The sequence below is a fragment of the Streptomyces sp. NPDC002994 genome (genome assembly GCF_040611155.1).
In the GTDB taxonomy this organism is placed as follows: Bacteria; Actinomycetota; Actinomycetes; order Streptomycetales; family Streptomycetaceae; genus Streptomyces.
In genome coordinates this window covers 57,061-113,803 of sequence record NZ_JBEXNQ010000026.1, presented here as the reverse complement: position 1 = coordinate 113,803, position 56,743 = coordinate 57,061, and the positions used below count along the sequence as shown (strand labels likewise).

Below are 56,743 nucleotides of genomic sequence, written 5' to 3'. Positions count from 1 at the left end.
GGTGTTCTATCTAGGACCGTGCGTGTTGTTCGTCACGGTCCGGTCGGATTTTGGCAGTTGGTGCCCGGGGTCCACCGAGAAGCCGCGCCCCCACGGCTCCTTTGCTTTATGCGGAGCTGTACGCCGCAAAATGCGGGCAGCAGAAATAAGCCCCCGCCAATTCGCCCTCTTTGTATACGGCGCGGCTGTTAATGGCGGCCACTCACGGTGTTTACGGCATGTTGCGAAGTCCTCACGCGCCCTTGCCCGCGCTCCCGTTCACGCTCCCGCTCGCGCCCTCGTTCACGCTCCGGGCCGGGGCGTCGCAACCGATGCGCGGCCACGGCCCGTTCGGCGTGCAGGGCCGTCAGCGACCGGGCCCGTTCCACGTCACCGCGCGCCACGGCGTCGACGATCGCGGCGTGTTCGGCCCAGGCCTCGGCGGGGCGGGCGTGCTGCTCGACGGCGTACATCCAGGCGATCTTGTGCCTGAGCTGGGTGAGCAGGGCCGTGAGGCCGGGGCTGCCCGACGCCTGGGCGAGCGTCTCGTGAAACCAGGTGCCCAGCGAGCGCAGATCCTCGCCCTCGCCCCGGCGGGCCCGCTCCTGGCCGAGCCTGACCAGGCCGCGCAGCACCTTGAGGTGCGCCTCGGTGCGCCGCTGGGCGGCGCGGGCCGCGCTCAGCGGCTCCAGCAGTGTCCGGACCTCCAGGAGGTCGGCGGCCTCCTGCTCGGTGGGCTCGGCCACGCAGGCGCCCGCGTGCCGGCGGGTGGTGACGAACCCCTCGGACTCCAGTGTGCGCAGAGCCTCGCGCACCGGGACGCGCGAGACACCGTAACGGCGCGCCAGCAGCTCTTCGGTGAGCCGGCTGCCCCGCGCGAAGACACCGGAAACGATGTCGTCACGGATTGCCGTGCATACCGATTGCGCGGGAATGCGCATGACCGAACCTCCGCCTTAATCCCCGCGAAACGCGGTCGATCGACGCTTGTTCGGCGACTCTATTGCAGCATTCCGCAATTTCCGACGGGGGGCGGGAATCCATGGACGGCTTTTGGACATGCACAAGGCCCCGGCGGGGAGCCGGGGCCTTCTGGACGACGAACGGGCGACCGAGCCGTCAGACGTTCACGCCGTGCGCGCGCAGGTACCCGACCGGGTCCATGTCCGAGCCGTACTCGGGCGACGTGCGGGCCTCGAAGTGCAGGTGCGGGCCGGTCGAGTTGCCGGTCGAGCCCGAGAGGCCTATCTGCTGGCCGGAGGCGACGCTCTGGCCGACGGAGACGCCGAGGGACGACAGGTGGCCGTACTGCGTGTACGTGCCGTCGTTCATCCGGATGACGATGTTGTTGCCGTACGCCCCGCCCCAGCCGGCCTCGACGACGGTGCCCGCACCGACGGAGACGACGGAACTGCCGGACGCGGCGCGGAAGTCGACGCCGGAGTGGCTGCCGGAGGACCAGAGGTTACCGCCGGTCTTGTAGCCGGTGGTCACGAAGGAGCCGGCGACCGGGAGGGTGTAGCCACCCAGGCGCTTGCGCTCCGCCTCACGGGCGGCGCGCTCCTTGGCCGCACGCTCCTCGCGCTCCTTCTTGGCGCGCGCCTCGGCCTCGGCCTTGGCTTTGGCCTCCGCCTTGCGCTTGGCTTCCGCCTTGCGCTTGACCTCCGCCTTGCGCTCGGCCTCCGCCTTGTCGGCGGCCTGCTGCTGCTTCTCGGCCTGAGCGGCGATCTGGTCGGCGAGGGAGTCGCCGATGACGATGGCCTGGGTGAGGCCGGTGTCCTCGACGGAGAGGGCCGATCCGGCGGCGAGAGCCGGAGAGGCCAGGCCTCCGATGACGCCGGTCGTCGCGAGGGCGGCGACGCCCGCCATGTTCGCGCTTCTGCGCGTCAGGCGGCTCGGACGACGGTGCTTCCCGGTGGCACGGGTGAACGCCATGGAGTGGCTGATCCTTTCCTTCCTTCTCGCCTACCGGGTTAGCTGACGGGTTCGGAGCAGGAAGGTCTCCTACGGACGCCTGTCGTACGTACGCACGCAGGACGTCCGATTCACCCCAGGGACTGATTGGGTCCCCGGCTCCCCAGGCTCGCGCCTGACGGGGACTCGGCGATGGCTGCCCGGTGCCGCGGATGCGGCTCACTGCTGACGGACAGCCGGACAGACGCTAAGCGGCACATCTTTTAATCACCAAACAGACACGGCGTTTTGTAACGCACCCCACAGGCCAGACAGGCAACCTCCACAACAAACCGGACATACAGGAAGGACCCCGGCAGCCTTTCGGCCGCCGGGGTCCCTCAATCTCCCGCTTTGGGGTGTAACGCGGTCAGTCGCCGACCACGCGTCAGCCTGCGACCACCGTCACGTCGCCGATGCCGAGCGCCCTGACGGGCTCCTCGATCTGCGAAGCGTCGCCGACGAGGATCGTGACCAGCCGGTCCTCGGGGAAGGCGTTGACGACCGCCGCGGTGGCCTCCACGGTGCCCGTCTCGGCGAGGCGGGCGTACATCTGGGCCTGGAAGTCGTCCGGCAGGTGCTGCTCGACCTGGTCGGCGAGCGTGCCGGCGACGGCCGCCGCCGTCTCGTACTTGAGCGGCGCGACACCCACCAGGTTCTGTACGGCGACATCGCGCTCGGCGTCGGTGAGGCCCTCGGCCGCGAGGGTGCGCAGCACCTTCCAGAGGTCATCGAGCGCCGGTCCGGTGGACTCCGTGTCCACCGAGCCACTGATCGCCAGCATCGAGGCGCCCGTACCGTCGGCCGAGGAGCGCAGCACCTGGCCGAAGGCGCGCACGCCGTACGTGTAGCCCTTCTCCTCGCGCAGGACGCGGTCCAGGCGGGAGGTGAGGGTGCCACCCAGGCAGTACGTGCCGAGGACCTGGGCGGGCCAGACACGGTCATGCCGGTCGGGGCCGATCCGGCCGATGAGCAGCTGCGTCTGGACCGCGCCGGGCCGGTCCACGATGACCACACGGCCCGTGTCGTCGGCCGTCACCGGCGGCACGGGGCGGGGCTCGGCCGTGTCACCCTTCCAGGCGCCCAGGGTGTCGGCCAGGATCGCGTCCAGGTCGGTGCCTTCGAGGTCGCCGACGACCACCGCGGTGGCGGTCGCGGGACGCACGTGCGCCGCGTAGAAGCTCTTCACAGCGGCGGAGTCGATACGCTCCACCGTCTCCTCGGTGCCCTGGCGCGGCCGCGACATGCGCGAGGTCGCCGGGAACAGCTCCTTGGAGAGCTGCTTGGCCGCGCGGCGGGACGGGTTGGCCGTCTCGTGCGGGATCTCGTCGAGCCGGTTGGCCACCAGGCGCTCGATCTCGCTGTCCGTGAAGCCGGGCGCCCGCAGCGCGTCGGCGAGCAGGCCGAGCGCCTTGGGCAGCCGGGAGACGGGGACCTCGAGGGAGACCCGGACGCCCGGATGGTCGGCGTACGCGTCGAGTGTGGCGCCGCAGCGCTCCAGCTCGGCGGCGAACTCCTCGGCGGAGTGCTTGTCGGTGCCCTCGGAGAAGGCCCGCGCCATGATCGTGGCCACGCCGTCCAGGCCCGTGGGCTCGGCCTCCAGGGGGGCGGCGAGGAAGACCTCGACGGCCACGACCTGCTGACCGGGGCGGTGGCAGCGCAGCACGGTCAGGCCGTTGGGCAGGGCGCCGCGCTCGGGGGCGGGGAAGGCCCACGGCGTGGGGGTGCCCCCCTGCGGCTGCGGGTGGAACTTCATGCTGACGGCTGCGGTGTCGGTCACTTGTCCGCCCCTTCCTGCGTTCCGGTCTCGCCGGCGGCGTCGGTGGTGTCGTCGGCTGCGGCTTCGGCGCTGTCGGAGTGCGTGGGCTCGTACACCAGGACCGCGCGGTTGTCCGGGCGGAGCCTGGCCTTGGCGACCGCCTGGACCTCCTCCGCCGTGATGTCCAGGACACGCTTGACGGCGGACAGGGCGAGCTGCGGGTCGCCGAACAGGACGGCGTACCGGCACAGTTCGTCGGCGCGGCCCGCGACCGTACCGAGCCGGTCCAGCCACTCGCGCTCCAACTGGGCCTGCGCGCGCTCCATCTCCTCGGGCGTGGGGCCCTCGGCGGCGAAGCGGGCCAGCTCCTCGTCGACGGCGCGCTCGATGTCGGGCACCTCGACGCCGGCCGACGTCTTCACGTCGAGCCAGCCGAGCGAGGGGGCGCCGGCGAGGCGCAGCAGTCCGAAGCCGGCGGCGACGGCCGTCCGGTCGCGGCGGACGAGGCGGTTGTGCAGCCGGGAGGACTCGCCACCGCCGAGGACGGTGAGGGCCAGGTCGGCGGCGTCGGACTCGCGGGTGCCGTCTTGTGGGAGCCGGTAGGCGGCCATCAGCGCGCGGGCCGGGACCTCTTCGCGGATCTCCTCGCGGATCTCCTCGCCGATGATGTCGGGGAGCGTACCGTCACGCGGCGGCTGCTTGCCGTCGTGGTGCGGGATGGAGCCGAAGTACTTCTCGATCCAGGCGAGCGTCTGCACCGGGTCGATGTCGCCGACGACGGAGAGCACCGCGTTGTTGGGCGCGTAGTACGTACGGAAGAAGGCGCGCGCGTCTTCGAGGGTCGCGGCGTCCAGATCGGCCATCGAGCCGATCGGCGTGTGGTGGTACGGGTGGCCCTCCGGGTAGGAGAGGGCGGTCAGCTTCTCGAACGCGGTGCCGTACGGAACGTTGTCGTACCGCTGGCGGCGCTCGTTCTTGACGACGTCGCGCTGGTTCTCCATGGACTCCTCGTCGAGCGCGGAGAGCAGCGAGCCCATCCGGTCGGCTTCCAGCCACAGAGCCAGCTCCACCTGGTGGGCGGGCATCGTCTCGAAGTAATTGGTGCGCTCGAAGCTGGTCGTGCCGTTGAGCGAACCGCCCGCACCCTGCACCAGCTCGAAGTGACCATTGCCCTTGACCTGCGCCGAGCCCTGGAACATCAGGTGCTCGAAGAGGTGAGCAAGACCGGTACGCCCCTTGACTTCGTGGCGCGAACCCACGTCGTACCAGAGGCAGACCGCGGCGACCGGGGTCAGGTGGTCCTCGGAGAGCACCACGCGCAGGCCATTGGCCAGCCGGTGCTCGGTCGCTGTCAGGCCGCCGGAACCGGCCTGCGCTGTGGCCGTGTGACCCATGGGCATGTACGTCCCTTCGATCGCGATATGAAGAAGTCCTGCCACTGTATGCAAGCGCAACTACACCTGGCGAAGTTCCCGGCCGGTGTACGCCCTCAGGGAACGCCCGAGCAGTCGCCGCCCTGGCTCCGAGTAGGCGCTACGGACGGGTCGAGGTCGGCGTTGTCAGTGGGCCGGTCCACAATGGTCGGCATCAGACCCAAGAACTCAGCCCGACAGAACCGCGAAGGAGCCGCAGCCGCGATGGCCCGCCGCAGCACGAAGACCCCGCCGCCGGACGATGCGTTCGAGGAGAAGATCCTCGATGTCGACGTCGTCGACGAAATGCAGGGCTCCTTCCTTGAGTACGCGTACTCGGTGATCTACTCGCGAGCGCTGCCCGACGCCCGCGACGGCATGAAGCCGGTGCACCGACGCATCGTCTACCAGATGAACGAGATGGGGCTGCGGCCCGACCGCGGCTATGTGAAGTGCGCCCGTGTCGTGGGCGAGGTGATGGGCAAGCTGCACCCGCACGGCGACGCGTCGATCTACGACGCGCTCGTGCGGATGGCTCAGCCCTTCTCGATGCGCCTGCCGCTGGTCGACGGGCACGGCAACTTCGGCTCGCTGGGCAACGACGACCCGCCGGCCGCCATGCGGTACACCGAGTGCCGGATGGCCGACGCCACGTCGCTGATGACCGAGTCGATCGACGAGGACACGGTCGACTTCAACCCGAACTACGACGGGCAGGAGCGGGAGCCGGTCGCGCTTCCCGCGGCGTATCCGAACCTGCTGGTCAACGGCGCGTCCGGGATCGCCGTGGGCATGGCGACGAACATGCCGCCGCACAACCTGGGCGAGGTCGTCGCCGCCGCCCGCCACCTGATCAAGCACCCCGGCGCGGATCTTGAGACGCTGATGCGTTTCGTGCCGGGTCCCGACCTGCCGACCGGCGGCCGCATCGTCGGCCTGGGCGGGATCAAGGACGCGTACGAGAACGGCCGCGGCACCTTCAAGATCCGCTCGACGGCCACCGTGGAGAACGTGACGGCGCGCCGCAAGGGCCTGGTCGTCACCGAACTGCCCTTCACCGTCGGCCCGGAGAAGGTGATCGCCAAGATCAAGGACCTGGTCTCGTCGAAGAAGCTCCAGGGCATCGCGGACGTCAAGGACCTCACCGACCGCATGCACGGCCTGCGTCTGGTCATCGAGATCAAGAACGGCTTCGTCCCCGAGGCCGTCCTGGAGCAGCTCTACAAGCTGACGCCGATGGAGGAGACCTTCGGCATCAACAACGTGGCGCTGGTGGACGGTCAGCCGCTGACGCTTGGCCTCAAGGAGCTGCTGGAGGTCTATCTCGATCACCGCTTCGAGGTCGTACGCCGCCGCAGCGAGTTCCGCCGCACCAAGCGGCGCGACCGGCTGCACCTGGTGCTCGGCCTGCTCGTCGCGCTGCTCGACATCGACGAGGTCATTCGCCTCATCCGCTCCAGCGACAACTCGGCGCAGGCCAAGGAGCGGCTGATCGAGCACTTCTCGCTGAGCGAGATCCAGACGCAGTACATCCTGGACACGCCGCTGCGCCGGCTCACCAAGTTCGACAAGATCGAGCTGGAGGCCGAGCGGGACCGGCTCACCGGCGAGATCGACGAGCTGACCAGGATCCTGGAGTCGGACACCGAGCTGCGCAAGCTGGTCTCGACCGAACTTGCGGCGGTCGCGAAGAAGTTCGGCACCGACCGGCGCACCGTGCTGCTGGAGTCGGGAAGTTCGCCGGTCGCCGCGGTGCCGCTGGAGGTCGCGGACGACCCGTGCCGGGTCCTGCTGTCCTCGACCGGCCTGCTGGCTCGTACGGCCAATGGCGAGCCCCTCTCCCTGGACGACGCCCGCCGCACCAAGCACGACGTGATCGTCTCGGCCGTGCCGGCCACGGCGCGTGGCGACGTGGGCGCGGTGACGTCGTCCGGCCGCCTGCTGCGCCTCGCGGTCATCGACCTGCCCCAGCTCCCCGACACGGCCTCCGCGCCCAACCTCTCGGGCGGGGCTCCGGTCACGGAGTTCCTCACCCTGGAGCCGGACGAGACACTGGTCTGCCTCACTACCCTCGACGAGGCCTCACCGGGGCTCGCGCTCGGAACCGAGCAGGGCGTGGTCAAGCGGGTGGTCCCGGATTATCCGTCCAACAAGGACGAACTGGAGGTCATCACCCTCAAGGACGGTGACCGGGTCGTCGGCGGGGCGGAGTTGCGCACCGGCGAGGAGGACCTGGTCTTCATCACGGACGACGCCCAGTTGCTGCGCTACCCGGCAGGGCAGGTCAGGCCGCAGGGCCGGGCCGCGGGCGGTATGGCGGGCATCAAGCTCGCCGAGGGCGCCAAGGTGATCTCCTTCACCGCGGTGGACCCGGCGGCGGACGCCGTGGTCTTCACGGTGGCCGGCACGGCCGGCACGCTGCTCGGCGACACGGAGACGTCGGCGAAGCTGACGCCGTTCGACCAGTACCCGCGCAAGGGCCGGGCCACTGGCGGCGTGCGCTGCCAGCGGTTCCTCAAGGGCGAGGACATCCTGCTCCTGGCCTGGGCGGGCACGGCCCCGGCCCGCGCGGCAGCCGAGAACGGCGCCCCGGTGGAACTGCCGGAGCAGGACCCCCGCCGCGACGGCTCAGGCACCCCACTGACAACCCCGGTCGCGGCCCTGGCCGGCCCGGTCTAACAAGCCGCCACCAGCCTCAACCGCCGGGCGGGCCGACTCCCTCAGCCCGCCCGGCGCCAAAGCCCCGCCTGCTCGCCCGACCACACCCGACAACCGAGCACACGCCACCCACACCCAGCCCCCGGCGGCCAAGGCACCCCTGCTCCGTTCCAGTCCGTCCGACGACGCGCTTGCCCACGCCCGGCCCCCAGCGGCCAAGGCCCCCTGCTCCGTCCCAGCCCGACCGGCGACGCGCCTGCCCACGCCCGGCCCCCAAAGCCCCGCCCGCCTGCCCGAGCACATCCGACAACCGAGCACACGCCTACCCACACCCAGCCCCCAGCGGCCGAGGCCCCCCTGCTCCGTCCCAGCCCGACCGGCGACGCGCTTGCCCACGCCCGGCCCCCAGCCCACGCGGCAGCCAAGGCACCCCTGCTCCGTCTCAGCCCGTCCGGCGATTGAGGACTTCGGGAAGGGGCGGGGTGGGGAAGAAAAGACCTCCGCTCTCAGCTGTCGCCCTGCACGTACCGCAGCACGCCCCACATGCTGTGCTCATCGGCAGCGGCAGCGGCACTCCGCGCCCCCTCCGCCCGGCAGTCCGCGAGTTCCTTGCCGAGCGCTTCGACGTCCGTCCCGGACCCGATGAGCACAAGCTGCGTGATCCTCGGCTCGTCGCGCCCCCAGGCCTCTGGGTAGAAGCGCAGGAACCGGCCAACCGCATGCACCCCGTACCGGTTGCGCGAGTCGGCCGTACCGAAGTCGACGTACCCCTTGATCCGGTAGAGCCCCTCCGGCCGAGTGTCGAGGAAGTCCATGAGCCGCCGCGGATTCATCGGCACGTCGGAGCTGAAGGAGACGCTCTCGTACGCCGCGTGCAGATGATCGCCGTGGCAGTCGTGCGCTTCGTCCTCGCTCCTCAGGTCGTCGAACGACAGCTGCCGCACCTTCTCCTCGCCGTCCGGCCGCACCGCCGGGTCGAAGAGCAGCTCCGGATCGATCCGCCCGTACGACGCACGGACCACGGCCGTACCGCCGCTCAGCTCCCCCACCGTGTCCAGGACGCGCCCGAGCTGCTCCGCCCCCACCCGGTCCGTCTTGTTCAGCACGACGAGGTCGGCGACGGCGAGATGCCGGTCCAGCTCGGGATGACGCTCCCGCGTCGCCTCGAACTCGACGGCGTCGACGACCTCGGCCAGCCCCCCGTACACAATCCGCTCATTCTCGCTGGCCAGGATCATCCGGACCAGCTCCTGCGGCTCCGCGAGCCCGCTCGCCTCGATGACGATCACGTCGAGACGCGCGGCGGGCCGGGTCAGCTTCTCCAGGTACTCGTCGAGCTCGCTCACGTCGACGGCGCAGCACAGGCACCCGTTGCCCAGCGAAACGGTGGAGTCCCCGAGCTGCCCGGCCACGGCCATGGCATCGATCTCGATGGCCCCGAAGTCGTTGACGATCGCACCGATCCTGGTGCCCCGGCTCTGCGCGAGCAGGTGGTTGAGCAAGGTCGTCTTGCCGGAACCCAGGAAGCCCGCGAGGACGATGACCGGGATCTGCTTCTTGCTCACCAGGGGGCCTTTCTCATAGCGTCGGAAGGGGGCCGCCCCAGGATATTGGCGCTCCGGACGCGCTCCGGACGCCCACGGAATTTCGGAAAGGTGTGCCCGCCGCTTACCGTTCGTAGACATGAGCGCCGCACCGACCTCCTCCCGCAGACGGCTCCGTCTGGGCTGGCCCCAGCGCGTCTTCTCGCAGGTCCTCCTGATGCAGCTGGCCATCGCCACCGGCGTCACGGTGCTCGCCACCGGCCTCTTCCTCGCCCCGCTCAGCGCCCAGCTGGACGACGAGGCGATGCGGCGCGCGCTCGCGATCGCGCAGACCACCGCCGCCCAGCCGCAGCTCGCCGCCGCGGTGACCGGATCCCGGCCCGCCGCCGAAGGGCCCGTACAGGCCGAGGCGGACCGCATCAGGCGCTCCACCGGCGCCGAGTACGTCGTGATCATGAACGAGCGCGGCGTCCGCTGGTCCCACACCGACCCCCGCCAGATCGGCAAGGTCGTCTCCACCGACCCCAGCGAGGCGCTCGCGGGCCGCGAGGTCATGGAGATCGACGAGGGTACGCTCGGCCGCTCCGCCCGCGGCAAGGTCCCGCTGCGCGACGCCGGCGGCGAGATCGTCGGCGCGGTGTCGGTCGGCATCGAGTACGACAGCGTCCGCGCCCGGCTGCTGGCCGCGATCCCCGGGCTGCTGGCGTACGCGGGCGGCGCCCTCGCCGTCGGCGCGGTGGCGGCGTATCTCATCTCCCGAAGACTTCAGCGGCAGACCCATGACCTGGCGTTCTCCGACATCTCCGCGCTGCTGGCCGAGCGCGAGGCGATGCTGCACGGGATCCGGGAAGGCGTCGTCGCCCTCGATGCCGCCGGCCGCATCCGGCTGATGAACGACGAGGCCCAGCGGCTGCTCGGCCTCGGTCCGCAGGCCACGGGGCAGCCGCTCGACGACGTGCTGGGGGAAGGACGTACGGCGGATGTGCTCGCGGGCCGGGTGACCGGCGACGACCTGCTGACCGTGCGCGGGCAGCGCGTGCTCGTCACCAACCGGATGCCGACGGACGACGGCGGCGCCGTGGCGACCCTGCGCGACCGTACCGAGCTGGAGCGGCTCGGCCGCGAGCTGGACTCCACGCGCGGTCTGATCGACGCCCTGCGCGCCCAGGACCACGAGCACGCCAACCGGATGCATACGCTCCTGGGGCTGCTGGAGCTGGGCATGCATGAGGAAGCGGTGGAGTTCGTGACGGAGGTCGCGGGGGTGCACCGGGCCACCGCCGAGCAGATCACTGAGAAGATCCACGACCCGATGCTGGCGGCGCTGCTGGTCGGGAAGGCCACGGTCGCCGCCGAGCGCGGGGTCGCGCTCCGGCTCTCCGACGCGACGCTGCTGCCCGACCGGCTGGTGGACCCGCGCGGCCTGGTCACCGTCGTGGGCAATCTGGTGGACAACGCGCTGGACGCCTCGGCCGGGTCCCCGGACGCGGTGATCGAGGTGGAGCTGCGGGCGCGCGGGCGTACGGCCGTGCTGCGGGTGACCGACAGCGGAGCCGGTGTCCCGGCCGAGCAGCGCGAGCTGATCTTCACGGAGGGGTGGTCGACCAAGGAGCTCCCGGCCCACGGGAAGCGCGGCCTGGGCCTCGCGATGGTGCGCAGGCTCGCGGAGCGGCAGGGCGGCAGCGCCCGGGTCGGCGAGGGGGAGCGGGGCGGAGCCGAATTCACCGTCGTACTGCCGGAGGCCCTGACGGAGCCCCGGCCGGGCGACGAGGAACTGACCACCACGGCGGCGGCGCTGGACACGGCGGGAGAGACGCGATGATCGACGTACTGGTGGTGGACGACGACGTCCGCGTCGCGGAAATCAACGCGGCGTACGTGACCAAGGTCGCCGGCTTCCGCGTCGCCGGCCTGGCCCACTCCGCCGCCGACGCGCTGGCGCAGCTCCGGGCGGCCCACGTCGACCTGGTGCTCCTGGACCACTATCTGCCGGACCGCAACGGACTCGCGCTCGTCCAGGAGCTGCGCGCCCTCGGTCTCCAGACCGACGTGATCATGGTGACGGCGGCGCGCGACATCGGGACCGTCCAGGCGGCGATGCGCCAGGGAGCCCTCCAGTACCTGGTGAAGCCCTTCAACTTCGCCGGGCTGCGCACAAAGCTCGAGGCGTACGCCGCGCTGCGCCGGACCCTCGACGGCGGCGGCGAGGCGGAACAGGCGGAGGTGGACCGCATCTTCGGAGCGCTCTCCGTGACGGGCTCCGCCGACCTCCCCAAAGGACACTCGCCCACCACAGCAGCCATGGTCCGCCAGGTGCTGCTGGCCGCCGGAGGACCGCTGTCCGCCCAGGAGATCGCGGAGCGGGCGGGCATGAGCCGGCAGACCGCGCAGCGTTATCTGAAGCTGCTGGAACGGTCGGGGCGGGTACGGCTCAGCCTCAAGTACGGCGAGACGGGCCGCCCGGAGCACCGGTACGCCTGGACGGCAAGCGGCCGCTGAGCGCGTGCGGCCCCGCTTCCGGCGGACCGCCGACACCCGGCACCGGGTTGCACCGGCCCGCCCGCGAGCCGCGCCACGCCGCGCCCGCGCCGGAGGCGCTGGACGTCACCGCAGCCCGGCCGCGTCGGCCTGGGGACCGCCGGGCGCCCCGGAGCAACCGCCGTGGTCACACCCGGGCCCGTCAGACCGCGCCCGCGCCCGTGAGCGAACGCACCTCTGTCTCGGCGTGTTTGGCCTCGTCCGGCGGTTCGGGTGACAGCACCGTCCCGGCCCAGCCCGCGAGGAAGCCCAGCGGGATCGAGACCAGGCCCGGGTTCTGCAGCGGGAAGAGCTGGAAGTCGACGCCGGGGAACAGCGCTTCGGGGCTGCCGGAGACGACCGGCGAGAGCAGCACGAGCAGCACGGCCGGGATCAGGCCGCCGTACACCGACCAGACCGCGCCGCGCGTGGTGAAGTTCCGCCAGAACAGCGAGTAGAGCAGCGCCGGCAGATTGGCGGACGCGGCGACCGCGAACGCCAGGCCGACGAGGAAGGCGACGTTCAGGTCGCGGGCGAGCAGGCCCAGCGCGATGGCCACCGCTCCGATGCCCGCCGCCGCGACACGGGCGACCGCGACCTCGCTGTGCTGCTTGGCGCGGCGCCGCTTGAGCGAGGCGTACAGATCGTGGGCCACGGAGGCGGAGGAGGCCAGCGTGATGCCGGCCACGACCGCGAGGATGGTGGCGAAGGCGATGGCCGCGACGACGGCGAAGAGAACCGTTCCTCCTGTGGAACCCGCGCCGCCGCCCAGGTCGAGCGCGAGCAGCGGAACCGCCGTGTTCCCCGCCGGGTTGGACGCCCGCACCTCGTCGGATCCGACCACCGCCGCCGCACCGAAGCCGAGCACGATCGTCATGAGGTAGAAGCTGCCGATGAGGCCTACGGCCCAGACGACCGAGCGGCGCGCGGCGCGCGCGGTCGGCACGGTGTAGAAGCGGGACAGGATGTGCGGCAGACCGGCCGTGCCGAGGACGAGCGCGAGACCGAGGCTGATGAAGTCGAAGCGGGCCGTCCAGTCCCCGCCGTACCGGAGACCGGGCGACAGGAAGTCCCTGCCGTGGCCGCTGCGCTCCGCCGCGGAGAGCAGCAGCTGGTTGAAGTCGCCGTGGAAACGCACCAGGACGAGCACGGTGAGCGCGACCGTACCGGCCATCAGCAGCACTGCCTTGACGATCTGAATCCAGGTAGTGGCCCGCATCCCTCCCAGCGACACATAGATCACCATCAGCGCACCCACGCCGATGACCGTCCAGGAGCGCGCGGCCTCGCTGCTCCCGCCCAGCAGCAGCGCGACCAGGCTGCCCGCCCCCACCATCTGCGCCACCAGATAGAGAACGGACACGGTGACCGAAGAAGTTCCCACCGCGATACGGACAGGTCGCTCTCTCATCCGCGCGGCGACGACATCCGCGAGCGTGAACCGGCCGCAGTTGCGGACGAGTTCGGCGACGAGCAGCAGGACGACGAGCCACGCGACGAGGAAGCCGACGGAGTAGAGCATGCCGTCGTAGCCGAAGAGCGCGATCAGCCCCGAGATGCCGAGGAAGGACGCGGCGGACATGTAGTCGCCCGCGATGGCGAAACCGTTCTCCATGGGCGAGAACAGCCGTCCCCCCGCGTAGAACTCCTCCGCGGAGCCGCGCCGGTTGCGGCTCACCCAGGTCGTGATGGCCAGGGTCGCCGCGACGAACGCGCAGAACAGCACCAGCGCGAGCGTCTGGTGCTGCGTGGTCAGCGTTTGCATCGCCTGGCCGCTCATCGCTTGATCCCCCGGGTCAGTTCCTGCGTGTCCCAGCGGAGATCGAGCGCCGCGCGGTCCCTGCGCAGCCGCGCGTGTCGTGCGTACGCCCAGGTCAGCAGGAAGGTGGTGAGGAACTGGCCGAGTCCGGCGACCATCGCGACGTTCACCGCGCCCACGACGGGGCGGGCCATCAGGTCGTGCGCGGTGGTCGCCGCGACGACGTAGACGACGTACCAGGTGAAGAAGGCGAGGGTCGCGGGAACGACGAACCGCCGGTAGCGGCTGCGCACTTCCCGGAAGGCGGCGCTGCGCTGCACCTCCAGATAGATCTCGGCCGCACTCGGACCGGACCCGGGGCCCGCGGGCGAGGGCGGCGTGACCGGCGCGGGGGCGCCCGTACCGTCCAGTTCGCCCCAGCCGGAGGCGAGGGCGTCGTACCAGGGATCGTCGAACCGCACCGCTGCGGCGGCCTCGCGCCCTTCGTGCTTCTCCACCCGACAACTCTCCTTGTCCGCGAACGAATTGTCCGCGTGCCCAAGGATGGACAGAGTGGGAAGATCCGGGACTCTTCAATCCCTTCACTTCACCCCATCAGGTGACGGATGTACCAGGTGGCTGTGCGAGCCCGTGCCGGTAGGCGTATCGCACCGCCTGCGCCCGGTCGCGCACGCCCGCCTTGGCGAAGAGGTTGTTGATGTGGGTCTTCACGGTGGCCGCGGCGATGTGCAGCGTGCGGGCGATCTCGGCGTTGGAGAGGCCCTCCGCCACGAGCGACAGCACCTCGGCCTCGCGCCGGGTGAGCCCGTCGGGCAGCTCGGCCGGCGCACTCGCGACGGGGGCGGTGACCTGCTCCAGGAGGCGCAGTTGGACCGCGGGCGCGAGCCCCGCCCGGCCCGACATCACATCGGCGACGGCACGCGCGATCTCCTCACCGCCCGCGTCCTTGGTGAGATAACCGCGCGCCCCGGCCCGCAGCGCCGCGAAGAGCGAGTCGTCGTCCGCGTACGTCGTGAGCACCACCACCTGGGTGGCGGGATGGGCGGAGCGGATACGCCGAGTCGCCTCCACACCGTCGCAGCGCGGCATCCGCAGGTCCATCAGGACGACGTCGGGCGCGTGCGCGGCGACGAGTGCGACCGCTTCTTCGCCGTCCTTCGCCGCGCCGACCACCTCGATGCCGGGCAAGAGGCCGAGGATCAGCACGATGCCCTCGCGCACCATCGCCTGGTCGTCGGCCACGACGACTCTCGCGGTCATGCCGGCACCCGCAACAGCACGGCGTAGCCCTTGCCGTCCGGACCGGCCTCCAGGCTGCCGCCGAGCAGTTCGGCCCGTTCCCGCATGCCCAGCAGACCGTAGCCGCAGCCAGAGGCCGTGAGTTCGCCGGCGTGGCCTGTGGCGCCGGTCGCGCCCGAGTCCCGTACGTCCAAAGCCACTTCCCCCTCCCCGTACACGAGCAGGATACGAACCGTCGCCCCCGGCGCGTGCTTGCGTACGTTCGTCAACGCCTCCTGCGCCACCCGCCGCACTGTCTGCGACGCCTCGGCGGACAACGGCCTGCGCTCCCCCGACACTTCGAGCGTCACGCCCCCTGAAGGCACCACCAGTTCACGCAGGAAGGGCTCAAGGCCCGCCACCTCACCGCGCAGCGCGGAGAGCGCCTGGCGGGTCTCCGCGAGCCCCTCACGTGCCATGCCGCGCGCCGCCACGACCCGCTCCAGGATCTGCGCCCGGTCCGCGCCCTGCTCGATCTGGATGCGCGCGGCCTCCAGGTGCACCATCTGCGCGGAGAGACTGTGGGCCAGAACGTCGTGGATCTCGCGCGCGATGCGGGCGCGCTCGGCCAGGGCGGCGGACTCGGCCTCGGCTGTACGGGCGGCCCGCTCCTGCGCCAGCAGGCGGAACCCGGCGCCGCGGGCCTGTGCGTCCAGGCGCAGCGCGTAGCCGATGATCACGATCCCGACCCCCAGGAAGGCCGGCTCCGCGCCCCCGTCGTCGTTGACCGCGTGCGCCGCCAGGACGGCCGTGGACACGGGCAGGGCGGCGGCGAGCGGCAGCCGCGCCATGGCCTGTACGGCGCACATGATCCACAGGATGGAGGCCGGGCTCCGCGCCCCGGCGGCGTACGAGCCGGCCCCGACCAGGGCCACCACGCCGAGCGCCCCCACCGCCGGCAGCAGCCGGTTGAGCCGCGTGAGCCGCTCGTAAGCGTGGGCGGCGACGGCACACAGCCCGACCCCGGCCACCGGGACCACGACGGCGGCGCCCCGGAAGACCCCCGCGCCGTACGCCGTCCAGAGGACCCAGGTGGTCATCGACGACCAGACGATGCCGTCGATGACCATCCGTACCCGCGGCACACCGAGCCGCGACAGGGCCTCCGCGGAAGGCCACGCGCTCCAGCCGCCGTTCCCCTGCGATGTCATGGAACGAGGCTACGGACCGGGCTCCCGCAGGGGATCGGCTCGTGGGTGGAGCTGTGCGCTCCACCCACGGGTGGAGCGCTCGATCCGTGGGGACTCAGGCGTCGATGCGCGAGCGGTCCAGGGTGGCCGCCGAGCTGGTGATGAACTCCTTGCGGGGCGCGACCTCGTTGCCCATCAGCAGGTCGAAGACCTGCTCGGAGGACTCCAGGTCACCGATGTTGATCCGGCGCAGCGTGCGGTGGCGCGGGTCCATCGTGGTTTCCGCCAGCTGGTCCGCGTCCATCTCGCCGAGGCCCTTGTAGCGCTGGATGGAGTCCTTGTAGCGCACGTTCTTGCGCTGGTACTCCAGCAGCTTCTGCCGCAGCTCGCTGTCCGAGTACGTGTAGACGTACTTGTCCTGGCCCTTCTTGGGCTGGATGAGCTCGATCCGGTGCAGCGGCGGTACGGCGGCGAAGACGCGTCCCGCCTCGACCATCGGCCGCATGTAGCGCTGGAAGAGCGTCAGCAGCAGGCAGCGGATGTGCGCGCCGTCGACATCGGCGTCGACGAGCAGCACGATCTTGCCGTAGCGAGCGGCGTCGATGTCGAAGGTCCGCCCGGACCCCGCTCCTATGACCTGGATGATGGCGCCGCACTCGGCGTTCTTGAGCATGTCCGAGACGGACGACTTCTGGACGTTGAGGATCTTCCCTCGGATGGGCAGGAGCGCCTGGAATTCGGAGTTCCGGGCGAGCTTGGCCGTACCGAGCGCCGAGTCTCCCTCGACGATGAAGAGCTCGCTGCGCTCCACGTCGTCGCTGCGGCAGTCGGCGAGCTTCGCCGGCAGCGAGGAGGACTCCAGCGCGGTCTTGCGGCGCTGCGCCTCCTTGTGCTGGCGGGCCGCGATGCGCGTCCGCGCGGCGGCGACGACCTTCTCCATGATGGAGCGCGCCTGCTGCTTGGCGTCGCGCTTGGGGGAGGTCAGGAAGGCCTTGAGCTCCTTGGCGAGGACATTGCCGACGATCCGCGCGGCCGCCGACGTACCGAGGATCTCCTTCGTCTGGCCCTCGAACTGCGGCTCCGCCAGTCGCACCGTGACGACCGCGGTGAGGCCCTCCATGGCGTCGTCTTTGACGACGTCGTCCTCGGCGACGCGCAGCAGCTTGGCCGAGCGCAGTGCCTCGTTGACGGTCTTGGTGAGGGCGCGCTCGAAGCCGGAGATGTGGGTGCCGCCCTTGGGGGTGGCGATGATGTTGACGAAGGACCGGACGGTGGTGTCGTACCCCGTCCCCCAGCGCAGCGCGATGTCGACGCCCAGCTCACGGGTGACCTCGGTGGCGGTCATGTGGCCGCGGTCGTCGAGGACCGGCACGGTCTCCTTGAAGGTGCCCTGTCCGGTCAGCCGCAGGACGTCGCAGATGGCCTTGTCCTGCGCGAGGTACTCACAGAACTCGCTGATGCCGCCGTCGAAGCGGAAGACCTCCTCGGTCTTGCCCTCGCCCTCTATGGCGCGCTCGTCGCGTACGACGATGGTGAGGCCGGGCACGAGGAAGGCCGTCTGGCGGGCGCGCTGGTACAGCGTCTCCAGGTTGAGCTTGGCGTCCTTGAGGAAGATCTGGTGGTCGGCCCAGTAGCGCACGCGCGTGCCGGTGCGCGTCTTGGGGACCCGCTTGCCCTTGCGCAGCCCGTTCGCCGGGTCGAAGGGGGAGTCGGGGCCGGACTCGATGAACATGCCGGGGACGCCGCGCCGGAAGCTGATGGCGTGCGTGGCGCTGTTGCGGTCGACCTCGACATCCAGGCGGGCGGAGAGAGCGTTGACGACGGAGGCGCCGACGCCGTGCAGACCGCCGGAGGCCGCATAGGAGCCGCCGCCGAACTTGCCGCCGGCGTGCAGCTTGGTCATCACGACCTCGACACCGGACAGGCCCGTCTTGGGCTCGACGTCCACCGGGATGCCGCGGCCGTTGTCCTGGACCTCGACCGAGCCGTCCTCGTGGAGGATGACCTCGATGTGGTCGCAGTAGCCGCCGAGAGCTTCGTCGACGGAGTTGTCGATGATCTCCCACAGGCAGTGCATGAGGCCACGGCTGTCGGTGGACCCGATGTACATGCCAGGGCGCTTGCGGACTGCCTCCAGCCCCTCGAGTACGAGGAGGTGCCGCGCGGTGTAGTTGGAGCCGTCACGGTCTGCACCGGTCAGAAGCGCAGTGGACGGCACGGACGTCTCGGCGGTCACGCGGTTCGCTCCTCGCTGAATTTCAAATGTGTCCCGATGGGGTACGGGCCCGGCGTGGGTCGCCGGTCAGAGGGTACCGAGGCCTGGTAGAGCCGATGTAACGCCACCCTCAGGAAAACTCATGCTAGTCCAGAGTCGTATGCACGTTCGATCCCTCGATGGGGTGACGTGGACATCACGTTCCCTTCTAGGCATGAACCATTTAGGCTCCGGGCACGTCCTCCTGAACAACCGGCAAGCCAGCCGGGAGGGCAAATACCCAATAATCGACGCGAAACCGTAGAGCGACGCAATACGGCTCCTTCGCCGCTAACCGGCAGCAGACAGCCACCTCGGAAGATTTTTCAAGGAAAAGCCACGAGCGGGAACGTTTTCGGCCTGGTTGGATGTTGACCCTGGTACGACAGCTCGTCGAGCTAGAGAAGAGGCGACGTGACTACTGTTCTGACCCCCGCGAGCCCCCTGACGGCCGCTGACCGATGCGACCGCTGCGGCGCCCAGGCCTACCTGCGCGTTGTCCTGGCCAGCGGCGGCGAACTGCTCTTTTGCGCCCACCACGGACGTAAGTTCGAGCCGGAACTCAAGAAGATCGCCGCTGAAATACAGGACGAGACCGACCGGCTGACCCCCGTGCCGCCGTCCCCGGAAACCGAGGATCGCTGAGACTGCTGATACCTCGCGACTACGACGAGCCACCGGCCGGTTACTGAACCGGTTGACGGGCGGCCTCCCCCGGCTGGGTCGGGGAAGGCCGCCCGTTCTCGTACGCTGCAAGCGTAATCAGCTTCTTTCGGCCCACGTTTCAGGGGCTGCCGAGAGGCGTGCGTAAACGCCGGGGCTCTCCGCCTGACCGCAGCCGCTCCCCCAGGAGACGAGCCCGATCAGCCGGCCGTCGGCCACCAGCGGCCCGCCGCTGTCCCCCTGGCAGGCGTCGCGGCCCCCGTTCTCGTCCCCCGCGCACAGCATGGTGGCGGCGCTGTACGTTCCGTCGGCGTGCCCGGGGTAGGCCTTCTCGCAGGCACTGTCGGACAGCACCTTCACCGGCGCGGCCCGCAGCTCGTCCGCGTACGCCCCGCCACCCGTCGTATCGCCCCAGCCGTAGACGACCGCGGCCGTGCCCGCCTCGTACGCGGCGTGCCCCGGCCCCGCCGCCTTGATGGCGTGGTCCGCGGGAAGCGGGCTCGCCAGCGTGAGCAGCGCGAAGTCCCCCGCGTTCGTCCCGGGGTCGTACCCCGGATTGAGCAGGACGCCGCTCACCGCGACCTCCCGGCCACCCGACCCCTTCAGCTCGCTGCGGCCCGCGATGACCCCCAGATCGCGCACCTGCCCCAGAGGCACACCGAGCACCTCCTTGGTCACGCAGTGCGCCGCCGTCAGCACCCTGTCCGGCGCCACCTGCACTCCCCCGCAGAATTGCCCCGCCCGCGTACCCCCGAACCGGTCACGGCTGGAGAGGGCCACCACCCAGGGCGCCTGCGCGATCTCCACCGGCTTGCCCCCGATCACCACACCGTCCGGGATGGTGGTACCGCCCGAGGCCTGTGGCGCCGCAAGGGCCACGGCCGTCAGGGCCAGCGCCCCTGTCAGTGATCCGGCAAAAGAGCGACGCATACGGCCTCCTGGCTCGGTCCTGCGATGGCACCCCCAGCGTCGGCCGGACACCTGCGCGCCGCACCCGCGAAAAACCACCGGGCCCGGAGTCTCACGTACGAGACTCCGGGCCCGGCGGTGAAGGAACGTACGACCTAGTCGAGGTAGTCCCGCAGGACCTGCGAGCGCGACGGGTGGCGCAGCTTCGACATCGTCTTCGACTCGATCTGGCGGATGCGCTCACGCGTCACGCCGTAGACCTTGCCGATCTCGTCCAGCGTCTTCGGCTGGCCGTCGGTGAGACCGAATCGCATGGACACGACACCGGCCTCGCGCTCGGACAGGGTGTCGAGCACCGAGTGCAGCTGCTCCTGGAGGAGCGTGAAGGAGACCGCGTCGGCCGGGACGACCGCCTCGGAGTCCTCGATGAGGTCACCGAACTCGCTGTCGCCGTCCTCGCCGAGCGGGGTGTGCAGCGAGATGGGCTCGCGGCCGTACTTCTGGACCTCGATGACCTTCTCGGGGGTCATGTCGAGTTCCTTGGCCAGCTCCTCCGGGGTGGGCTCGCGGCCCAGGTCCTGGAGCATCTGGCGCTGGACGCGGGCCAGCTTGTTGATGACCTCGACCATGTGCACCGGGATGCGGATGGTGCGGGCCTGGTCGGCCATGGCGCGGGTGATCGCCTGCCGGATCCACCAGGTGGCGTACGTCGAGAACTTGTAGCCCTTGGTGTAGTCGAACTTCTCGACCGCGCGGATCAGACCGAGGTTCCCCTCCTGGATGAGGTCCAGGAAGAGCATGCCGCGGCCGGTGTAGCGCTTGGCCAGCGAGACCACCAGGCGGAGGTTGGCCTCCAGCAGGTGGTTCTTGGCACGGCGGCCGTCCTCGGCGATGATCTCCAGTTCGCGCTTGAGCTTCGGCGCCAGCTTGTCGCTGTTGGCCAGCTTGTCCTCGGCGAACAGGCCCGCCTCGATGCGCTTGGCGAGCTCCACCTCCTGCTCGGCGTTGAGGAGGGGAACCTTGCCGATCTGCTTGAGGTAGTCCTTGACGGGGTCGGCGGTGGCGCCGGCGACAGCGACCTGCTGCGCGGGAGCGTCGTCCTCGTCGTCGTCGGAGAGAACGAAGCCCTTGGCCTCCCCGCCCTCCTCCTCTTCGTCGGCGCCCGGCTTGGCCGAGGTCTCCTCGGCGGAGTCCTCGCCGTCGCCGGCCTCGTCCGCATCCTTCTTGGCGGAGGTCTTCTTGGCTGCCGTCTTCTTGGCGGAGGTCTTCTTCGCCGCGGTCTTCTTCGCGGCCGTCTTCTTGGCCGCGGCCTTCTTCACCGGCTCGGGGTCCACGGTCGCCGCGACGTCGTCGTCGGCCAGGGCGGCCACGGAGTCCGATGCCGGAGCGGCGGTGGCCGCGACCGTCCTGGCGGGGGCCGGCCGGTCCGCGTCGGCCGCGACGGCCTTGGTGGCGGTGCGCTTGGCCGGGCTCTTCGCTGCGACGCTCTTGCGGGGGCGCTTGGGCGACTCCGCGGCAGTGACCATCAGCGTCACACCCTCTTCCTCGAGGATCTGGTTGAGGCTGCGCAGAACGTTCTTCCACTGGGCCGCCGGAATCTGGTCGGCCAAGAATGCCTGGCGTACGTCATCGCCCGCGATCTGCCCATCAGCCTTTCCCCGCTCGATAAGCGCCATCACAGACTCGGACTCGGCGATCTCCGGCGGGAGCGTACGGGATGTGCTGGCCGACACGAACAACCTCTCGGAACGATGGAAACGGCTTCCGGCCTCGCCCTGAGTGGGCCACGACCGACGACATCGGGTGGGGATGAACCGACGGCGCAGGTTGAACCTCGGACTGGTTACAGCGCCACGTTCGGCGGCTGTATTCCCTCTTCGGCTGTCACCTCTTAGGTCATCGCACAGTCCCGCTGAGTGTTACGCCCAATCTGCGTGGCCCGAGTCACACCCCGTACGAAATGAGGAGGAACAGAAGGGACATCGGCTCCTCATCAGCTCACAATCGTGTCGCCGGACCCCATGGGATCCGGCGACACGAGGTTCGTTCGTCAGCGCAGCCGGGCCGCAAGGCGCACACCCTGGCCGTGGTCCGCGGTCAGTGCTCGCGCGGCGCCGGCACCACACGCTCCACTTCCGGGTGAACCGTGAGCAGTTGGCGCATGGCGCTCTCGGCGGCCATGGCGTCCCCCGCGGCGAGCGCGTCGACCGTGCGGGAGTGGTGCACGAGCGCGGCCTCGGTGGGGCGGTCACAGCCGGTGAGAGAGCCGCCGGACACCTGGAGGGCGGCGGAGACGATGCCGGAGAGGTGCTCGAGCATGCGGTTGCCCGCGAGCTGGATGAGCAGCGAGTGGAACTCGGCGTCGGCGCGGGAGTACGTCAGGGAGTCGCCCTGAGTGAGGGCGTGGCCCATGATCTCGACCATGTCGCCGAGCCGCTGCTGGAGGTCCTCGCGCCCGTGACCGGCCGCGAGGCGGGCGGCGAGCGGCTCGATCATCCACCGCAGTTCGCCCAGTTCGCGACGCTGGTCGTCGCGCTGCGGGCCGAAGGCCCGCCATTCGATGATGTCGGGGTCGAGCAGATTCCAGTCACTGACGGGGCGGACCCGCGTGCCGACGTTGGGGCGGGCGCTGACCAGGCCCTTGGCCTCGAGTACGCGCAGCGATTCGCGTACGACGGTACGGGAGACCTCGAAGCGCTGGCCGATCTCCTCGGGAACGAGCGGACGGTCGGCGCCGAGGTCGCCGGAGACGATCATCTGGCCGAGCTGCTGGACGAGTTGGCCGTGCAGCCCGCGGCCCCGGCTGCCCGCAGAGCGGCGGCCCATCCGGCCCAGGTCCGCGTCGGCCCCGTCCCAGGAGGGCACGCCGACGCGATCGGCGCCCGGCGCCTCTGCGTAGGGGTAGCGGTCGAGCTCGCCCGGCCCGGCGAGGCCGGAATCGGCGGGGCGGGCGGCGGTCATCATGGTGTGCGCAAGGGTACTCACGGATCCTTTGTCGGCGTGACTCCCGTGCCCCTTGAGGTCTTTGGTGAAAAGCACACGAAAGGGTGATCGGCGCCCGCCCTGCAATTGACGACTTATCGGAAAGAAACGGGCGTTCTCAGGGGAGTTGTGAGCGGCTGAAGGCCTTCACCGCACGAGCCGGTCACCAAAAGGTCCTGCGGCGAAGGCCAGTGAACAGATACGCACAGAGCAGGGCACACAGCGACAACGCCAGCGCCGCACCGACCGGTTGGGCCGCGACCCTCATCGCGGCCACGAGCCACGGATCGATCTCGTACGGCCATTGCAGCCACGCCACCTCGCGCAGCCTGCCCGGGAGTCCGGCCACCGAGCGTGCGGACGGGCCCACGACCATCCGCTGCGCGACCGGCGCCACCAGGACCGGTACGGCGAGTACCGCGGCCACACCGGCGGCCGTGGCGCGGAAGACCCCGGCGCCCAGCAGCCCGGCCCAGGCGCAGCCCACGGTCAGGCCCGACCAACTGACCGCCATGGAGAGCCATTTGTCCGGGACGCTCGTCAAGTCTTCGCCGTACACGAGCCTCAGGGCCTGGGCGTCGGCCACCGCTACGAGGAAGCCCAGCAGCAGCGCGGCGGCCGCGGAGACGATCAGTTTGGCGAGAAGCAGTCCGACGCGGCGGGGGACCGTGCCGCGGGCGGCCGCGAGGGCGGGGTACCGGAACTCCTCGCCGAAGGCGATCGCTCCGAGCAGTCCGGCGCCGAACGCGGCGGGCGGCAGGGGCAGGATGTCCGGCCAGGCGGCGAGCAGGGCCGGCAGGGGGGTGCTGACGGTGCGGGCCAGCAGTACGGAAATGGTCACGGAGGCGGCCAGGACGGCGGCGGCGATGAGGAGCGTCGTACGCGTACCGAGGAGGCGGTGCAGTTCGTAGCGCAGGGGGCGGAGCGGGCTGCGGGACGGGCGGCGGGGCAGCGACGGCAGGGACACCAGGGGGTCTGTCGGCGCTTTGACGGGCGCCTCGGCGGCAGCGGGCGGCTGTTCCTGCGCGGGACCCGGCCCCGTGTCACCGGTCTCGTCGGCGAGCCGGTGGACCGGGATTCCGTGCCGGAAGGCGGTCTCGCCGATCTGCGCGCAGTCGCTGCCGTAGACGGAGAGACGGGTGCCGCCCTCGGTGACGACCTCGACGGAACGGCGGGCGGCGCGGGCCTCCCGGGTGACCAGGGCGCCGAGCCGGGCGGCGTGCGGTGTCCTGACGGCGACGCGGGGGCGGAGCCTGGTTCTGGCGAACTCGGCGGCGTCCTGGTCCGCGACGAGGCGGCCGCCCTCGATGGTGACGACCCGGTCGGCCGTACGGGCGGCTTCCTTGGCGTCGTCGGTGGTGTAGAGCACAGTGCCGCCCTGGGCGGCGTGGCCGCGCAGCAGCCCGTACAGCCAGCAGTTCTCGCGCGGCGACAGGCCCTTGGCCGGCTCGTCCAGGAGGAGCGTGTGCGGGTCTCCCAACAGGGCGGAGGCTAGGCCGAGTCGGCGGTCCATGCCGAGGGAGAGCATGCTGAGGCGCTCGTCGGCGAGGGCGGCCAGGCCGACGAGGTCGAGCATGTCGTTCGCGCGGGCGGCCGGCACGCCGACGGCGGCGCAGAGCATGCGGAGCTGGCCGCGGGCGGTACGCGCGGGGTGGCCCGGGACGTCTCCGAGGAGCGCCCCGACCTCGCGGGCGGGGTGGGCGATCCGGTACAGGGGGCGGCCGCGGAAGTAGGTGACGCCGCGGCCGGGCGCGAGGTCGAGCATCAGCCTGAGCGCCGTGGTCTTGCCGGATCCGGTGGCACCGAGGAGGGCCGTGACCTGACCGGGCCGGGCCTCGAAGGTGAGGTCGTCGACGGCGGGCGGGAGGTCTCGGCGGGGGGCGCTGGTGAGTCCGATGGCCTGGAGCATCGCTTCTCTCGCGTGAGGGGAGACCGCTCGGCGGCAGGGCGGTACCGCAGCAAGATAACGCGACATATCCGACTTTTTGCGCAACGCAGGGTCTACGGATACAGGTGTCAGACCTCGGGGCGCAGCATGGGCGGATTGAGCAGCGTCGCCCCGCCGGCCCGGAACAACTGCGCGGGCCTGCCGCCCTGCCGGGTCGTGGTCCCGCCCGAGGGGACGAGGAAACCTGGAGTCCCCGTGACCTTGCGGTGGAAGTTGCGGGGGTCGAGCGCGACTCCCCAGACGGCTTCGTACACCCGGCGCAGCTCCCCGACAGTGAACTCCGGGGGGCAGAACGCGGTGGCGAGGGACGAGTATTCAATCTTGGAGCGGGCGCGCTCCACGCCGTCCGCGAGGATCCGCGCATGGTCGAAGGCCAGCGGGGCCGGATTCTCGTCCTCGCGGGCGTAGCCACCCTCCTGGGTGAGCAGGGCCTCCACCGGCGCCCACCGCGCGCTGTGCGCGTCGCCGCCGGCCCGCGGGGCGGGAAGGTCCGGCGCGAGCACCAGATAGGCCACACTCACCACCCGCATACGAGGATCGCGTTTTGGATCTCCGTACGTGGCGAGCTGTTCGAGGTGCGCCCCGTTCCCGATCGAGGGGGTGCCGGGCTCGTGCGCGCACAGCCCGGTTTCCTCGGCGAGTTCGCGAGCCGCCGCCGCACCGAGATCCTCCTCGGCCCGCACAAAGCCGCCCGGCAGCGCCCACCGGCCCTGGTAAGGCTGCTCGCCACGACGTACGACCAGTGCGCAGAGCGCGTGACGGCGCACGGTGAGCACGACCAGATCCACGGTGACGGCGAAGGGAGGAAAGGCCGATGGGTCGTAGGGCGACATGCCGCGATCATAGTCGTCTGCCTGACGATAAACAGTCTTCTCGCCGCGGAAGCCGCCGTCCGCGGCGACCTCTTCGCGCCACTCGTCGACATCCATGACTCAGACCCCCAACTGGAGTGCGCCGGCGGCTTCCTCGATCATGCCGAGGCCGAGCCTGCTGATGCGTACGGAGAAGGGTTCCCCCGCCACGCGCAGTCCGGAGAACTGCACGGCGCCGAGCGGCGCGCTGCGCACGGGGAACAGCGCGACCGTGCCCGCGGGGACGTCCGGGCGGATGCCCGCCAGCGTGGTGAGCAGGTGAATCCCGGCAGCGGCGGCCACCGCCGCGGGCCGGCAGGCGGCCGGATGCGGCACGGGACGACTGTCCGCGGTGCGCTGTTCGCCGGCGTACATCTCCGGCAGCCGGTTGCCGAACGCTCCCGCCGCGTCGAGGACGCCGCGCAGCAGAGCGGTCGCCTCCCGCTCGTACCCGGCCGCCGCGAGTCCCGCGACGGCGACGGCCGTTTCGTGCACGCGCACCGCGCCGCCGCGGTGGCCGAAGGGATTGTGGCCGCTCTCCTTGGCGCCGAGGCTGCGCAGCCCCCAGCCCGAGTCCATCGCGGGACCGCCCAGCAGCCTCGCCACCTGCTCGGTCTGCACCTTGTCGAGCAGGCCCGGCGCCTGCCGTCCAGCGCCCAGCAGACCGGTGTCCAGGAGGTGCGCGGCGGCGCCGGTGAGGTGCGGGACGAGCCGTCCCCCGGCGGTGCTTGCCGCCGCCGGCCGCCCGCCCGCGAGGTCGTCGATCCAAAAGCCCTCCCGGAACGTACGGCGCAGCAGGCCCGCCCATTCGCGCCATCCTTCGGCGCCAGGCCTGCCGCACTCGGCCAGCAGATCCGCGCCGAGCACCGCCGCGCGGTGGGCGTGGGCCTGGGTTTCGCTGCGCCGGGGACCATCGGGTCCCCGTTCCCGCAGACCACCGTCGTCGTCCGCGGATCTGCGCAGCCAGAGCAGACAGCGTTCCGCCACGGGCAGCAGCTCCTCCACGTCCTGCTCCGCCAGCCCCCATCGCCGCGCCTCCGCCAGAACCACGGGGAAGGCCAGCGTCGCCTCCACGCCCGTACAACTGGGCGGCAGATGCGGTCCCGCGTCCCTGAGCGGGCCCGGGAGCCGCCCCTGGTCGGGCCCCCGGCCCGTCAGCTGCGTACGGGCGACAGCGCGCAGCGTGGACACGGCGAGCCGGGTGCCGAGCGGCAGCGTCATCCGCGCGGCCCACAACGCCTCGGCGGGCGCGAGTCCGCAGCGCCAGGGCACCCCCGCGGCCAGATACACGTCCGCCGGGTTGCGGGGATCGCGCATCAGCAGGGCCCGCAGATCGTCGAGGCTGGCCCGCAGCAGCTCCCCCACCCGCGGATCGTCTCCTTCCGCCATCGCCTCGCAGAGCGGCCCCGTCCCGGCCTTCGCGAGTGGCCGGGCACCACGGTCCGTACGGATCCGCAGCTCGATGGTGCGCGAGCCTCCGGGCAGCAGCTCGAACTCCCAGCGCAGCAGACCGGCGGAGGCGATCGCGTCCTGGGGAGGCGGATCGGCGGTCACCACGGACTGGGCTCCCCCCGCCGACCAGCGCATGCCCGAGGCGTGGACGCTGGCGGGCAGCTCGGGCCCCTGGCGGCCCGCCGAGACGGCGCCGAGGTCCGCGAGATCGGTGCCGAGTCCGATCTCCACACGGAGCCGAAGGGGGCGGCGCGCCGAGCTGCGCAGGATGATCCGTTCCGTGCCCTCGGCGTGCCGCAGCCGCTCCACGGCGATCTCGGGGTCCGGGCCGGCACCGGCCGGAGTACGCACCACACCCAGGAACCGGGCGCGGCCGGCCGAGAGCAGCCTGCCCTGGACGGCGACCGGTTCGCGCCCCGCGACCCGCAAGTGGCAGCGGGAGAGCAACCGTCGCCCCGACTGGTAGAAGCCCTCCAGGCCATGCCCCGTGAGCTGCCCGTGCTCCGCGCAGATCGCGAGCCCCGGCAGGTCCGCGCAGATCAGCAGGGCATGTACCGAGGGCAGCTCACCGGGCGGCCGGGGGCCTCCGCCGGGAGGACGTCCCGCGGCGGCGGCGGGGGACGGGGCGGTGAGGGTCATGCGGTGCCTCCTCTGCGCTCGTGACAGCCGCACCGGTCGGGGCGGCGCGGGGCGTTCGCGCTACCGCCACCCGTGTGAACGTCCGAATCGGCACCCGGGTCACGGCTGTCATCGCCCGCTCCTCCCCCGCTGACCGTCGCGTCGGCGGGTGCGACCTCGCGCGGCGGCCGCAGCGGGCCGCACCTTGGCGCTCGGGGTGCCCTGCTTACCGGGTTTACCGGCTGCCTGCGGCCGTACCGAGCGCGTGGCGGCCCGGGTGCGTACGGCACGTGGGTGGGGCCGCTTGCGCTCCGCGCGCTCCTGGCGCTCCTGGCGCAGACAGCGCCGCAGCGATTCGGGATCGATGCCTTCGTTGCACGCCTGGTGCAGGAGCTGCGCGAAGGTGTACTCGGGGTCGGACCGCAGGGCGCGGCTGAGCGCGACCCTCGCCCCCGGCTCGTCCCCGGTCGACCAGGCGACCCATCCCGCGAGCGTGAGTGGGGCGGCGGCATGGGTTTCGTACGCTCCGGCGCACCGACGGGCGAGCGCCCGCCACAGCCGCAGTGCGGGCGCGGCGTCCGGGCCTTCCATCCACTCCGCGGCCCGGTCCCTGGTCTCCCGGTCCTGAAGTCCGAGGATGACGGCGGCGGCCTCGTCGTGGGCGATGAGCGCGTCGTCCCCAGCATCCGCGTTGGGCCAGCTTGCCGAACCCGGCCTGTTGTCACCGAGGCGCTTCATCAGCCGGCGCGCGAGAGCGAGCGTCTCCGCTCCGACCTGCTCACGCTCGGCGCCCGCGAGGATCCGGGGCACCAGCGCGAGACCCGCCGCGTCCAGTGCCCGTACCTGCTCCTGGTCGGCCGGCCGCTGCGCGGGCGGCGCCAGCCTGGCCTCCATCTCCCGCAGGGAGCCGCGCACTTGGATACCGGCGTAGGCGGCGGCCGCGGCCATCACCGAGGTGCCGGGCAGAGCCAGTGCGTTGCCCTCGGGTGGGCAGCAGCGCTCGTCGGGGCAGCAGTACGACCAGTACCTCCCGTCGGAAATGCACAGCGCTTCGAACACGGGAACGTCGAGTGCGCCGCACGCGGTGCGCAGGCGTTGCGCGAAGGGTCGCAGCCGCTCCATCACCTGCCTGCCCGACTCTCCTTCGGCCGGGTCCTGGCAGAGGAAGACGACGATGCCTTCCGGGCGGCCTGCGCGGCGCTCGCTGCCGGTCACCAGGCAGTCGGCGAGCTGGTCGGAGACGAACGGCCATTCCCTCGGCGAGCGCGGGATACCGAGCCTGAGCCGCCCTCCGAACCGGCCGCGGCGGCCGTGCAGCGCGACCATCACCACGCTGTCGGTCGGATGGAAGCCCATGAGGTACGGGAGCGCGTCGGCGAGTTCGGCGGGGCCGCGCAGGGTGATCTGGTCGCCGGCGGAGGGGCCTGTGGGTTCGTGGTGCTTGTTCATGGCTCGACGGTCCCGCAGACACCGCCGACTCCGCCAACCCTGTGGATAACTTTGTCCACAGGCTGGAGGCCGCATTCGCACAATGTCCGAGTCATCAGGTTGCATGGGGGCATGACCAACGCAGACCTCAGGTCCTCAGCCGATTCCGTACTCGCCCGCCTCGTCGGCGACACCACGGGCACCGCCCGGCTGCGCGAGGACCAATGGCTGGCGATCGAGGCTCTCGTCGCCGACAAGCGCAGGGCGCTGGTCGTACAGCGGACCGGCTGGGGCAAGTCAGCGGTGTACTTCGTGGCCACCGCGCTGCTGCGCGAGCGCGGCGCCGGGCCCACCGTGATCGTCTCACCGCTCCTCGCACTCATGCGCAACCAGGTCGAAGCCGCGGCCCGCGCCGGCATCCACGCCCGGACGATCAACTCGTCCAATACCGAGGAGTGGGACACGGTCCAGGCCGAGGTCGCCGAGGGCAAGGTGGATGTGCTGCTGGTCAGCCCCGAGCGGCTGAACAATCCCGATTTCCGCGACGAGGTGCTGCCCAAACTGTCCGCCGCCACCGGCCTGCTGGTGGTGGACGAGGCCCACTGCATCTCGGACTGGGGGCACGATTTCCGGCCCGACTACCGGCGGCTGCGCACGATGCTCGCCGACCTGCCGCCCGACGTGCCGGTTCTCGCCACCACGGCCACGGCCAACGCGCGGGTCACCGCCGATGTCGCGGAGCAGTTGGGCACCGGCGGTGGCTCCGACGCCCTGGTGCTGCGGGGGCCGCTCAACCGGGACAGTCTCAGCCTCAGTGTGCTGCGCCTGCCCGACGCCGCGCACCGGCTGGCCTGGCTCGCGGACCACCTCAAGGAGCTCCCCGGCTCCGGAATCATCTACACCCTGACCGTGGCCGCCGCCGAGGAGATCACCGCCTTCCTCCGCCAGCGCGGGCACACCGTCGCCTCGTACACCGGGAAGACGGAGAACGCCGACCGCCAGCAGGCCGAAGAGGATCTGCTCGCCAACCGGGTCAAGGCTCTGGTCGCCACCTCCGCACTCGGCATGGGCTTCGACAAACCGGACCTGGGCTTCGTCGTCCACCTCGGCTCGCCCTCCTCCCCGATCGCCTACTACCAGCAGGTGGGCCGCGCGGGCCGCGCCGTGGACCACGCGGAGGTCCTGCTGCTTCCGGGCAAGGAGGACGAAGCGATCTGGCAGTACTTCGCCTCGGTCGCGTTCCCGCCCGAAGAGCTGGTCCGGCGCACCCTGGATGTGCTCGCCCGCGCGCAGAAGCCGCTGTCACTGCCCGCACTGGAGCCGCTGGTGGAGCTGCGCCGATCCCGCCTGGAGATGATGCTCAAGGTCCTCGACGTGGACGGCGCGGTCCGGCGGGTGAAGGGCGGCTGGACCGCCACGGGCCGGCCGTGGACGTACGACGCCGAACGGTACGCCTGGGTGGCCCGGCAGCGAGCGGCCGAGCAGCAGGCCATGCGTGACTACGCCACGACGACCGGTTGCCGGATGGAGTTCCTGCAACGCCAGCTGGACGACGAAGGCGCGGCGCCCTGCGGCCGCTGCGACAACTGCGCGCAGCCACGGTTCACCGCCGACCTGTCCCCGGAGGCGCTGGATACGGCGCGCGGCGAACTGGGCCGCGCGGGCGTCGAAGTGGAACCGCGCCGGATGTGGCCCACCGGACTCACCGCGGTCGGCATAGACCGCAAGGGCCGTATCCCCGCCGGCGAACAGGCGCTGCCCGGACGGGCGTTGGGGCGGCTGTCGGACATCGGCTGGGGCAACCGGCTGCGCCCGATGCTGTCGCCGAGTGCTGCCGACGGGCCGGTGCCGGAGGCGGTGGCCCAGGCAGTGGTGGGCGTGCTGGCCGACTGGGCGAAGGGCCCGGGCGGTTGGGCGTCGGGCGATCCGGACGCCCCCGCACGCCCCGTCGGGGTGGTCACGCTCGCCTCGCGCACCAGGCCGGAGCTGATCCACACCCTCGGCGCCAGGATCGCCGAAATCGGCCGGATGCCGATGCTCGGCTCGCTCCAGTACACGGCGGCGGCCCAGGTCACGCCCCCGCAGCGCAGTAACAGCGCACAGCGGCTGCGCGCACTGGAGGGCGCCTTCACTGTGCCGCCTCAGCTGGCTTCGGCGCTGGCCGGCGCCGATGGTCCGGTGCTCCTGGTGGACGACTTCATGGAGACCGGCTGGACCTTGGCGGTGGCAGCGCGGCTGCTGCGCCAGGCCGGTGCCCCGGCGGTGCTTCCGCTTGTGCTCGCGGTGCAGGGCTGACGTCCGGACCGCAGGGGAAGAGGTGTTTGCGCTGGTCCTCGCCGTTCAGACGTGACGGGAGCGTGAAGGGAAGCATCGCAGGCTGCCGGACTGGGCAGGGATATCCACGTCATACCAGCAGAATTCAGTCGGCCAGGCCAATTGCTCGTTGCCGCACACCCCACGGGGCAGCGAGAATTGGACCGCTCCCCGCACGGCCCGCCTGCGGACCGGAAGGGCTGTGCCGCGGTGCGCCCCAACCGACCCTGCCCGCATTGTGGGCGCGTATGCGAAGGGAGGACCGTGACCTTCGGATTCGCTCCGTCCGCCGGCTCGTTGAACCCCACGTCCACCGACCCCGCCAGCCGTCTGGGGCGCACGCTCGAACCGTCCGAGTGGGCAGCCGCCGGTATACCGCTGCTGCGCAATCCGCGTGAAGTCGTCAGCGGACTGCACGCGCGGCATCATCCGGAGCCCGCCACGGCAGTCGTCGCCGTCCTCGACACCGAGGAACGGCTCACCGCCAGCGCCTCGTTCCCCCGGCGATCCGTCCCGGCCGACGGCTGGGAGTTCCGCAACGCCCTGCTCGCGCACCTGCGCCGCGTCATCCCGCACGACCTGCGCCGCCGCACGCCCGTACGGACCGCCGTGCTGCTCTACTGCCGCGACGGCGACGAGCGCTGGACGGAGGAGGACGGGGCGTGGATGTGGGGCCTGCGGGACGCCTGCACGTTGCACGGGCTGCGCTGCGGCGCGTACATCACGCTCACGCACGGCGGCTGGCAGGTGCTGGGTGAGGGCCGTGGCGGCCGTCGCCCGAGCACCGGGTCACGCCCTTTCGGCCTGGCGGAAGCCGAGGCCGGGGCCGAGCCGCCCCCGCCGCGCACGGGTGGCGGGGCGGCGGACGCGCTGCGGCGGGCAGCTGCCCGCTGAAGCGGTCCGCCGGCCTGCGCGTCCCTCACGTACCGAGCGGGGCATACGAAGGCGTACGGCTCAGACGCCCGCGCCGAGCACGGCGTTGACCCGCTGCGGTTCTCCGCACACGATCAGCAGTGCGCCCGCACGTGCCGTGGCGAACGCCAGCGCACGGTTGAGCGCGTCGTCCCCCTCGGCACCCTCGCCGGCTTCGCCGTTGACCGCGACGACGACCACGGGCCGGGCGGCAGCCCGCTCCGCGACGGCGGCGGCCGCGTAGAAGACGTCGTCACGGGCATCGTGCTGGGCCCAGTAGGCGGCTTCACCGAAGGACAGCTCGTGAGCGGCCCAGGGGTGCTGCTCACCGGTGGTGAGCACCAGGATGTCGCCCGGCGCGCGACCCGAGTCGAGCAGTACGTCGACCGCCTCGTCGGCGGCGTCGAGCGCGCCGCCCGTCGGAGCGGGGATCAGCTGGGTCTGCGGCGGCGCGGAACGATTCTCCTGCCGCGGGGACGGGGACCGGCCACCGGGCGTGTGCGACCGCTGCGCCGCGGGCGCCGGCCTGACCGGGGCGGGGCCGGGTACGGGACGTCCGGGACGCGGCGTGGCCGCGGTGCGCGGACCGGGTACGGGACGGGGGGTCGACGCGGGACGGCCGGTGGCCGGAGTGACGCGGGGACCCTGGGCGCTCTCGTGAATCTGAGGCTCCTCGGGGGAGAGAGGCATGAGTGGATTTCTATCAAATCCCACCGCTGAACGCAGCAGTGGGTGGGTACATGCGTGCGATCAGAAATCGAAGCCGAGTTGGCCCCCGTTTTCCAGAGCTGCGGCCTCCGCCGAGATCCGGGTCTTCTTGAGGTGCGACCACTGGGGCAGCGCGTCGAGATAGATCCACGAAAGCCGGTGGTACGGGGAGGGCCCCCGCTCCGCCAGCGCCGCCTTGTGAACGGGCGAGGGATAGCCCGCGTTGGCCGAGAAAGCGTACGCGGCCAACTCCTCGGACTCCTTCTCCAGTTCGGCCATCATCGCGTCCCGCCGCACCTTGGCGATCACCGACGCGGCCGCGACCGCGATGCAGGACTGGTCGCCCTTGATCACGGTACGGACCTTCCACGGCAGCCCGAGATAGTCGTGCTTCCCGTCGAGGATCACCGCATCCGGCCGCACCGGCAGCGCCTCCAGGGCGCGTACGGCGGCGAGCCGCAGCGCGGCGGTCATCCCGAGCTCGTCGATCTCCTCGTGCGAGGAGTGTCCGAGGGCGTACGAGGTGACCCACCCCTCCAGGACAGCGGCCAGCTCGGTCCGGCGCTTCGGACTGATCAGTTTGGAGTCGGTGAGCCCGTCGGGCGGACGGCGCAGACCGGTGACGGCCGCGCACACGGTGACAGGTCCGGCCCAAGCTCCGCGCCCGACTTCGTCGACACCAGCGATGATCTTGGCACCGGTGGTGGCGCGCAGCGAGCGCTCGACGGTGTGGGTGGGTGGTTCGTACGGCATGGCGCCTGCCAGGTTACGCCGCCGCGGGCCGCCGGCGACACCCCGGGCCCACCCCCTGCGTTCAGCCGGCCACCGGACGCAGCAGCGGCACCATGATCCGGTCGATCATTTCGGCGAGCTCCTCGTCCGTCCATTCACTTCCGCACACCTTGGAGCGGTACATCATCAGGCCCGGGATCACGTCGAAGACCAGCTCGCTGGTGGCGTCGGGACGGACATCCCCCCGCTCCATTCCCCGGCGTACGACCTCACGGAAGAGCCGGGTCGAGGGCTCGATCACCTGCTGCACAATCACTCCGTGGAACCGTTCGGCCGCCCCACTGTCGCATTCGTAAAGCACCGAGCGAAGCGCGAAGCCGGGCTTGGAATACATCGCCGCGCGCACCTGTCGGCAGAGCTCATAAAGATCCTCGCGGATGCCGCCCCGGTCCGGCGCCTCGTCGAGATCCGGCAGCCCGGCCCGCAGGGCGTCCGCGACGAGGTCCTCCTTGGACGGCCAGCGTCGGTATACGGCGGCTTTCCCGGTCTGCGCGCCGGCCGCGACGCCCTCCATGGTGAGCGCGTTCCAGCCGACCGTACTCAACTGCTCCAGCGCGGATTCGAGAATCGCCCGCTCCAGCACGAGCCCGCGGCGGCGCAGTGAGACCGGCCGAAACTGACCGGCAGCGGCGGTCAAGCGCGAAGTAGCCATCTTTTTCTCTCCGTTGGGGACAAGGGCTCTAGTGAACGCTTGCGTTCACTGAGGGGGAATCCCTACCGTTGACATGACAGTGAACGCACCCGTTCACTAACTCACCTGTGGGGGAACCATAGTGACTACCTCTCAGTTAGCTGCACCGAACAAGCCGGGCACAGCCCGTCGGCAGGGGCGTCCGGGAATCGCCCTCACCGTCATCGCGGCTCTTCAGCTCATGGTGGTCCTCGACACCACGATTGTGAATATCGCGCTCCCGCACATCCAGACCGCTCTCTCCTTCAGCACGACCGACCTGTCATGGGTGGTCAACGCCTACACCCTCACCTTCGGCGGCCTGTTGCTGCTCGGCGGACGGGCGGGCGACATTCTCGGCCGCAGGCGGGTTTTCGTCTTCGGCGTCCTGCTCTTCACCTTCGCCTCGCTGCTCTGCGGCATCACGCAGGAGCCCTGGCAGATTCTCGCCGCGCGGGCCCTCCAGGGCGTGGGCGGCGCCATAGCCTCGCCCACCGCGCTCGCGCTGATCACCACGACGTTCCCTGAGGGTCCCGAGCGCAACCGGGCCTTCGGCATCTTCGCCGCCGTCTCCGCCAGTGGCGCGGCGATCGGTCTGCTGGCGGGCGGCATGCTCACCGAGTGGCTCGACTGGCGCTGGGTGTTCTACGTCAACCTCCCCATCGGCATCCTGATAGCCGTCCTGTCCCCGGTGTTCATCAATGAGTCGGAGCGGCATCCGGGCCGCTTCGACCTGACCGGCGCGCTCACCTCGACCGTCGGCATGGCGTCTTTGGTGTACGGATTCATCCGCGCCGCCGACGACGGATGGCGGGACAGCCTGACTCTCGGCTCGTTCGGCGTGGCGGTCGTCCTGTTGATCGCGTTCGTACTCAACGAACGTCGGGCACCGGATCCGATCACGCCGCTGCGGATGTTCGCCGACCGCAACCGGTCCGGTACGTACGCGATCATGATGAGCCTCTCCGCGGCGATGTTCGGCATGTTCTTCTTCATCGTCCTCTTCGTGCAGAACGTGCTGGGTTACAGCCCCATCTCCGCCGGTCTGGCGTTCCTGCCGGTGACCGTGATGATCGTGGTCGCGGCAGGCCTCTCCTCGAAGCTGCTCCCGGTGCTCGGTCCGAAGCCGTTCCTGGTGGCGGGCGCGGTCCTCAGCGGATCGGGCATGGCCTGGCTGACCGCGATCGATCCGGCCAGTTCCTATCTGGGCGGCGTGCTCGGCCCGATGCTGCTCTTCGGCTTCGGCATGGGTCTGGTCTTCGTCACGGCGACACTCACGGCGGTGTCCGGTGTGGCGCAGCACGAGTCGGGGGCGGCCTCCAGTCTGCTCAACGCCACACAGATGGTGGGAGGTTCCCTGGGACTGTCCATTCTCATGACCGTTTTCGGCACCGCCAGCCGCGACGAGGCCGCGCGGCAGCTGCCGTCGTTCCTCAAGGAGGCGACGCCGGCGCAGCAGGAAGCTTTCGCCAAGTCGCACGAACTCCCGGCCCCCTGGGGCCACCACGTCCTCGCCGAAGGCATTTCGACGGCGTTCTGGGCGGGTGTCGGCCTGGTCGCACTCGCCGTCGTCATCGCGCTGTTCGTCATCCGGGTACGCAAGAGCGACCTGGAGGCACTGAGCGGTGCGGCGGGCGCAGCGGGCCCCGGGGCGGCCTGAGGAGGCCTGAGGCAGACACCGCCGGTGCGAGCCGAAACCAGCCAGGGGCGGAGCCGTAGTCCGGCTCCGCCCCTGGCCGTGGCCTCGAACGGCCGGTCAGTACTCGTCGTAGAGCCCACGACCGTCGCCGTACGTGCCGAGCTTCCGGCACTCGGTCTCGTCGATGTCCAGGGGGCGCTCTTCCAGGATCTCGCGCGCCCTCGCCATGCCGAGACTCGTCGCGTACCAGGGCTCGTTCCGGTCATCCAGCCGTTCCGCGATACCCACCAGCGCGCACGAACGCTGCGGTTCCGGCAGCGTGTCCAATGCCGGTACGGCGTCCGCGGACAGGTCCTGGAAGTAGTGCACGTCGAGCTTCTCGGTGGTGCGGTAGCGCGCCACGTTCTGCTCAGCGACCAGCCCGTCCGGCGAGATCAGGCCGAAGGCCAGCACCGCCGCCGCCGCGCTCACCGCGACCGCGCGCGGCAGCCAGCGGGCTCCCAGGACCCCGGCCGCCATGATCAGTACGATCACCAGGCCCAGCCAGAGCTCGACCGCCGCCACCGAGACGCGCAGCCGCGTCAGGCCGTACGCGTCGACGTACAGGTCCATGCGGCGCAGCGCGGACGCGACGACGACGAGCGCGAGGACGCACAGGGTGCCGAGCACCGAGCGGACCAGGGCGCGGTCGCGCTCTGCGCCGCGCGGGGCCCAGCGCAGGGCGAGGGCGATCACCAGGAGGACCAGCAGGGTGGCCCAGAGCAGCTGCCAGAAGCCCTGCCGCGCGTACTGGGCGTACGTCAGTCCGGTCTCGCTGAGCACCTTGTCGTAACCGCCGAACAGGACGGCGAGCTGGACCGCGATGAAGGCGGCGAAGAGGAGATTGAGCACGACCAGCGGAAGTGCCCATTCCGCGCGGCCGCGGGCCCGCCCCGGACGTATCTCCAGGCGGTCCCAGCGCATCGGCGCGGCGGCGGTACGAGCGGCGGCGAGGGCGCCCAGCAGGCCGAGCGCGAAGAGGAATGTCCGCCAGGGGCCGTCGGCGACGGAGACCTCGGGCGTGAGGCCGCCGAGCAGATCGGCGAAGGCGGCGTCCGCGGAGGCGAAGAGCGCGCCGAAGACGATCAGCAGTACGAGGGCGACAAGGGTCGTACGCACCACGGGCGCCCATCGGCCCCGGGACACCTCCGCCCGCTCCCGCAGACCGCGCCAGGCCCAGGCCGTACCGGAGCCGATGGAACCGAAGATGCCCAGGGAGCCGACGAAGACGCCTGCCCACGTGCGGTTGCCGTGCAGGGCGAGCGAGCCGAGCGCCAGCGCGGAGATGCCGGCGAGGAACGTCGGCCAGCCCGCGTCGCGCAGCGCCGGAACGGCCAGCAGCGCCAGGCCGCCGACTGCCCAGACGAGCGTCCAGGGGCGCAGGCGGCGGCCTGCCGCCTGAGCGGCGAAGTACGCGGCGAGCGCGGCCGGGACCGCTACCACCAGCAGGTTCAGGCCCAGCCCCTCGCCGAGCAGCAGGGCGCTCAGGAGGGCGGTGGCCAGGGCCGCCACGAACGTGGCGGGACGGATCTTGGCCGGCGGTTCGGGCCGTACGTCGGTCAGCCACTTCGGCGGGCCGGCCGGTGGGCGTGGTACGGCCGGTGGCGGCGGCCAGGGCTGGTGGCGCTGTGGCTGCGTCGCCCTGCTGTGCTGCTCCCGGTACGACAGCGACGCCGGGGACTCCCGCTGGCTGCTGTTTCCGGTGCCCGCTGCTGTGGGCGATGTGGATGACGCGGACGGCGTGGCTGGTGTGGACGGCGTATCGGACACGGGACCCCCTCCCGACCGGGCAGGTGGACGGCAGGGTGCCGTGGCCGGAGCCCGGTGTCTCGTCGGCGCGCGCCCGACATGATCAACAGGGCGGCGTGGCCCGTCAGACTAGCCCTGGCGGACACGCCCGGCGCCGCCGGAACCGGGCTGTGGCAGGACCGTGACAGTCGCGGAACCACCGAGTCCGGCGTTCGGCCGACGCAGCCAGTGCGGCCGGCACCGGACAGCGGCCGGCACCCGATCAGCGCCGGCACCGGGCAGCAGTCGGCGTCAGATCACCTGAGCGTCACCTGAGTGGGAGTCCATCCAGGCAGCTCTTCCGTCCGCTCCAGCCAGGCCGCCGGCGGCGCACCGGCCTCCCCGGCCGCGACGACTCCACCGAAGATGGCGCAGGTCGTGTCGACGTCGCCGCCCACCTGCGCGGTCACCCAGAAGCCCTGCTCGAAATCGCCGAGTGCCCGCGCGGCCGACCAGAGGGCGAACGGCACAGTGTCGTGCGCACTCGTACGCCGTCCACAGCCCAGCACCGCGGCCACTGTCCCGGCGTCGCCGTAGTCCAGCATGTCGCGGGCGCGGCGGAGCCCGGCACCCACGGCGCTGCGCGGCACCAGCGCGATCACGCCGTCCAGCAGCGCGGTCGGCGTCGGCGGCCCCGCCGGATCGGCGGCGAGCGCGGCGGCGGCCGCGACGGCCATGGCGCCGACCACGGCCTCACGGTGCTGATGCGTGACGTACGCCGAGATCTCGGCCTGGTGGGTGGCCTGCTCGGGGTCGTCCGCGTACCAGGCGCCGAGCGGCGCGATGCGCATCGCCGCGCCGTTGCCCCACGAACCCTGGCCGTTGAAGAGCGCGGCGGCGAGCTCGCGCCAGTCGCCGCCCTCCCTGATCAGCCGGAGCATCCGGTTGACGGCGGGGCCGTAGCCGCGGTCGAAGTCGTGGTGCACGGAGAAGGAACGGGCGAGCGCGTCCTGGTCGATACGGCCGTGCTCGGCGAGCACTGCCAGGACCGAGCAGGCCATCTCGGTGTCGTCGGTCCACTGCCAGGGAGCGGGCGGCAGCTCGCGCCTTTTGAGCAGCGGATAGTTCACGGGTACAAAGAACTGGGAGCCCAGGGCGTCTCCCAGGGACAGCCCACGCAGGCTGGCCAGGGCGCGTTCGAAGCGCCGGACGGTGGAGGAGTCAGCGGTCATCGCTCCGCCACTCTATCCGGACAGCCGTACGGCCCGGGAGTCCGTCGGCGTTCGAACGGCTGGTCAAGGGTGTAGCGCCCGTCTTTACCCAGCAGCAGCGACCGCGTTTCGCCGTTGCCCGGATTGCAGAGCGACTCGAAATCCGCCACCGTCCAGTGAAACCAGCGCATGCAGAACAGCCGCATGGTCAGACCGTGAGTGACGAGCAGTACGTTCGGCGGGTGGTCGGGCGCCTCGAAACTCCGGTACAGGCTCTCCAGGAAGGCCCCGACCCGGTCGTACACATCGGCCCCGGACTCGCCCTGGGCGAAGCGGTAGAAGAAGTGCCCGTACGCGTCCCGGTACGCCTTCTGCAGCCGTACGTCGTCCCTGTCCTGCCAGTTTCCCCAGTCCTGCTCGCGCAGCCGCGGCTCCTCCCGCACCCGCACCCGCTGCGGATCGAGCCGGAACGCCTCGAAGGTCTCGTGCGTGCGACGGTACGGCGAGACGTAGGCGCTGACCCGCTCGTCGCCGAAGAGCTCGCGCAGCCGCGTGCCGGTCTCGCGGGCCTGCCGCAGACCGGTTTCGGTGAGCCTGAGCGCGTGGTCGGGCTCACGTTCGTACACCGAGTCGTCGACGTTGCCCTCCGACTCGCCGTGCCGAACGAGGACGATGCGCCGCGGTCGTGCCATGCCGAAACCCTAGAACGTGAGATCGGATGCGGCTCAGCCGGGCAGCCGCCCAGCCTCCCTCCAGCGTATCCGGCCGGTGAAACGAGCGCGCGTACGAGCTGATCACCGCGTACGGCGTGATCACACCGTCCAGGACGGGTCCAGCTGAACGACCGCGCCCGCCAGTTCCGCCACATCCGCGTCGGTCTGCGCGCGCAGCGACAGACGCTCCACCCGCTCGGCGCGGTACTTGCCGTGCTCGGCGGCGGAATGCCACATCGACAGCACCAGGAACTCATTGCCCGGCGCCTCACCGAACACCCCGCGCAGCATCCCCGGCGACCCGGCCATCGCCGGATTCCAGACCTTCTCCTGCATCAGCGAGAAATGCTCGACCCGGCCCTCATGCACCTTGCAGTGCGCGACACGCACCACATCGGCGTCGGTGAACCGCGGTTCGAAGCCCGTCTTGACGTCGAACCGGTAGTCGAAGAGCCCGATTTGGATGTTCTTGTACGTTCCCGACTGGGCGGCCGCGAGCCGGTCGTGCGAGCGCGCCATGAACGAGTCGTAGAAGGCGCGGCTCTCCCAGAAGGAGAAGATGTGCGCCACCCCCGGCCGCTCGCGGCTCCAGCCGCCGCCCTGCCCCCGGAAGCCCGGTTCCCCCAGCAGCCCCGCCCACTTCCGCTGCCCCCGCTCGAAACCCCGACGGTCGATCACTGTGCAGCGAATCCACTTGACCAGCACCGCGCCATCGTACGGCCAGGAACGTGCACCCGGTTACGCTCGGGCGCACTTCACCCCGAACGATGCGGCTCAGAGCGATTCCCCTGTCAGGGCGCCCAGTTGCGCCACATCGTCAACGCCCGGCTCAATGCCGAACAGCTCCGCCAGCACGCGCCCGAGATCCTCCGCCGGGACTCGCCGCCGGCTGGTCGAGCCGTCTGTGCGCACAGTCGTCAGCTCGTCCCGTACGAGCGCGTGCCGCTCCCCCGGTCCGGTGCGCTGCGCGACGACCTGTCCGACGAACTTCGACAGCGGATGAGACGAGCTGTAGTGGTTCATGACAGTGAAGTCGGACGGAAAGAGTGTTTGCGGCGCGAAAGCGTAGAGGTCCACCCAGCCTTCCGGCCGGAGTGACCGCAGTACGTGCACTCCCTCGTCCTCGACGCGTATCCCGAACGTCCAGCCGCCCTGCTCGACGACAGCGCCGTCACGCAGCGGCACCGGTTCCAGGGGGCCCTGATGCCCGAATCCCGTGTCCGCCAGCCACTGTTCGCCGTCTACTTCCACGACCAGCATGGCGTGCGTCACCGGAGGCAGCGCCGCGCCTCGCGTGCGGTTCCTGGCCCCGCGCCCCGCCACCCGAAAGCCCAGGCGTTCCAGCACCGCGGCGAACAGCGAGTTCTGTTCGTAGCAATAGCCCCCGCGCGGCGGCCCGGCCAGCTTCGCCTGGACGCTCTTGGGATCCAGCCGCACCGGCCGGCCGAGCGCGACGTCCAGATTCTCGAACGGAATCGCCGCCACGTGCGCCCGGTGCAGCGCCCGCAGCGTGCCGGCGGTCGGCGACACATCCCCCTCGTACCCAATGCGTGCCAAGTACGCGTCCAGATCGACCGCTTCGCCGCTCCACGTCATGATGCCGCGCTCCCGCCCCGTCAGGAATTCAGCGGCCCCTGTGGCCCCTGCCCCTCACAATGATCAGCGTGACCGCGCCGGACATCAATCGCCTTTCACCGGCGAGCACGGGGAACAGGGGGAACAGCGAACAGGGGGAACAGGGGGGAACACGACTGAGTGCCACCCGAGTTGTCGGTGGTCGGGGCTAGCCTGGTTCCAGGTGCACGTTCGCACAGCTCGCGCCGGTGAGAGCCGGCCGGGTTTCCAAGGGAGGGGAAGACCGGTGGGCAGTCTCAACAAAGGGGTGGGCAAGGTCGAAGTGACGCTCAGGTGGGACCCGAGCCCCCTGGGCAAACCGGCCCATGACCTCGACATCATCGCCGCGACGTACGCCGTAGAGGACCCGTACGGCAGCCCGGCGTACGTCGTGCACTTCGACAGCCGCTCGCCGGACGGCACCATCACCCTCAACAGGGACAGCCGCGACGGCCAGGGCTTCGGCTTCGACGAGGTCATGACCCTGGAGCTCAACCGGCTGGCACCCGCCTACGCCCGGGTGGTGGTGGGCGTAGCCATCCAGCAGCGCGATGGAAGGACGACGTTCGGCGAAATAGTGAATACGGGCTTCCGTATCCGTGAGGGCTACACCGTGCTCGCGGAGAACAATTTCGCCGGCGTATCGGCCTCGACTGCCGCCACCATCGCCGAGTTCACGCGAGACGGCTCGGCAGGCTGGGAGTTTCGCGCCCTCCTCCGGGGATTCGACACCGACCCGAATTCCTTCGCCGGAGCGATGGGAAGCAGCTTGACCTGACGGCCGTGTCTGCTCGAAACGCCGAGGGGCGGCGAGCCCGTCAGGCCCGCCGCCTTTCATGTCCGGTTGGCCGTCAGGCGCGGCAGCGCAGCATCTCCAGTGGCGGGTTGGCGAGGCAGTCCGCCGAGAAGTCCGCACCGAACTCGCGCACGCCGGCGTCGGACACCTCCAGCGGGACCCAGGCCACCTCGCTGAATCCGGCCGCCCGCAGACACTTCTCGTAGACATCGCGGCGCGGGCAGGCGCCGATGAACGAGATCGGCGGGTCGAGCAGCGCCGTGATCCTCACTCGCGGTGCGGTCTCGATCTCCTCCCCGGTCGGCTCGCAGAGAAAGCCGTACTTGGCCAAGGACGGCCCGTCGAAGCGGAGGTCGGGTGACTGGGCGAGCACGAAGAACTCGGCGCCGGGTTTCAGGCTCCGGTGCACGTTGCGGCACATCCGCTCCATGGCGGCCACGTCCTGCGCGTAGTTGAGCAGCTGAACCCCCAGGGCGACGTCGAAGCGCTCCTCGAGGGGCCGCAGTTCGGACACATCGCCCAGCTCGTAGCGCACACCAGCGGATCGCGCTCCTCAAACGCCCGTGCTGCGGCGACCATTTCACCGGAGATGTCCACTCCGAACACCTCCGCGGCGCCGCGTCTCTTGAACTCCCTGCCACGCACGTCCCCGACCATGGCCAGGAAGCTGGGCACCTCCCCGTACTGCGCCAGCGGCAGGGCCTTGAACCCCTCGAACGCCTCACCGATCTCGTCGTACGGACACGCCGAAGCCTCTGACTGGCAGTCTCTACGTACCCCGACAGACCCTCGTGCTGGCAGAAGCCATAAAAATCCGGGCACCGTCCCGGCTCCGCGTACAGGCGGGCCATCGGCCTGTACGTCATCCCCGGCCTGCCGGCCGCCGCCGCGATCCTGGTTCAGCCGGAAAGCCAGAAGGGGACCGGCCTACGGCCGGTCCCCCTCGTGAGCTGCTGGTCAGCTACCTGTGCGGGCTGATTCCGCCTGGTATCAGCTGCAACCGCTGGTCGAGCCGCAGCCCTCGCAGATGTAGCAGCTGCCCGCACGCTGCATCTTCGTACCGCAGGAGAAGCACAGCGGTGCGTCCGCGCTGATGCCCAGCTGCATCTCGACGAGCTCCGCCGAGGTGTGCACCTGCTTCTGCTCCGGCACGGCCTCCACCTTGGGGGCGGGGACCGGCTTCAGCGTCTCCGTCTGGCGCGGGGCGGACTGGGCCAGGCCCTCGACGTCGACGTCGTCGTCGTCCATCGACGGCTCGTACGAGCCCGTCTCCAGGTGACGCTGACGTTCGTCGGCGGAGTGGATACCCAGCGCCGAACGAGTCTCGAACGGCAGGAAGTCCAGCGCCAGGCGGCGGAAGATGTAGTCGACGATCGACTGCGCCATCCGCACGTCCGGGTCGTCCGTCATGCCGGCCGGCTCGAAGCGCATGTTCGTGAACTTCGAAACATACGTCTCCAGCGGAACGCCGTACTGCAGACCGACCGAGACGGCGATCGAGAAGGCGTCCATCATGCCCGCGAGGGTCGAGCCCTGCTTGGACATCTTCAGGAAGACCTCGCCGAGACCGTCGTCCGGGTAGGAATTGGCGGTCATGTAACCCTCGGCCCCACCCACCGTGAAGGAGGTGGTGATCCCCGGGCGGCCCTTGGGAAGGCGCTTGCGCACCGGGCGGTACTCGACGACCTTCTCGACCGCGGCGCGGATCGTTTCCTCGGTCTTCGCCGTGACCTCGGCCTTGACGTCCTTCTTCTTCGCGGAGAGGGGCTGGCCGACCTTGCAGTTGTCGCGGTAGATCGCGAGCGCCTTGACGCCCATCTTCCACGCCTCGAAGTAGACCTCTTCGACGTCCTCGACGGTGGCCGTCTCCGGCAGGTTCACCGTCTTGGACAGCGCGCCGGAGATCCACGGCTGGATGGCCGCCATCATGCGGACGTGGCCCATCGCGGAGATGGAACGCTCGCCCATCGCGCAGTCGAAGACCTCGTAGTGCTCCTGCTTCAGACCGGGGGCGTCGATCACATTGCCGTTCTCGGCGATGTGGGCGACGATCGCCTCGATCTGCTCCTCCTGGTAGCCCATGCGACGCAGCGCCTGCGGCACCGTGCCGTTGACGATCTGCATCGAGCCGCCGCCGACGAGCTTCTTGAACTTGACCAGCGCGAGGTCGGGCTCAAGGCCGGTGGTGTCGCAGGACATCGCGAGACCGATGGTGCCGGTGGGCGCGATGACCGAGGCCTGCGCGTTGCGGAAGCCGTTCTTCTCGCCGAGGCGGAGAACGTCCTGCCAGGACTCCGTGGCAGCCGCCCAGATCGGCGAATCCAGGTCGTCCACGCGCGGGGCGGTGGCGTTGGCGTCGGAGTGCTGCTTCATGACGCGCTTGTGCGGCTCGGCGTTGCGGGCGTAGCCGTCGTACGGGCCGACGACCGCGGCCAGCTCGGCCGAGCGCTTGTACGACGTACCCGTCATCAGCGAGGTGATGGCGCCGGCCAGCGAGCGGCCGCCCTCGCTGTCGTACGCGTGACCGGTCGCCATGAGGAGGGCGCCGAGGTTGGCGTAACCGATGCCCAGCTGACGGAAGGCGCGGGTGTTCTCACCGATCTTCTGCGTCGGGAAGTCCGCGAAGCAGATGGAGATGTCCATCGCGGTGATGACCAGCTCGACGACCTTGGCGAAGCGCTCGGACTCGAACGACTGGTTGCCCTTGCCGTCGTCCTTGAGGAACTTCATCAGGTTCAGCGAGGCCAGGTTGCACGAGGTGTTGTCCAGGTGCATGTACTCGCTGCACGGGTTCGACGCGGTGATCCGGCCGGACTCGGGGCAGGTGTGCCAGTTGTTGATGGTGTCGTCGTACTGGATGCCGGGATCGGCGCAGGCCCAGGCGGCCTCGGCCATCTTGCGGAAGAGCGACTTGGCGTCGACCTCCTCGATGACCTCACCCGTCATACGGGCGCGGAGGCCGAACTTGCCGCCGGTCTCGACCGCCTTCATGAACTCGTCGTTCACACGGACCGAGTTGTTGGCGTTCTGGTACTGGACGGACGCGATGTCGTCGCCGCCCAGGTCCATGTCGAAGCCCGCGTCACGCAGCGCGCGGATCTTCTCCTCTTCCTTGACCTTGGTCTGGATGAAGTCCTCGATGTCGGGGTGATCGACGTCGAGTACGACCATCTTGGCCGCACGGCGCGTGGCGCCGCCCGACTTGATCGTTCCTGCGGAGGCGTCGGCGCCGCGCATGAAGGAGACCGGGCCGGAGGCGTTGCCGCCGGAGGAGAGGAGCTCCTTGGAGGAGCGGATACGGGAGAGGTTCAGGCCGGCGCCGGAGCCGCCCTTGAAGATCATGCCCTCTTCCTTGTACCAGTCGAGGATCGACTCCATGGAGTCGTCGACGGCCAGGATGAAGCAGGCGGAGACCTGCTGCGGCTGGGGCGTGCCGACGTTGAACCAGACCGGCGAGTTGAAGCTGAAGACCTGGTGCAGGAGGGCGTACGCCAGCTCGTGCTCGAAGATCTCGGCGTCCGCGGGAGAGGCGAAGTAGTTGTAGTCCTCACCGGCCTTCCGGTACGTCTTCACGATCCGGTCGATCAGCTGCCGCAGACCGGTCTCGCGCTGAGGCGTACCGACGGCCCCCCGGAAGTACTTGCTGGTGACGATGTTGACCGCGTTCACCGACCAGAAGTCGGGGAACTCGACGCCACGCTGCTCGAAATTGACCGAGCCGTCGCGCCAGTTGGTCATGACGACGTCACGACGCTCCCAGACCACCTCGTCGTACGGATGCACGCCGGGCGTGGTGTGGATGCGCTCGATGCGCAGGCCCTTGCCGGTCTTGGATCCCTTGGTGCGGGAACCTCGTGCCGGGCCGCTCGCCGTCTCTGTCATGCCGCCTCCCATATACGTACAAAAACGCTCTGACGTGCCCAGTTCTTCCCGGGGCACGCTGTGTGTCTGATGTTCCGGACGCCGCAAACAGCGGCCGGAGCAGGTCTGGTTTTTTTCGCCGGCCGGTCAGTCGGCGGCAGCGGCGGGCGCGGGGACCTCAGGGGTCACGCCGGGCCCGCAGCCGCATTCACTTGCGGGCGGCCGCTCTTCGCGGAGCTCCGCGATGGCGGCCTCGAAGTCTTCGAGCGAATCAAACGCCCGGTACACGGATGCGAAGCGCAGGTACGCGACAAGATCGAGTTCCCGCAATGGGCCGAGTATGGCCAGCCCCACGTCGTGGGTGGTCAGCTCGGCGCTTCCGGTGGAGCGCAGCGCCTCTTCGACCCGCTGGCCGAGCTTGGCGAGGGCGTCCTCGGTGACCGGTCGCCCCTGGCATGCCTTGCGCACGCCGGAGATGACCTTGGTGCGACTGAAGGGCTCGGTGACTCCGCTGCGCTTGATCACCATCAGTGAGGCGGTCTCCACCGTGGTGAAACGGCGGGAGCAGTCGGGGCACTGACGGCGCCTGCGGATCGACGTTCCGTCGTCGGTGGTGCGACTGTCGACGACGCGACTGTCGGGGTGCCTGCAGAAGGGGCAGTGCATGGATCCCAACCCTCCCTCACAGCACGACTGAATAGCCTCGGCCGGCCCCACCTGGGGCCCTCCGAAGCAGCCCCAAGCATAGGGGATCGTGGGGCTCCTGATCGCACTTGGGGGACCACATGTAGGCGACTGCGGCCATGTGACCACTAGATCTTGGGTCTGAGTGCTTTTGGCCCTCCGCGCGTGTCGCGGCGCTCGTCGCGCGGCGACACGCTGACGACACCCCCGCCACGCCTCGTCTCAGCCGCGAAGGTTACCGTAATGGCCCGAATTGCCATTCGGCTCAAAACGGCCCCTCATACACCCCACTGCGCGTTCGAGAAAGGCATTCTGCGCTTTTTCACTCGAACGTGTGTTTGGCGCAACCTTTCGAAAGCTACTACCGTTGTCCAACCAGGGAGAGAGACAATCTCGAGAGGGGCCGACGTGACCACCACCGCTGACAGTGCAACTATCACTGCCCAGGACCGATCCCAGAGCCGACTCGAGCCGGTGCATGCCATGAATGAAGCAGCCACAAATCCTGAGGGCCCCAAGCCCTCGCGTTCGCTGCCCGGCCGACCTCCAGGAATCCGGGCGGACAGTTCCGGCCTCACTGATCGGCAACGACGGGTCATCGAGGTCATCAGGGACTCGGTGCAACGGCGAGGATACCCGCCGTCCATGCGCGAGATCGGTCAGGCGGTGGGCCTCTCCAGCACCTCTTCCGTGGCCCATCAGCTGATGGCCCTCGAGCGCAAGGGCTTCCTGCGCCGTGACCCGCACCGCCCCAGGGCGTACGAGGTGCGGGGCTCGGACCAGCCGAGCAGCCAGCCCACCGACACGGCCGGCAAGCCTGCCGCGTCGTACGTCCCGCTCGTCGGCCGGATCGCGGCCGGCGGACCCATCCTCGCCGAGGAGTCGGTCGAGGACGTCTTTCCGCTCCCCCGGCAGCTCGTGGGCGACGGCGAGCTCTTCGTCCTCAAGGTCGTCGGTGACTCGATGATCGAGGCGGCGATCTGTGACGGCGACTGGGTGACGGTACGCCGCCAGCCGGTCGCGGAGAACGGCGACATCGTGGCCGCGATGCTCGACGGTGAGGCAACGGTGAAGCGGTTCAAGCGCGAGGACGGCCACGTATGGCTGCTCCCGCACAACGCCGCGTACCAGCCGATCCCCGGCGACGAGGCGACGATCCTGGGCAAGGTCGTGGCGGTGCTGCGGCGGGTGTGAGTCCCGCCGACCGGTCGGCCCGTCGGCCAAAGACCGAGCCCCTGGAACCCACTGCGCCGGTTCCAGGGGCTCGCTGCTTTCTGCGGCTGAGCCGCCCTACTGCCCGTCGGCCTCCGCCTTGGCGTTGATCGCGGCCAGGGAGCGGCGTACCTGATTGCGGTCCGTGGTGTACCAGAAGTCCGGCAGCGACGCCCGCAGGTAGCTGCCGTAGCGGGCATTGGCCAGCCTCGGGTCGAGTACGGCGACGACCCCGCGGTCCCCCATGGCCCGTACGAGCCGTCCCGCACCCTGGGCCATCAAGAGCGCCGCATGGGTGGCTGCGACGGCCATGAAGCCGTTGCCTCCGGCCTCCTCGACCGCCTTCTGCCGGGCGCTCATCAGCGGGTCGTCGGGCCGGGGGAACGGAATCCGGTCCATGACGACGAGCTGGCAGCTGGGCCCGGGCACATCGACGCCCTGCCAGAGCGACAGCGTGCCGAAGAGACACGTCTTCGGGTCCGCCGCGAAAGACTTGATCAGCTCACCGAGCGTTTCCTCACCCTGGAGCAGGATCGGCATGTCGAGCCTGCCGCGCAGTTCCTCGGCCGCCTCTTTCGCCGCCCGCATGGAGGAGAAAAGCCCCAGCGTGCGGCCTCCGGCGGCCTCGACCAGTTCGGCGAGTTCGTCCATCATGTCGCCACGCGAACCCTGGCGGCCCGGCGTGGCGAGCTGCCGGGCGACGTACAGAATTCCCTGCTTCGGGTAGTCGAACGGCGAGCCGACGTCCAGGCCCTTCCAGACGGGGACGTCGTCCCCCTTCGTGCCCTCGGGCGACAGGCCGAGAGAGGCGCCGACGCCGTTGAAGTCCCCGCCCAGCTTGAGCGTGGCAGAGGTCAGGACGACGGACCGGTCACTGAAGAGCTTTTCTCGCAGCAGCCCCGATACGGAGAGCGGGGCGACACGCAGAGAGGCCCCGTAACGGTCGTGCCGCTCGCACCAGACGACGTCGTACTCGGAACCGTTGGCGATCCGCTCCGCGACACCGTGGATGCTTTCGACCGCCGCTAGTGCCTGCTTGCGTACCGCGTCCTCATCCTGGACGGACTTGTCGCGGGTAGAGCCGATGGCCGAGATGACGTTACGGGCGGCGTCACGCAGCGCCATGATGGCGTATCCAAGATCCTCCGGGATCTCTTCGAGCCGCCCGGGAAGCGCGAGCTCCATCAGCCGCTCGAAGGACTCCGCCGCGGTCTGGAGAGCGTCGGCGGCCTTCTCGTTGACCAGCTTGGCTGCCCGGCGGACGGCCCGGTTGACCTGCCCGGGGCTGAGTTCGCCGGTCGCGACGCCGGTCACCCGTGAGACCAGCTCGTGGGCTTCGTCGACGATCAGGACCTCGTGCTGAGGGAGCACGGGGGCGCCCTCGATGGCGTCGATGGCGAGGAGAGCGTGGTTGGTCACGACGACGTCGGCGAGCTTGGCCCGCTCGCGGGCCGCCTCGGCGAAGCATTCCGCTCCGTACGCGCATTTCGACGCGCCCAGACACTCCCGCGAGGAGACGGAGACCTGACCCCAGGCACGGTCGGAGACACCGGGGGTGAGATCGTCGCGGTCGCCCGTCTCGGTCTCGTCCGCCCAGTCGCGCATGCGCAACAGATCCTTGCCGAGCTTGCTGGTCGGAGCGGCGGCTTCGAACTGGTCGAAGAGCCCGTCCTCCTCTTCCTGCGGTACGCCCTCGTGGAGCCGGTGCAGGCAGAGATAGTTCGACCGCCCCTTGAGCATGGCGAACTCGGGGCGCCGGCGCAGCAGCGGATGCAGCGCCTCGACCGTACGCGGAAGATCACGCTCCACGAGCTGGCGCTGCAGGGCCAGGGTCGCCGTCGCCACGACGACGCGCTCGCCGTGCGCCAGGGCCGGCACCAGGTAGCCGAGTGACTTTCCGGTGCCGGTGCCGGCCTGGACGAGCAGGTGGGCATTGTCGTCGATGGCTCCGGCCACGGCCTCGGTCATGGCGACCTGGCCGGGCCGCTCCGTGCCGCCGACGGCGGTGACGGCGGCATGGAGGAGCTCGGGGAGGGAGGGCTTCGTCATAGCCCGTCCAGCCTACGGGGCACCACTGACAACCCGGGTCACACCCGGCGAGCGCATCAGGACAGGTGGAGCGGGTTGGGGACAGTGCCGTGCACCGCGGCGTGCGGGCGGCTGGGGCGGTCGCGATAGCCGTCGAGGTGCAGACGATTGCGGTTCAGGCACAGGCGCTCGATCCGCGGGGTGAGCAGGTCGAAGATCTCGTACCGGTCCTTGAGCTCCGGGAAGCGGGCCTGGTGCCGCAGGATTTCAGCCCGTACGAGTGACCAGAACTCATTCTCTGGAACGCCCAGTTGATCTTCGCACAGGGGCGCCAGATAGCGGAACACACCGACGAACAGGCCGGAATGGATGAACTGTGTGAGAAAGGCGGGAGGCTCGGTCAGCAGGACCTCGCGCACGTCGTCGGGCATGGAGTCGTGCTCGGGCAGTCTCTGCGCGCTCACGTTCACGTCGTCGACGAAGTCCTTGATCGCCAGACGCACCGGGATGTCGTGGTCGTCGAAGACAACGATGGCGTTCTCGCCGTGCGGGGAGAAGACAGTGCCGTAGCGGTACAGGAAGTGCAGCAGCGGGGGCAGCAGCGCGGTGAAGAGCCGTCGGAGCCATGCGGTGGGCGCGAGGCCGGAGCGGGTGACGAGTTCCGCGGTGAAGGCCCGCCCTTCGGGGTCCGTGTGCAGCAGGGATGCCAGCGTGCGGGCGCGCTCTCCGGGGGCCAGCCTGCCCGTGAGCGGCTCGCGCCAGATCGCTCCGAGGAGCTCTCGGTACTGGTACGGGACCTCCGGGAGACCGTCGTACAGGGGGTGCTCGACGGCGACGGATGCGACCTCGCCGAGGAGGATCACCCCGCACTCGTCCCGCAGGAAGGGGTCGGCGTCCCGCAGTCCGTGCACCCAGGCGGTGACGGCGGGCGCCGCCAGGGTGCGCTCGGTGGGCAGTCCTCGCCAGACGAGCGTGTTGAGGACGGCGAGCGGCAGCTTCACCGTATGCCGGTCGGGACGGCTCGTATTGAGGAACGTACGGATGGACTGCTGCGGCAGCCGTACGTCGCCGTCCGTGGGGAGCGGCACGATGGCGCCCTGGGCGACGGCGGGGGCGAAGAGCGGCAGGACCACTTCGTCCCACTGCCAGGGGTGCACGGGCAGATAGAGGTACCGCTCGGGGTCCAGGCCGCGGGCGAGGAGCGCGGCAGCGAACGACTCGCGGGTGGGGACGTCGAGTTCGCGTGCGTAGAGGCGCTCGGGCGTGGCCAGTAAGGGGACTCCGCGGTAGCCCGCGAGCTCGGTGCTGACCGCGATCCAGGGAAGCGTGGCCGGTGTACGGGCTTCGGGGGCCCAGCGGGCGGTGTCGGTGGCGGAGAAGCCGAGGCGGCCCTTGTTGAGGACGAGCCAGGGGTGGCCGGTCTGGTGCCCTTCGAGTTCCGCGTACCCGAGGTCGGCGAGGTGCGCGGCGGACACGGCGGCGTGATCGAGGCGGGCGTCGGCGGCCAGGGTGGCGCTCAGCTCGCGGATGAGGTGGCCGAGGGTGGCTCCGTCGAGGCCGAGGAGGCGGCGGGCGAGGACGACAAAGCGGAGGGGGTCGCCGAAGGGGCGGCCTTCGGCGGTGGCGTCGGCGTGCACTTGTGCGTCGGCGTCGCGCTCGTGCAGTTCGATCGATGCCGGATTCACGCGCCAGCTGCCGTAGGCGCCGCGAACCGCCCGGAAGGAGAGCGTGCCGCCGTCGTCGAGCGGGAGGGTGTGACGGTCGCCGGCGGGCGGCGGCACGGGCTCGATGATCTCCTCGTACGCGAACTCACCGAGCATCTTGGCGAGGAGGCGGCGGGCTGCCAGGTCCCAGGTGCCCGGTTTCAGTTCGGGTGGAGTCGGCAGCGGGAGCGGGTCCTCGAAGTCATGGGCGACAGCGGGCTTCGGCACGGGGACTCCTCGAGGTGGAACCTATTCGGGGCGAGCGGTGTATGAGAAGTAGCGGGTTGTTCACAGCAGGTTTCGCAGGGCGCGGTCGCGGACCATGAGCGCGGCTCGCTTGTCGGGGAGGTCGAGTTCGGCTGAGAAGCGGAAGCCGGCCCGGAGGAAGGCGGAGACGGAGGGGGTGTTGCGCATGTCCGGTTCGGCGACGACGCGTGCGCAGAGGGGACGCCTGTCGAGTACGAGGTCGGCGACGGCTCGCAGGAGGGTGGTGCCGAGGCCGCGGCCGCGGTCGGCGACACCGCCGACGAGGAGATGGATGCCGGTGTCGTGCGGGCGGGCCGGGTAGTGGCGGGCCAGCGGGTCGAGGTCGGCGCGGTAGATCTCCCAGTAGCTCATGGGTACGCCGGCCAGTACGCCGAGGCAGGGTGCGCTGCGGCCGTCGCCGTCGAGCTGGGTCCGCAGGTGGGCGGCGGTGACCTCTTGCGGACCCGCCAGCTCCCAGAAGGCGGCGACAGCCGGATCGTTCATCCACCTGCTGATGAGCGGCAGGTCCCGCTCGATGCGTACGGGAACGAGCTGGAAGACGCCGCCGGAGGTAGTCACGGGACCCCAGTCGGCGGGGGTGTCGAGGAGGTCGTCGCCGACGGCGCGGGGGCCGCTCACCGGGCCGTCGTCACCGAAGAGCGCGATGAGCTCTTCGGTGAGCCGCAGGTCGAGGGTGTCCTCGGTGCTGGATCCGGCGCGGGGAGCGGAGTTGGTTCCTGCGTCGGTGCTCGCATCGGCGGGAGGCACGGCGACGCTCCTCTCAGCAGTTCGGTTGGGGCATGTTCCTTCAGGTACGAAGGGGGTTGGCGATGGTGACGTAGACGGACTGGGTGTCGACCGGGCCTTCGAGTTCGTCGAGGCCGTGCAGCCGGGTGAGCAGGTTGGCCTTGCAGCGGAGGCTGGGGCTCTCCAGGAGTTGGGCGGGAAGCGAGGAGCCGAGGGCGCTGTTCTTCGCGAGGAACTGTCGCAAGGCGGCGATCAGAACGCGCTCGTCGGCCAGCCGCTGGGCCCCGAACGCCCCGATCAGGCCGAAGACGTTGTTGATGCCGAGGTAATAGGCGAAGCGTTCGTCGGTGACGTCGTCGGGGACGAAGGTGTCGCTGGTGGCGCCGATGCCGGGAAGGCGGCGTTCGAGTTCGGCGCGGTGGGATTCGCGGAAGTAGTAGCCCTGGTTGTCGCGGTAGCGGCCGCCGACGGGCCAGCCGTCGGGGGCGAGGAGGACCAGGGTGTTCTGCTGATGGGCCTCCAGCGCTACCCCTGCTGTGCCGTCCAGCCAGAGCACCGGGCGTACGACGTGGTCGAGGTAGCGCAGGAACCACTCGGCGGCGACTGCTCCGGTGGGCCGGCCGGTCCGGGCGGCGAGCCGGGCGACGACTTCGGCGAGGCGGGAGTGCATCCCGGTGCGGCCCGGCCAGGGGCGCGGGGCGGTGAGGCCGGCGATGCAGACGGCGTCGTCGCCGGGGCCGAACGGGTTGTGGCGCAGCAGGGCGTCGAGGCCGGGGATCGGTTCGCCGTCGGTCGTGTCCACGGCGAGCCATGCCGGGTCGCGGACGATGTCGAAGCCGGGGTGGGCGGACTGCCATTCCTCGGCCAGCCCGCCGCGCAGCAGCCGGTGGACTTCGACGCCGCGGTGGAGTTCCTTGCGGAGGTTTTCACGACGGGAGTTGGTGATGCGTACGCCGAGCGAGAGCTTGAGCATGGCGGGCGAACCGGGGCGGTGCACGGTACGGACGGAGGAGGTGGGGTGCCACGGGGCGCCGTGTGGGCCAAGGTCGTGGAGGAGACCCTGCTCCAGGAGCGCCGCGACGGCAGGCCGGTGCGTGAGCTCGCGGGCCTGCCAGGGGTGGAGGGGCAAGGGCACCGAGTGGTCGGGCAGCGGGAGGCCTTCGGCCAGTCGGACGACGAGCTGCTCGACGGAGACAGCGCGGCCTCGTTCGGTCCAGGCCGAGTCCTCGGCCAGTACGGACCGGTCGACAGCCATCCAGTGCAGCGGAAAGGAGCCGTGCAACTCGGGTGAGTACAGGAGCGCCTCGGCCTCGGAGAGGCCCTCTCGGCTCTTGGGCGTCGGGTGCAGCGGGTGCCCGAGGAGAAGGGACTGTTCCGCACTGAGGAACAGGTCGGCCTCTGCGGCCGGGCCGGGGTGCCGGCGCCGCTCTGCGATGAACGCGGCGGTGCGCCGCACCGAGTCGGCGACCCGGCCGACCAGGTCCGCGCCTTCGCGCTGGCCGGCCTCGCGGCCGAGGAGGGCGGCGACCGTGACGGCGTCGGCGGAAGGAGCGCCCTGCGGTCCGCCTTCCAGCGCCGGCATGCCGAAGCGGTGCCATCCGGTGGCCGACCAGTAGCGGACGGGGACGAGCAGCGCGGTGCCGCTGGCGTCGAGCGGGATGCGCAGGGTGGGGCCCAGTGGCCGGGTGAGGTCGTTCTCCCGGACCCAGCAGCGCAGCAGGTTTTCGACGGCTGCCGCCTCTGCCGCCGTGTGCGGGTCGGGGTGGTCGAGAAGGTCCGCGGCCGTGCCCGCTGCCTGCGGGCGTGCGCCTGGCCCCGGCGTGCGCGGCTCCCCGTGGGTGCTGCCCTTCTGCCGGGGCACCTTGGCCTCGTCGACCACGAGACGGCCGTGCGGACCGCCCTGTCCTCGGTCGTGGGCGGTGGGACGGTCTTCGGCCTCGGACGCATCGGGTGCGGGAGTGGAGTTCACGGGGGTCTTCCTTGGGACGAGGTCCGGGGTCAGTTCGACAGCCCGGTCTGTGGCCGGTGGTACGAAGAGCGCTCGGCGGCCGACAGCGCGTCGGCCAGACGGTCGAGGACCGCCGAGGCCTGTTCATCAGTGAGGGTGAGAGGAGGCAGCAGACGTACGACGCCGGAGTGCCGCCCGCCGAGCTCGACGATGAGTCCGCGCTCCAGACACTCCTGCTGGACGGCGGCGGCCAGAGCGGGCGCCGCCGGGGGCGCGCCCGTGGACGTACGGCCGTCCGCGTCCGGATCGGCGTCGGGGTCGACGAGCTCCACGCCGATCATCAGCCCCCGGCCGCGTACGTTCCCGATGCAGGGGTGATCGGCGGCCAGCCCCTGCAACTGGCCCATCATGCGTGCGCCGAGCACGCCGGCGCGCTCGGCGAGCCGGTTCTCGCGTACGTACGCCAGGGTGGCGGCGCCCGCCGCCATGGCGAGCTGGTTGCCGCGGAACGTACCGGCGTGAGCGCCCGGCTCCCAGGCGTCGAGGTCTGCCCGGTAGACCACGACGGCCAGCGGGAGGCTGCCGCCGATGGCCTTGGACAGGACCATCACATCGGGCACGACGCCACTGTGCTCGACCGCCCAGAAGGTGCCGGTCCTGCCGACTCCGGTCTGCACCTCGTCCGCGATGAGCGGGATGGAGCGGTCCGCCGTGATCCGGCGCATCCGGCGCATCCAGTCGTCCGGCGCGGGGATGACGCCGCCCTCCCCCTGCACGGGTTCGAGGATCATCCCGGCCGGGGCCGCCACCCCGCTCTTGGGGTCGTCGAGGAGGTTCTCGGTCCAGCGGGCGGAGAGTTCGGCGCCGCGTTCGCCGCCCACCCCGAAGGGGCAGCGGTAGTCGTACGGATAGGGCAGGCGCGTCACCCGTACGTCCTGCGCACCGCCCGACGCGTCGAGGGCGCCCGCCGTCATGCCGTGGTACGCCCCGGTGAAGGACAGCAGTCCGCTGCGTCCGGTGGCCGTGCGTACGAGTTTGAGCGCGGCCTCGACCGCGTCCGTACCCGCCGGGCCGCAGAACTGCACCCGCGCGTTGTCGGCGAGTCCACGTGGCAGCGTCGCGAAAAGCTCGGTGATGAACGCGTCCTTCACGGGGGTCGCGAGGTCCAGCACATGGAGCGGGGCGCCGGAGTCGAGCACCTTCTTGATGGCCTCCAGGACCACGGGGTGGTTGTGCCCGAGAGCCAGGGTCCCCGCCCCCGAGAGGCAGTCGAGGTAACGGCGCCCGTCCGCTCCCTCGATCGTCAGCCCCCGCGCGCGTACGGGAACGATGGGCAGCGACCGCGCGTACGTACGGGCGGAGGACTCGCGCAGCGACTGGCGCCGCAGGATCCCTTCGTGCGCGGTCGTCAGCACCGCAGCGGCAGGTTCGGTCACGGCCACGTCTCTTGGTCCTCCCGCAGTGAAGCTTCCGTCGTGCGCAGTTGTCTCCAAGTGCGTGCCCATTAGGGCTGAACGCCGACCCTGCGTCCCCCGTACGTACCAACGACGGTGGCGCCGGGGGATCACGGGCAATAAGAAGATCCTTACGTCGGGGGAACCGCGGCCCTGCCGCGCGCCGTCCCCATCGGCACCGGCATAGTGGGGACCGCACTCCGGCCCGGAGCTCCGCCGTCGGGGTGCGCGATGTGTGCATCGTTCGCAGAGTTCGCAGAGTTCGCTGAAGAAGATTTCGAAGTCCCAGGGGGATCAAGCATGCGACCCATTCGCCCGACCATCGCAACACGTGGCGGGAGGAGCGCGCGTCGCCGAACCTCCCCTGTATTCGCCGCTGTCGGCCTTGCCGCCGTCCTCGCCCTGACCGCGACAGGCTGCGGTCCGAGCGAGCAGGACAACGCGAGCGGCGATCCGAGTGCCGGCACCAGCCAGGCCGCCGACGGCAAGATCGTCATCCCCGACGACCTGAAGGACCGGCTCAAGGAGCACGGCGTCGATCTGGACAAGTGGAAGGGCGGCGCCTGGAAGGACTGGAGCAGGGACGACTGGCTCCGCGAGGCCGAGGACTACATCAACCCGATCATCGAGG

Annotated in this window: 42 protein-coding genes, 1 pseudogene and 1 riboswitch (1 of these 44 cut by a window edge); of the genes and pseudogenes, 10 read left to right on the top strand and 33 right to left on the bottom strand. The window is 70.6% G+C overall.

Translation table 11 applies throughout. The features are described from left to right. Nucleotides 1-188: 188 nt before the first annotated feature. The 4 genes from ABZX79_RS29390 to ABZX79_RS29375 all read right to left on the bottom strand — a co-directional run bounded on the left by ABZX79_RS29390 (nucleotide 189) and on the right by ABZX79_RS29375 (nucleotide 5,091). Entirely contained in the window at nucleotides 189-920 is a 732-nt protein-coding gene (locus tag ABZX79_RS29390) for a GntR family transcriptional regulator (protein WP_355264161.1), read from the bottom strand. 178 nt (nucleotides 921-1,098) lie between these two features. Further along, nucleotides 1,099-1,914, bottom strand: coding sequence for a M23 family metallopeptidase (locus tag ABZX79_RS29385; RefSeq protein WP_355264158.1), 816 nt, complete (start codon nucleotides 1,912-1,914; stop codon nucleotides 1,099-1,101). A 12-nt stretch (nucleotides 1,915-1,926) separates the two neighbouring features. Then, nucleotides 1,927-2,095: riboswitch (cyclic di-AMP (ydaO/yuaA leader) on the bottom strand. A 225-nt stretch (nucleotides 2,096-2,320) separates the two neighbouring features. Next, complete coding sequence (locus ABZX79_RS29380) at nucleotides 2,321-3,688, bottom strand: pitrilysin family protein (RefSeq protein WP_355264186.1); 1,368 nt, start codon at nucleotides 3,686-3,688, stop codon at nucleotides 2,321-2,323. Between the two features lie 20 nt (nucleotides 3,689-3,708). Continuing rightward, nucleotides 3,709-5,091 carry a pitrilysin family protein gene (locus ABZX79_RS29375; protein ID WP_355264156.1) on the bottom strand — a complete coding sequence of 461 codons (1,383 nt, stop codon included), beginning with the start codon at nucleotides 5,089-5,091 and terminating at the stop codon, nucleotides 3,709-3,711. A 237-nt stretch (nucleotides 5,092-5,328) separates the two neighbouring features. Here ABZX79_RS29375 and ABZX79_RS29370 point away from each other — a divergent pair, with 237 nt between their 5' ends. Next, entirely contained in the window at nucleotides 5,329-7,782 is a 2,454-nt protein-coding gene (locus tag ABZX79_RS29370) for a DNA topoisomerase IV subunit A (RefSeq protein WP_355264153.1), read from the top strand. Between the two features lie 485 nt (nucleotides 7,783-8,267). On the opposite strand, the gene ABZX79_RS29365 is transcribed toward ABZX79_RS29370, so the two are convergent. Then, nucleotides 8,268-9,326, bottom strand: a complete 1,059-nt coding sequence (locus ABZX79_RS29365; protein WP_355264150.1) for a GTP-binding protein — start codon at nucleotides 9,324-9,326, stop codon at nucleotides 8,268-8,270. 118 nt (nucleotides 9,327-9,444) lie between these two features. Here ABZX79_RS29365 and ABZX79_RS29360 point away from each other — a divergent pair, with 118 nt between their 5' ends. Then, entirely contained in the window at nucleotides 9,445-11,127 is a 1,683-nt protein-coding gene (locus ABZX79_RS29360) for a sensor histidine kinase (protein ID WP_355264147.1), read from the top strand. Beyond that, the gene (locus tag ABZX79_RS29355) at nucleotides 11,124-11,804 is read left to right on the top strand and encodes a response regulator (RefSeq protein ID WP_355264144.1); all 681 of its coding nucleotides are present in this window, start codon (nucleotides 11,124-11,126) and stop codon (nucleotides 11,802-11,804) included. The genes ABZX79_RS29360 and ABZX79_RS29355 overlap by 4 nt, the downstream gene beginning before the upstream one ends. Nucleotides 11,805-11,985: 181 nt before the next feature. Here ABZX79_RS29355 and ABZX79_RS29350 read toward each other — a convergent pair whose 3' ends face one another. The 5 genes from ABZX79_RS29350 to ABZX79_RS29330 all read right to left on the bottom strand — a co-directional run bounded on the left by ABZX79_RS29350 (nucleotide 11,986) and on the right by ABZX79_RS29330 (nucleotide 18,225). Next, nucleotides 11,986-13,578 carry a cation acetate symporter gene (locus ABZX79_RS29350; protein ID WP_355264183.1) on the bottom strand — a complete coding sequence of 531 codons (1,593 nt, stop codon included), beginning with the start codon at nucleotides 13,576-13,578 and terminating at the stop codon, nucleotides 11,986-11,988. Nucleotides 13,579-13,598: 20 nt separating this feature from the next. Beyond that, nucleotides 13,599-14,078, bottom strand: coding sequence for a DUF485 domain-containing protein (locus ABZX79_RS29345; protein WP_355264141.1), 480 nt, complete (start codon nucleotides 14,076-14,078; stop codon nucleotides 13,599-13,601). A 97-nt stretch (nucleotides 14,079-14,175) separates the two neighbouring features. Continuing rightward, entirely contained in the window at nucleotides 14,176-14,841 is a 666-nt protein-coding gene (locus tag ABZX79_RS29340) for a response regulator transcription factor (RefSeq protein WP_355264138.1), read from the bottom strand. Then, nucleotides 14,838-16,010, bottom strand: coding sequence for a histidine kinase (locus ABZX79_RS29335; protein ID WP_355264135.1), 1,173 nt, complete (start codon nucleotides 16,008-16,010; stop codon nucleotides 14,838-14,840). Before ABZX79_RS29335 ends, ABZX79_RS29340 begins: the two co-directional genes overlap by 4 nt. Before the next feature lie 94 nt (nucleotides 16,011-16,104). Continuing rightward, on the bottom strand, nucleotides 16,105-18,225 hold the full coding sequence (locus ABZX79_RS29330) for a DNA topoisomerase IV subunit B (RefSeq protein WP_355264132.1): 2,121 nt from the start codon (nucleotides 18,223-18,225) through the stop codon (nucleotides 16,105-16,107). Between the two features lie 432 nt (nucleotides 18,226-18,657). On the opposite strand from ABZX79_RS29330, the gene ABZX79_RS29325 reads away from it, so the two are divergent. Next, nucleotides 18,658-18,888, top strand: coding sequence for a hypothetical protein (locus ABZX79_RS29325; protein WP_355264129.1), 231 nt, complete (start codon nucleotides 18,658-18,660; stop codon nucleotides 18,886-18,888). A gap of 117 nt (nucleotides 18,889-19,005) precedes the next feature. Here ABZX79_RS29325 and ABZX79_RS29320 read toward each other — a convergent pair whose 3' ends face one another. The 7 genes from ABZX79_RS29320 to ABZX79_RS29290 form a co-directional block, all read right to left on the bottom strand. Further along, entirely contained in the window at nucleotides 19,006-19,836 is an 831-nt protein-coding gene (locus ABZX79_RS29320) for a serine protease (RefSeq protein ID WP_355264126.1), read from the bottom strand. 134 nt (nucleotides 19,837-19,970) lie between these two features. Then, complete coding sequence (locus ABZX79_RS29315) at nucleotides 19,971-21,548, bottom strand: RNA polymerase sigma factor (RefSeq protein WP_355264123.1); 1,578 nt, start codon at nucleotides 21,546-21,548, stop codon at nucleotides 19,971-19,973. A gap of 364 nt (nucleotides 21,549-21,912) precedes the next feature. Next, on the bottom strand, nucleotides 21,913-22,800 hold the full coding sequence (locus ABZX79_RS29310) for an FCD domain-containing protein (protein ID WP_355264120.1): 888 nt from the start codon (nucleotides 22,798-22,800) through the stop codon (nucleotides 21,913-21,915). 160 nt (nucleotides 22,801-22,960) lie between these two features. Continuing rightward, the gene (locus ABZX79_RS29305; protein ID WP_355264118.1) at nucleotides 22,961-24,706 is read right to left on the bottom strand and encodes an ATP-binding cassette domain-containing protein; all 1,746 of its coding nucleotides are present in this window, start codon (nucleotides 24,704-24,706) and stop codon (nucleotides 22,961-22,963) included. 107 nt (nucleotides 24,707-24,813) lie between these two features. After that, a complete protein-coding gene (locus ABZX79_RS29300) occupies nucleotides 24,814-25,578 on the bottom strand; it encodes an NUDIX domain-containing protein (protein ID WP_355264180.1) in 765 nt (254 codons plus the stop codon). Between the two features lie 99 nt (nucleotides 25,579-25,677). Then, on the bottom strand, nucleotides 25,678-27,687 hold the full coding sequence (locus ABZX79_RS29295; RefSeq protein ID WP_355264116.1) for a glycogen debranching N-terminal domain-containing protein: 2,010 nt from the start codon (nucleotides 27,685-27,687) through the stop codon (nucleotides 25,678-25,680). A 108-nt stretch (nucleotides 27,688-27,795) separates the two neighbouring features. After that, nucleotides 27,796-29,115, bottom strand: coding sequence for a DUF4192 domain-containing protein (locus tag ABZX79_RS29290; protein ID WP_355264113.1), 1,320 nt, complete (start codon nucleotides 29,113-29,115; stop codon nucleotides 27,796-27,798). A 111-nt stretch (nucleotides 29,116-29,226) separates the two neighbouring features. Here ABZX79_RS29290 and ABZX79_RS29285 point away from each other — a divergent pair, with 111 nt between their 5' ends. Next, the gene (locus ABZX79_RS29285; RefSeq protein WP_355264110.1) at nucleotides 29,227-31,389 is read left to right on the top strand and encodes a RecQ family ATP-dependent DNA helicase; all 2,163 of its coding nucleotides are present in this window, start codon (nucleotides 29,227-29,229) and stop codon (nucleotides 31,387-31,389) included. 282 nt (nucleotides 31,390-31,671) lie between these two features. After that, on the top strand, nucleotides 31,672-32,301 hold the full coding sequence (locus tag ABZX79_RS29280) for a hypothetical protein (protein WP_355264107.1): 630 nt from the start codon (nucleotides 31,672-31,674) through the stop codon (nucleotides 32,299-32,301). Nucleotides 32,302-32,361: 60 nt separating this feature from the next. Here ABZX79_RS29280 and ABZX79_RS29275 read toward each other — a convergent pair whose 3' ends face one another. From ABZX79_RS29275 to ABZX79_RS29265, 3 genes are all read right to left on the bottom strand, one after another. Further along, nucleotides 32,362-33,009 (bottom strand): hypothetical protein, encoded by a 648-nt coding sequence (locus tag ABZX79_RS29275; protein WP_355264104.1) that lies wholly within the window; start codon nucleotides 33,007-33,009, stop codon nucleotides 32,362-32,364. 60 nt (nucleotides 33,010-33,069) lie between these two features. Beyond that, nucleotides 33,070-33,780: a ribonuclease HII gene (locus tag ABZX79_RS29270; RefSeq protein ID WP_355264102.1), complete on the bottom strand. Its 711-nt coding sequence runs from the start codon at nucleotides 33,778-33,780 to the stop codon at nucleotides 33,070-33,072. A 61-nt stretch (nucleotides 33,781-33,841) separates the two neighbouring features. Beyond that, nucleotides 33,842-34,471, bottom strand: a complete 630-nt coding sequence (locus tag ABZX79_RS29265; RefSeq protein ID WP_355264099.1) for a TetR/AcrR family transcriptional regulator — start codon at nucleotides 34,469-34,471, stop codon at nucleotides 33,842-33,844. A 121-nt stretch (nucleotides 34,472-34,592) separates the two neighbouring features. On the opposite strand from ABZX79_RS29265, the gene ABZX79_RS29260 reads away from it, so the two are divergent. Then, nucleotides 34,593-36,149 carry an MFS transporter gene (locus tag ABZX79_RS29260; RefSeq protein WP_355264096.1) on the top strand — a complete coding sequence of 519 codons (1,557 nt, stop codon included), beginning with the start codon at nucleotides 34,593-34,595 and terminating at the stop codon, nucleotides 36,147-36,149. A gap of 96 nt (nucleotides 36,150-36,245) precedes the next feature. Here the strand turns inward: ABZX79_RS29260 and ABZX79_RS29255 are convergent, their stop codons facing one another. The 5 genes from ABZX79_RS29255 to ABZX79_RS29235 all read right to left on the bottom strand — a co-directional run bounded on the left by ABZX79_RS29255 (nucleotide 36,246) and on the right by ABZX79_RS29235 (nucleotide 41,415). Further along, nucleotides 36,246-37,937: a DUF4173 domain-containing protein gene (locus tag ABZX79_RS29255; protein ID WP_355264093.1), complete on the bottom strand. Its 1,692-nt coding sequence runs from the start codon at nucleotides 37,935-37,937 to the stop codon at nucleotides 36,246-36,248. 275 nt (nucleotides 37,938-38,212) lie between these two features. Next, nucleotides 38,213-39,127, bottom strand: a complete 915-nt coding sequence (locus ABZX79_RS29250) for an ADP-ribosylglycohydrolase family protein (protein ID WP_355264090.1) — start codon at nucleotides 39,125-39,127, stop codon at nucleotides 38,213-38,215. Then, the gene (locus ABZX79_RS29245) at nucleotides 39,124-39,798 is read right to left on the bottom strand and encodes a histidine phosphatase family protein (protein ID WP_355264087.1); all 675 of its coding nucleotides are present in this window, start codon (nucleotides 39,796-39,798) and stop codon (nucleotides 39,124-39,126) included. Before ABZX79_RS29245 ends, ABZX79_RS29250 begins: the two co-directional genes overlap by 4 nt. Nucleotides 39,799-39,918: 120 nt before the next feature. Next, entirely contained in the window at nucleotides 39,919-40,524 is a 606-nt protein-coding gene (locus tag ABZX79_RS29240) for a YdbC family protein (RefSeq protein WP_355264084.1), read from the bottom strand. A gap of 69 nt (nucleotides 40,525-40,593) precedes the next feature. After that, nucleotides 40,594-41,415: an arylamine N-acetyltransferase gene (locus ABZX79_RS29235; protein ID WP_355264081.1), complete on the bottom strand. Its 822-nt coding sequence runs from the start codon at nucleotides 41,413-41,415 to the stop codon at nucleotides 40,594-40,596. 265 nt (nucleotides 41,416-41,680) lie between these two features. Between ABZX79_RS29235 and ABZX79_RS29230 the strand changes: the two genes are divergently transcribed. Further along, entirely contained in the window at nucleotides 41,681-42,211 is a 531-nt protein-coding gene (locus tag ABZX79_RS29230) for a TerD family protein (protein ID WP_355264078.1), read from the top strand. Nucleotides 42,212-42,284: 73 nt separating this feature from the next. Here ABZX79_RS29230 and ABZX79_RS29225 read toward each other — a convergent pair. The 3 genes and pseudogenes from ABZX79_RS29225 to nrdR all read right to left on the bottom strand — a co-directional run bounded on the left by ABZX79_RS29225 (nucleotide 42,285) and on the right by nrdR (nucleotide 46,756). Beyond that, nucleotides 42,285-42,958, bottom strand: a pseudogene (locus ABZX79_RS29225) (class I SAM-dependent methyltransferase). A 261-nt stretch (nucleotides 42,959-43,219) separates the two neighbouring features. Beyond that, nucleotides 43,220-46,111 (bottom strand): vitamin B12-dependent ribonucleotide reductase, encoded by a 2,892-nt coding sequence (locus ABZX79_RS29220; RefSeq protein ID WP_355264075.1) that lies wholly within the window; start codon nucleotides 46,109-46,111, stop codon nucleotides 43,220-43,222. 126 nt (nucleotides 46,112-46,237) lie between these two features. Further along, complete coding sequence (gene nrdR / locus ABZX79_RS29215; RefSeq protein WP_355264072.1) at nucleotides 46,238-46,756, bottom strand: transcriptional regulator NrdR; 519 nt, start codon at nucleotides 46,754-46,756, stop codon at nucleotides 46,238-46,240. Nucleotides 46,757-47,182: 426 nt separating this feature from the next. Here nrdR and lexA point away from each other — a divergent pair, with 426 nt between their 5' ends. Beyond that, nucleotides 47,183-47,968, top strand: coding sequence for a transcriptional repressor LexA (lexA, locus tag ABZX79_RS29210; RefSeq protein ID WP_214972876.1), 786 nt, complete (start codon nucleotides 47,183-47,185; stop codon nucleotides 47,966-47,968). Nucleotides 47,969-48,064: 96 nt separating this feature from the next. On the opposite strand, the gene ABZX79_RS29205 is transcribed toward lexA, so the two are convergent. The 5 genes from ABZX79_RS29205 to ABZX79_RS29185 are packed head-to-tail and all read right to left on the bottom strand — an operon-like array spanning nucleotide 48,065 to nucleotide 56,100. Then, nucleotides 48,065-50,035 (bottom strand): ATP-dependent DNA helicase, encoded by a 1,971-nt coding sequence (locus ABZX79_RS29205; protein ID WP_355264069.1) that lies wholly within the window; start codon nucleotides 50,033-50,035, stop codon nucleotides 48,065-48,067. 56 nt (nucleotides 50,036-50,091) lie between these two features. Continuing rightward, a complete protein-coding gene (locus ABZX79_RS29200) occupies nucleotides 50,092-51,945 on the bottom strand; it encodes an IucA/IucC family siderophore biosynthesis protein (protein WP_355264066.1) in 1,854 nt (617 codons plus the stop codon). A gap of 60 nt (nucleotides 51,946-52,005) precedes the next feature. After that, on the bottom strand, nucleotides 52,006-52,731 hold the full coding sequence (locus tag ABZX79_RS29195; RefSeq protein ID WP_355264063.1) for a GNAT family N-acetyltransferase: 726 nt from the start codon (nucleotides 52,729-52,731) through the stop codon (nucleotides 52,006-52,008). A 40-nt stretch (nucleotides 52,732-52,771) separates the two neighbouring features. Continuing rightward, complete coding sequence (locus ABZX79_RS29190; RefSeq protein ID WP_355264060.1) at nucleotides 52,772-54,679, bottom strand: IucA/IucC family protein; 1,908 nt, start codon at nucleotides 54,677-54,679, stop codon at nucleotides 52,772-52,774. 29 nt (nucleotides 54,680-54,708) lie between these two features. Next, nucleotides 54,709-56,100, bottom strand: a complete 1,392-nt coding sequence (locus ABZX79_RS29185; protein WP_355264057.1) for a diaminobutyrate--2-oxoglutarate transaminase — start codon at nucleotides 56,098-56,100, stop codon at nucleotides 54,709-54,711. Between the two features lie 312 nt (nucleotides 56,101-56,412). Here ABZX79_RS29185 and ABZX79_RS29180 point away from each other — a divergent pair, with 312 nt between their 5' ends. After that, nucleotides 56,413-56,743, top strand: partial view of a hypothetical protein gene (locus ABZX79_RS29180; RefSeq protein ID WP_355264054.1) — the beginning only. Its footprint extends 902 nt past the window's final position; the window shows 331 of its 1,233 coding nt (coding positions 1-331); the start codon lies at nucleotides 56,413-56,415; its stop codon lies off the right edge, out of view.

Coding starts and splice junctions, on each gene's coding strand:
- ABZX79_RS29390 (WP_355264161.1), bottom strand. CDS start 920: ATGCGCATTCCCGCGCAATCGGTATGCACGGCAATCCGTGACGACATC.
- ABZX79_RS29385 (WP_355264158.1), bottom strand. CDS start 1,914: ATGGCGTTCACCCGTGCCACCGGGAAGCACCGTCGTCCGAGCCGCCTG.
- ABZX79_RS29380 (WP_355264186.1), bottom strand. CDS start 3,688: ATGAAGTTCCACCCGCAGCCGCAGGGGGGCACCCCCACGCCGTGGGCC.
- ABZX79_RS29375 (WP_355264156.1), bottom strand. CDS start 5,091: ATGCCCATGGGTCACACGGCCACAGCGCAGGCCGGTTCCGGCGGCCTG.
- ABZX79_RS29370 (WP_355264153.1), top strand. CDS start 5,329: ATGGCCCGCCGCAGCACGAAGACCCCGCCGCCGGACGATGCGTTCGAG.
- ABZX79_RS29360 (WP_355264147.1), top strand. CDS start 9,445: ATGAGCGCCGCACCGACCTCCTCCCGCAGACGGCTCCGTCTGGGCTGG.
- ABZX79_RS29355 (WP_355264144.1), top strand. CDS start 11,124: ATGATCGACGTACTGGTGGTGGACGACGACGTCCGCGTCGCGGAAATC.
- ABZX79_RS29340 (WP_355264138.1), bottom strand. CDS start 14,841: ATGACCGCGAGAGTCGTCGTGGCCGACGACCAGGCGATGGTGCGCGAG.
- ABZX79_RS29335 (WP_355264135.1), bottom strand. CDS start 16,010: ATGACATCGCAGGGGAACGGCGGCTGGAGCGCGTGGCCTTCCGCGGAG.
- ABZX79_RS29320 (WP_355264126.1), bottom strand. CDS start 19,836: ATGCGTCGCTCTTTTGCCGGATCACTGACAGGGGCGCTGGCCCTGACG.
- ABZX79_RS29305 (WP_355264118.1), bottom strand. CDS start 24,706: ATGCTCCAGGCCATCGGACTCACCAGCGCCCCCCGCCGAGACCTCCCG.
- ABZX79_RS29300 (WP_355264180.1), bottom strand. CDS start 25,578: ATGTCGCCCTACGACCCATCGGCCTTTCCTCCCTTCGCCGTCACCGTG.
- ABZX79_RS29295 (WP_355264116.1), bottom strand. CDS start 27,687: ATGACCCTCACCGCCCCGTCCCCCGCCGCCGCCGCGGGACGTCCTCCC.
- ABZX79_RS29290 (WP_355264113.1), bottom strand. CDS start 29,115: ATGAACAAGCACCACGAACCCACAGGCCCCTCCGCCGGCGACCAGATC.
- ABZX79_RS29285 (WP_355264110.1), top strand. CDS start 29,227: ATGACCAACGCAGACCTCAGGTCCTCAGCCGATTCCGTACTCGCCCGC.
- ABZX79_RS29275 (WP_355264104.1), bottom strand. CDS start 33,009: ATGCCTCTCTCCCCCGAGGAGCCTCAGATTCACGAGAGCGCCCAGGGT.
- ABZX79_RS29270 (WP_355264102.1), bottom strand. CDS start 33,780: ATGCCGTACGAACCACCCACCCACACCGTCGAGCGCTCGCTGCGCGCC.
- ABZX79_RS29265 (WP_355264099.1), bottom strand. CDS start 34,471: ATGGCTACTTCGCGCTTGACCGCCGCTGCCGGTCAGTTTCGGCCGGTC.
- ABZX79_RS29250 (WP_355264090.1), bottom strand. CDS start 39,127: ATGACCGCTGACTCCTCCACCGTCCGGCGCTTCGAACGCGCCCTGGCC.
- ABZX79_RS29245 (WP_355264087.1), bottom strand. CDS start 39,798: ATGGCACGACCGCGGCGCATCGTCCTCGTTCGGCACGGCGAGTCGGAG.
- ABZX79_RS29235 (WP_355264081.1), bottom strand. CDS start 41,415: ATGACGTGGAGCGGCGAAGCGGTCGATCTGGACGCGTACTTGGCACGC.
- ABZX79_RS29220 (WP_355264075.1), bottom strand. CDS start 46,111: ATGACAGAGACGGCGAGCGGCCCGGCACGAGGTTCCCGCACCAAGGGA.
- nrdR (WP_355264072.1), bottom strand. CDS start 46,756: ATGCACTGCCCCTTCTGCAGGCACCCCGACAGTCGCGTCGTCGACAGT.
- ABZX79_RS29205 (WP_355264069.1), bottom strand. CDS start 50,035: ATGACGAAGCCCTCCCTCCCCGAGCTCCTCCATGCCGCCGTCACCGCC.